The organism is Protofrankia sp. Cr2, assembly GCF_963555885.1.
Taxonomy (GTDB): domain Bacteria; phylum Actinomycetota; class Actinomycetes; order Frankiales; family Frankiaceae; genus Protofrankia.
The window spans coordinates 122,040-178,283 of record NZ_CAUVXG010000001.1; the positions used below are offsets into that span (position 1 = coordinate 122,040).

The 56,244-nt window shown below is 67.8% G+C and carries 56 protein-coding genes; 29 read left to right on the forward strand and 27 right to left on the reverse strand.

Annotated features, from left to right (window positions below; translation table 11 throughout):
- Together U9978_RS00475 and U9978_RS00480 are read left to right on the forward strand one after the other, a co-directional pair.
- Window positions 1-981 (forward strand): OB-fold domain-containing protein (locus tag U9978_RS00475; protein WP_322759006.1); only part of this gene is annotated, 981 nt, incomplete at its 5' end.
- 1 nt (window position 982) lies between these two features.
- Window positions 983-2,185 (forward strand): acetyl-CoA acetyltransferase, encoded by a 1,203-nt coding sequence (locus U9978_RS00480; RefSeq protein ID WP_322759007.1) that lies wholly within the window; start codon window positions 983-985, stop codon window positions 2,183-2,185.
- Between the two features lie 140 nt (window positions 2,186-2,325).
- Here U9978_RS00480 and U9978_RS00485 read toward each other — a convergent pair whose 3' ends face one another.
- On the reverse strand, window positions 2,326-3,261 hold the full coding sequence (locus U9978_RS00485) for an acyl-CoA thioesterase II (RefSeq protein WP_322759008.1): 936 nt from the start codon (window positions 3,259-3,261) through the stop codon (window positions 2,326-2,328).
- A gap of 351 nt (window positions 3,262-3,612) precedes the next feature.
- On the opposite strand from U9978_RS00485, the gene U9978_RS00490 reads away from it, so the two are divergent.
- The 5 genes from U9978_RS00490 (at window position 3,613) to U9978_RS00510 (ending at window position 7,598) form a co-directional block, all read left to right on the forward strand.
- Complete coding sequence (locus tag U9978_RS00490; protein WP_322759009.1) at window positions 3,613-4,209, forward strand: nuclear transport factor 2 family protein; 597 nt, start codon at window positions 3,613-3,615, stop codon at window positions 4,207-4,209.
- Window positions 4,206-5,648, forward strand: coding sequence for a class I adenylate-forming enzyme family protein (locus tag U9978_RS00495; protein ID WP_322759010.1), 1,443 nt, complete (start codon window positions 4,206-4,208; stop codon window positions 5,646-5,648). The genes U9978_RS00490 and U9978_RS00495 overlap by 4 nt, the downstream gene beginning before the upstream one ends.
- Window positions 5,645-6,622: an LLM class flavin-dependent oxidoreductase gene (locus U9978_RS00500; protein WP_322759011.1), complete on the forward strand. Its 978-nt coding sequence runs from the start codon at window positions 5,645-5,647 to the stop codon at window positions 6,620-6,622. Before U9978_RS00495 ends, U9978_RS00500 begins: the two co-directional genes overlap by 4 nt.
- A gap of 68 nt (window positions 6,623-6,690) precedes the next feature.
- Window positions 6,691-7,179 carry an FAS1-like dehydratase domain-containing protein gene (locus tag U9978_RS00505; protein WP_322759012.1) on the forward strand — a complete coding sequence of 163 codons (489 nt, stop codon included), beginning with the start codon at window positions 6,691-6,693 and terminating at the stop codon, window positions 7,177-7,179.
- Window positions 7,179-7,598 carry a MaoC family dehydratase gene (locus U9978_RS00510; RefSeq protein WP_322759013.1) on the forward strand — a complete coding sequence of 140 codons (420 nt, stop codon included), beginning with the start codon at window positions 7,179-7,181 and terminating at the stop codon, window positions 7,596-7,598. The genes U9978_RS00505 and U9978_RS00510 overlap by 1 nt, the downstream gene beginning before the upstream one ends.
- A 119-nt stretch (window positions 7,599-7,717) precedes the next feature.
- Here U9978_RS00510 and U9978_RS00515 read toward each other — a convergent pair whose 3' ends face one another.
- From U9978_RS00515 to U9978_RS00525, 3 genes are all read right to left on the reverse strand, one after another.
- Window positions 7,718-8,536 (reverse strand): SDR family NAD(P)-dependent oxidoreductase, encoded by an 819-nt coding sequence (locus U9978_RS00515; protein ID WP_416210799.1) that lies wholly within the window; start codon window positions 8,534-8,536, stop codon window positions 7,718-7,720.
- Window positions 8,537-8,593: 57 nt separating this feature from the next.
- Complete coding sequence (locus tag U9978_RS00520; RefSeq protein WP_416210809.1) at window positions 8,594-9,055, reverse strand: MaoC family dehydratase; 462 nt, start codon at window positions 9,053-9,055, stop codon at window positions 8,594-8,596.
- A gap of 108 nt (window positions 9,056-9,163) precedes the next feature.
- Window positions 9,164-9,985, reverse strand: coding sequence for an enoyl-CoA hydratase/isomerase family protein (locus U9978_RS00525; RefSeq protein WP_322759016.1), 822 nt, complete (start codon window positions 9,983-9,985; stop codon window positions 9,164-9,166).
- A 262-nt stretch (window positions 9,986-10,247) separates the two neighbouring features.
- On the opposite strand from U9978_RS00525, the gene U9978_RS00530 reads away from it, so the two are divergent.
- Window positions 10,248-11,477, forward strand: coding sequence for an acetyl-CoA C-acetyltransferase (locus tag U9978_RS00530; protein ID WP_322759017.1), 1,230 nt, complete (start codon window positions 10,248-10,250; stop codon window positions 11,475-11,477).
- Window positions 11,478-11,645: 168 nt separating this feature from the next.
- On the opposite strand, the gene U9978_RS00535 is transcribed toward U9978_RS00530, so the two are convergent.
- The 5 genes from U9978_RS00535 to U9978_RS00555 form a co-directional block, all read right to left on the reverse strand.
- A complete protein-coding gene (locus tag U9978_RS00535) occupies window positions 11,646-13,100 on the reverse strand; it encodes an aldehyde dehydrogenase family protein (RefSeq protein ID WP_322759018.1) in 1,455 nt (484 codons plus the stop codon).
- Window positions 13,100-14,212, reverse strand: coding sequence for a Zn-dependent alcohol dehydrogenase (locus U9978_RS00540; RefSeq protein ID WP_322759019.1), 1,113 nt, complete (start codon window positions 14,210-14,212; stop codon window positions 13,100-13,102). The genes U9978_RS00535 and U9978_RS00540 overlap by 1 nt, the downstream gene beginning before the upstream one ends.
- A gap of 61 nt (window positions 14,213-14,273) precedes the next feature.
- Window positions 14,274-15,992, reverse strand: a complete 1,719-nt coding sequence (locus U9978_RS00545; RefSeq protein WP_322759020.1) for an N-acyl-D-amino-acid deacylase family protein — start codon at window positions 15,990-15,992, stop codon at window positions 14,274-14,276.
- Between the two features lie 152 nt (window positions 15,993-16,144).
- Window positions 16,145-17,353, reverse strand: a complete 1,209-nt coding sequence (locus U9978_RS00550; protein WP_322759021.1) for an amidohydrolase family protein — start codon at window positions 17,351-17,353, stop codon at window positions 16,145-16,147.
- A gap of 47 nt (window positions 17,354-17,400) precedes the next feature.
- A complete protein-coding gene (locus U9978_RS00555) occupies window positions 17,401-18,321 on the reverse strand; it encodes an acyl-CoA thioesterase II (protein WP_322759022.1) in 921 nt (306 codons plus the stop codon).
- A gap of 302 nt (window positions 18,322-18,623) precedes the next feature.
- Here U9978_RS00555 and U9978_RS00560 point away from each other — a divergent pair, with 302 nt between their 5' ends.
- The 3 genes from U9978_RS00560 (at window position 18,624) to U9978_RS00570 (ending at window position 21,082) form a co-directional block, all read left to right on the forward strand.
- Window positions 18,624-19,892 carry an acyl-CoA dehydrogenase family protein gene (locus U9978_RS00560; protein ID WP_322759023.1) on the forward strand — a complete coding sequence of 423 codons (1,269 nt, stop codon included), beginning with the start codon at window positions 18,624-18,626 and terminating at the stop codon, window positions 19,890-19,892.
- Between the two features lie 53 nt (window positions 19,893-19,945).
- Window positions 19,946-20,155 (forward strand): hypothetical protein, encoded by a 210-nt coding sequence (locus tag U9978_RS00565; RefSeq protein WP_322759024.1) that lies wholly within the window; start codon window positions 19,946-19,948, stop codon window positions 20,153-20,155.
- Window positions 20,156-20,272: 117 nt separating this feature from the next.
- Entirely contained in the window at window positions 20,273-21,082 is an 810-nt protein-coding gene (locus tag U9978_RS00570; protein WP_416210800.1) for an enoyl-CoA hydratase-related protein, read from the forward strand.
- Between the two features lie 126 nt (window positions 21,083-21,208).
- Here the strand turns inward: U9978_RS00570 and U9978_RS00575 are convergent, their stop codons facing one another.
- Entirely contained in the window at window positions 21,209-21,589 is a 381-nt protein-coding gene (locus U9978_RS00575) for an endonuclease domain-containing protein (RefSeq protein WP_322759026.1), read from the reverse strand.
- Here U9978_RS00575 and U9978_RS00580 point away from each other — a divergent pair.
- The 4 genes from U9978_RS00580 (at window position 21,575) to U9978_RS00595 (ending at window position 23,622) form a co-directional block, all read left to right on the forward strand.
- Window positions 21,575-21,946: a hypothetical protein gene (locus U9978_RS00580; protein ID WP_322759027.1), complete on the forward strand. Its 372-nt coding sequence runs from the start codon at window positions 21,575-21,577 to the stop codon at window positions 21,944-21,946. The two genes, U9978_RS00575 and U9978_RS00580, sit on opposite strands and share 15 nt — an antisense overlap.
- A 183-nt stretch (window positions 21,947-22,129) precedes the next feature.
- Window positions 22,130-22,687: a hypothetical protein gene (locus tag U9978_RS00585; RefSeq protein WP_322759028.1), complete on the forward strand. Its 558-nt coding sequence runs from the start codon at window positions 22,130-22,132 to the stop codon at window positions 22,685-22,687.
- Between the two features lie 239 nt (window positions 22,688-22,926).
- A complete protein-coding gene (locus tag U9978_RS00590) occupies window positions 22,927-23,163 on the forward strand; it encodes a helix-turn-helix domain-containing protein (protein ID WP_322759029.1) in 237 nt (78 codons plus the stop codon).
- 282 nt (window positions 23,164-23,445) lie between these two features.
- On the forward strand, window positions 23,446-23,622 hold the full coding sequence (locus U9978_RS00595; RefSeq protein ID WP_322759030.1) for a M48 family metalloprotease: 177 nt from the start codon (window positions 23,446-23,448) through the stop codon (window positions 23,620-23,622).
- 144 nt (window positions 23,623-23,766) lie between these two features.
- Here the strand turns inward: U9978_RS00595 and U9978_RS00600 are convergent, their stop codons facing one another.
- Window positions 23,767-24,009, reverse strand: a complete 243-nt coding sequence (locus tag U9978_RS00600; protein ID WP_322759031.1) for a WhiB family transcriptional regulator — start codon at window positions 24,007-24,009, stop codon at window positions 23,767-23,769.
- Window positions 24,010-24,776: 767 nt separating this feature from the next.
- Between U9978_RS00600 and U9978_RS00605 the strand changes: the two genes are divergently transcribed.
- A complete protein-coding gene (locus U9978_RS00605) occupies window positions 24,777-27,269 on the forward strand; it encodes a helicase-associated domain-containing protein (protein WP_322759032.1) in 2,493 nt (830 codons plus the stop codon).
- A 63-nt stretch (window positions 27,270-27,332) separates the two neighbouring features.
- Here the strand turns inward: U9978_RS00605 and U9978_RS00610 are convergent, their stop codons facing one another.
- Complete coding sequence (locus U9978_RS00610) at window positions 27,333-28,100, reverse strand: ABC transporter permease (RefSeq protein ID WP_416210810.1); 768 nt, start codon at window positions 28,098-28,100, stop codon at window positions 27,333-27,335.
- 83 nt (window positions 28,101-28,183) lie between these two features.
- Window positions 28,184-29,071 carry an ABC transporter ATP-binding protein gene (locus U9978_RS00615; RefSeq protein ID WP_416210811.1) on the reverse strand — a complete coding sequence of 296 codons (888 nt, stop codon included), beginning with the start codon at window positions 29,069-29,071 and terminating at the stop codon, window positions 28,184-28,186.
- 303 nt (window positions 29,072-29,374) lie between these two features.
- Between U9978_RS00615 and U9978_RS00620 the strand changes: the two genes are divergently transcribed.
- The 3 genes from U9978_RS00620 to U9978_RS00630 all read left to right on the forward strand — a co-directional run bounded on the left by U9978_RS00620 (window position 29,375) and on the right by U9978_RS00630 (window position 32,550).
- On the forward strand, window positions 29,375-30,460 hold the full coding sequence (locus U9978_RS00620; protein ID WP_322759035.1) for a CoA ester lyase: 1,086 nt from the start codon (window positions 29,375-29,377) through the stop codon (window positions 30,458-30,460).
- Complete coding sequence (locus U9978_RS00625) at window positions 30,457-31,404, forward strand: CoA ester lyase (protein WP_322759036.1); 948 nt, start codon at window positions 30,457-30,459, stop codon at window positions 31,402-31,404. Before U9978_RS00620 ends, U9978_RS00625 begins: the two co-directional genes overlap by 4 nt.
- A 276-nt stretch (window positions 31,405-31,680) precedes the next feature.
- Entirely contained in the window at window positions 31,681-32,550 is an 870-nt protein-coding gene (locus tag U9978_RS00630; protein ID WP_322759037.1) for an N-acetylmuramoyl-L-alanine amidase, read from the forward strand.
- On the opposite strand, the gene U9978_RS00635 is transcribed toward U9978_RS00630, so the two are convergent.
- The 3 genes from U9978_RS00635 to U9978_RS00645 all read right to left on the reverse strand — a co-directional run bounded on the left by U9978_RS00635 (window position 32,547) and on the right by U9978_RS00645 (window position 36,168).
- Entirely contained in the window at window positions 32,547-33,071 is a 525-nt protein-coding gene (locus U9978_RS00635) for a hypothetical protein (RefSeq protein ID WP_322759038.1), read from the reverse strand. The two genes, U9978_RS00630 and U9978_RS00635, sit on opposite strands and share 4 nt — an antisense overlap.
- Window positions 33,072-33,292: 221 nt before the next feature.
- Complete coding sequence (locus tag U9978_RS00640) at window positions 33,293-35,089, reverse strand: NAD-binding protein (protein WP_322759039.1); 1,797 nt, start codon at window positions 35,087-35,089, stop codon at window positions 33,293-33,295.
- Window positions 35,090-35,217: 128 nt separating this feature from the next.
- Window positions 35,218-36,168: a dihydroorotate dehydrogenase gene (locus U9978_RS00645; RefSeq protein ID WP_322759040.1), complete on the reverse strand. Its 951-nt coding sequence runs from the start codon at window positions 36,166-36,168 to the stop codon at window positions 35,218-35,220.
- Between the two features lie 209 nt (window positions 36,169-36,377).
- Between U9978_RS00645 and U9978_RS00650 the strand changes: the two genes are divergently transcribed.
- A complete protein-coding gene (locus U9978_RS00650; protein ID WP_322759041.1) occupies window positions 36,378-36,620 on the forward strand; it encodes an acyl carrier protein in 243 nt (80 codons plus the stop codon).
- A 68-nt stretch (window positions 36,621-36,688) separates the two neighbouring features.
- Here U9978_RS00650 and U9978_RS00655 read toward each other — a convergent pair whose 3' ends face one another.
- The gene (locus tag U9978_RS00655; RefSeq protein WP_322759042.1) at window positions 36,689-37,099 is read right to left on the reverse strand and encodes a DUF2795 domain-containing protein; all 411 of its coding nucleotides are present in this window, start codon (window positions 37,097-37,099) and stop codon (window positions 36,689-36,691) included.
- A 971-nt stretch (window positions 37,100-38,070) separates the two neighbouring features.
- Between U9978_RS00655 and U9978_RS00660 the strand changes: the two genes are divergently transcribed.
- Window positions 38,071-38,850, forward strand: a complete 780-nt coding sequence (locus U9978_RS00660) for a DUF1918 domain-containing protein (protein WP_322759043.1) — start codon at window positions 38,071-38,073, stop codon at window positions 38,848-38,850.
- The gene (locus tag U9978_RS00665) at window positions 38,847-39,497 is read left to right on the forward strand and encodes a phosphoribosyltransferase (protein ID WP_322759044.1); all 651 of its coding nucleotides are present in this window, start codon (window positions 38,847-38,849) and stop codon (window positions 39,495-39,497) included. Before U9978_RS00660 ends, U9978_RS00665 begins: the two co-directional genes overlap by 4 nt.
- 88 nt (window positions 39,498-39,585) lie before the next feature.
- On the opposite strand, the gene U9978_RS00670 is transcribed toward U9978_RS00665, so the two are convergent.
- Together U9978_RS00670 and U9978_RS00675 are read right to left on the reverse strand one after the other, a co-directional pair.
- Window positions 39,586-40,608 (reverse strand): expansin EXLX1 family cellulose-binding protein, encoded by a 1,023-nt coding sequence (locus U9978_RS00670; RefSeq protein WP_322759045.1) that lies wholly within the window; start codon window positions 40,606-40,608, stop codon window positions 39,586-39,588.
- A gap of 179 nt (window positions 40,609-40,787) precedes the next feature.
- Window positions 40,788-42,485: a murein transglycosylase gene (locus U9978_RS00675; RefSeq protein WP_322759046.1), complete on the reverse strand. Its 1,698-nt coding sequence runs from the start codon at window positions 42,483-42,485 to the stop codon at window positions 40,788-40,790.
- Window positions 42,486-44,259: 1,774 nt separating this feature from the next.
- Here U9978_RS00675 and U9978_RS23930 point away from each other — a divergent pair.
- Complete coding sequence (locus tag U9978_RS23930) at window positions 44,260-44,469, forward strand: response regulator transcription factor (protein WP_416210801.1); 210 nt, start codon at window positions 44,260-44,262, stop codon at window positions 44,467-44,469.
- Window positions 44,470-44,547: 78 nt separating this feature from the next.
- Here the strand turns inward: U9978_RS23930 and U9978_RS00680 are convergent, their stop codons facing one another.
- The 4 genes from U9978_RS00680 to U9978_RS00695 all read right to left on the reverse strand — a co-directional run bounded on the left by U9978_RS00680 (window position 44,548) and on the right by U9978_RS00695 (window position 47,892).
- Window positions 44,548-45,438, reverse strand: coding sequence for a hypothetical protein (locus tag U9978_RS00680; RefSeq protein ID WP_322759047.1), 891 nt, complete (start codon window positions 45,436-45,438; stop codon window positions 44,548-44,550).
- A gap of 127 nt (window positions 45,439-45,565) precedes the next feature.
- The gene (locus U9978_RS00685; protein WP_322759048.1) at window positions 45,566-45,964 is read right to left on the reverse strand and encodes a peptidase inhibitor family I36 protein; all 399 of its coding nucleotides are present in this window, start codon (window positions 45,962-45,964) and stop codon (window positions 45,566-45,568) included.
- A 126-nt stretch (window positions 45,965-46,090) separates the two neighbouring features.
- Window positions 46,091-47,239, reverse strand: coding sequence for a HAMP domain-containing sensor histidine kinase (locus U9978_RS00690; RefSeq protein ID WP_322759049.1), 1,149 nt, complete (start codon window positions 47,237-47,239; stop codon window positions 46,091-46,093).
- On the reverse strand, window positions 47,236-47,892 hold the full coding sequence (locus U9978_RS00695) for a response regulator transcription factor (protein WP_322759050.1): 657 nt from the start codon (window positions 47,890-47,892) through the stop codon (window positions 47,236-47,238). Before U9978_RS00695 ends, U9978_RS00690 begins: the two co-directional genes overlap by 4 nt.
- Before the next feature lie 173 nt (window positions 47,893-48,065).
- On the opposite strand from U9978_RS00695, the gene U9978_RS00700 reads away from it, so the two are divergent.
- The 4 genes from U9978_RS00700 to U9978_RS00715 are packed head-to-tail and all read left to right on the forward strand — an operon-like array spanning window position 48,066 to window position 51,521.
- A complete protein-coding gene (locus U9978_RS00700; protein ID WP_322759051.1) occupies window positions 48,066-48,584 on the forward strand; it encodes a hypothetical protein in 519 nt (172 codons plus the stop codon).
- Window positions 48,581-49,663: a peptidoglycan-binding domain-containing protein gene (locus U9978_RS00705; protein ID WP_322759052.1), complete on the forward strand. Its 1,083-nt coding sequence runs from the start codon at window positions 48,581-48,583 to the stop codon at window positions 49,661-49,663. Before U9978_RS00700 ends, U9978_RS00705 begins: the two co-directional genes overlap by 4 nt.
- Window positions 49,660-50,325: an ABC transporter ATP-binding protein gene (locus U9978_RS00710; RefSeq protein WP_322759053.1), complete on the forward strand. Its 666-nt coding sequence runs from the start codon at window positions 49,660-49,662 to the stop codon at window positions 50,323-50,325. The genes U9978_RS00705 and U9978_RS00710 overlap by 4 nt, the downstream gene beginning before the upstream one ends.
- Window positions 50,325-51,521 (forward strand): ABC transporter permease, encoded by a 1,197-nt coding sequence (locus tag U9978_RS00715; protein ID WP_322759054.1) that lies wholly within the window; start codon window positions 50,325-50,327, stop codon window positions 51,519-51,521. The genes U9978_RS00710 and U9978_RS00715 overlap by 1 nt, the downstream gene beginning before the upstream one ends.
- A 198-nt stretch (window positions 51,522-51,719) precedes the next feature.
- Here the strand turns inward: U9978_RS00715 and U9978_RS00720 are convergent, their stop codons facing one another.
- On the reverse strand, window positions 51,720-52,136 hold the full coding sequence (locus tag U9978_RS00720) for a helix-turn-helix domain-containing protein (protein ID WP_322759055.1): 417 nt from the start codon (window positions 52,134-52,136) through the stop codon (window positions 51,720-51,722).
- Between the two features lie 125 nt (window positions 52,137-52,261).
- Here U9978_RS00720 and U9978_RS00725 point away from each other — a divergent pair, with 125 nt between their 5' ends.
- Complete coding sequence (locus tag U9978_RS00725; RefSeq protein ID WP_322759056.1) at window positions 52,262-52,849, forward strand: flavodoxin family protein; 588 nt, start codon at window positions 52,262-52,264, stop codon at window positions 52,847-52,849.
- Window positions 52,850-53,196: 347 nt separating this feature from the next.
- Here the strand turns inward: U9978_RS00725 and U9978_RS00730 are convergent, their stop codons facing one another.
- Window positions 53,197-53,457, reverse strand: coding sequence for a hypothetical protein (locus U9978_RS00730; RefSeq protein ID WP_322759057.1), 261 nt, complete (start codon window positions 53,455-53,457; stop codon window positions 53,197-53,199).
- Between the two features lie 386 nt (window positions 53,458-53,843).
- Here U9978_RS00730 and U9978_RS00735 point away from each other — a divergent pair, with 386 nt between their 5' ends.
- Window positions 53,844-54,572, forward strand: coding sequence for a DUF427 domain-containing protein (locus U9978_RS00735; RefSeq protein WP_416210812.1), 729 nt, complete (start codon window positions 53,844-53,846; stop codon window positions 54,570-54,572).
- Between the two features lie 402 nt (window positions 54,573-54,974).
- Here U9978_RS00735 and U9978_RS00740 read toward each other — a convergent pair whose 3' ends face one another.
- Window positions 54,975-55,418 (reverse strand): hypothetical protein, encoded by a 444-nt coding sequence (locus U9978_RS00740; RefSeq protein ID WP_322759059.1) that lies wholly within the window; start codon window positions 55,416-55,418, stop codon window positions 54,975-54,977.
- 105 nt (window positions 55,419-55,523) lie between these two features.
- Complete coding sequence (locus U9978_RS00745; protein WP_322759060.1) at window positions 55,524-56,045, reverse strand: PaaI family thioesterase; 522 nt, start codon at window positions 56,043-56,045, stop codon at window positions 55,524-55,526.
- Window positions 56,046-56,244 lie beyond the last annotated feature (199 nt).

A 56,244-nucleotide genomic window follows, 5' to 3' on the forward strand; every position in this document is an offset into this window, starting at 1 on the left:
CCGGACGCACCCGTGCTCGCGGAGATCCTCGCGAACGCCTCGGCCACCGAGGAGTTCCTCGACCGGTGGCGTGTGCCGGGCGACGACCACTCGCGGGTCTGGGAGGAGCGCTTCGGTGAGTCGGTCTACGTACCGCTCGCCGACCGGGCATTCGCCGACCTGCTCAAGCAGGTCGACCTGACGCCGGACCAGGTCGATCATCTCATCGTGACCGGTCTGCACGCGCGGTCGGTGGCCTCCTTCACCCGGCGCGCGGGCGTGCGGCCCGACGCCGTCGTCGACGGCCTGGCGAAGACGGTCGGCAACACCGGGACCGCGCACGCCGGTCTGCTGCTCGCCGACACCCTCGACAGGGCCGGGGCCGGAAAGACGATCGTGGTCGTCGTCCTCGCGGACGGCGTGACCGCGGTGGCGCTGCGTACCACCGAAGCTCTGCCCGAGCACCGCGCCGCCGTGTCGGTGGCGGCCCAGATCGCCGGCGGGCGGGACACCCTGCGGTATGCCGACTTCCTCAACTGGCGGGGCCGGCTCGTGACCGAACCGCCCCGGCGGCCCGACCCCGACGCCTACGCCGCTCCGCCGGCCGGCCGCAACGCCGACTGGAAGTACGGTTTCACCGGCTCCCGTTGCGACGAGTGCGGTACCCGGCATCTGCCGCCCGCGCGGGTCTGCCGGGCGTGCGGCGTTGTGGACCACATGACACCGCAACGCCTCGCGGACATCCACGGCACGGTGGCGACGTTCACGATCGACCGACTTGCCTTCACCCCGAGCCCGCCGCTGGTCGCCGTGGTCATCGACATCGATGGCGGTGGCCGCTTCAAGTGTGAGCTGACCGATGTCGACCCGGACAGCGTCGCCATCGGCGACCGGGTCGAGATGACCTTCCGCAAGGTGAACACCGCGCGGGGCATCCACAACTACTTCTGGAAGGCCCGCCCCGTGCGGGCCGCGGGCAGCACCGAAGGGCTGGAGGCCTGAGATGGCGTCACACGGGATCAGGGACAAGGTTGCCATTGTCGGCATGGGCTGCACGTCGTTCGGGGAGCGTTGGGACTCCTCCGTCGACGACCTGTTGATCGAGTCCTCCCAGGCGGCGTATGCCTCGGCCGGGCTGTCCCGGGACGACGTGGACGCCTACTGGCTCGGCACGATGGGTTCGGGCAACTCCGGGTTGACGCTGTCGCGTCCGCTGCGGCTGCCCTACAAGCCGGTCTCCCGGCTGGAGAACTACTGCGCCACCGGTTCGGAGGCGCTGCGCAACGCCTGCTACGCGGTGGCCAGCGGTGCCTACGACATCGCCATGGCGATCGGGGTGGAGAAGCTCAAGGACTCCGGCTTCTCCGGCCTGGTCGGGGCGACGCCGCCGTCCGACGGGACCGGCTCGGAGACCACCGCACCGGCGAACTTCAGTCTGCTCGCGCCCGCCTACGCCAAGAAGTACGGCGTGGACACCGACGAGATGAAGGACGTCCTGACTCGCATCGCGTGGAAGAACCACGTCAACGGCGCGCAGAACCCGCGGGCGCAGTTCCGTAAGGAGGTGGCCAAGGACGTCATCTGCAACGCGCCGCTGGTCGCCGGGCCGCTGGGCATCTTCGACTGCTCCGGCGTCAGTGACGGGTCGGCCGCGGCGATCGTGGTGCGGGCCGAGGACGCCCACCGTTACACCGACAAGCCGATCTACATCAAGGCGCTGTCGTTCATCGCCGGGCCGGCCACGGGTAACTCCGACCCCGACTACGACTACACCACGTTCCCCGAAGTCGTCGCCTCGGCCAAGGACGCCTACGCCCAGGCGGGTGTGACCGATCCGCGGGCCGAGCTCGCGCTGGCCGAGGTGCACGACTGCTTCACCCCCACCGAGCTGGTCCTGATGGAGGACCTCGGCTTCGCCGAGCGCGGGTTCGGCTGGAAGGAAGTGCTCGCCGGGACCTTCGACCTTGACGGTGACCTTCCGGTGAACCCGGACGGTGGCCTGAAGGCGTTCGGGCACCCGATCGGGGCGTCCGGTCTCCGGATGATGTTCGAATGCTGGCTGCAGCTGCGCGGTGAGGCTCCGGCGAAGCGCACGATCTCCACGGTCGCCGCGGGCAAGAAGCTCGGGATGACCCACAACCTGGGTGGCGGGCCGGGCGAGTGCGTGTCGTTCGTGTCGATCGTCGGTTCCGAACCGTCGGCCTGAACCGGGTTTCGAACGCCGCAGTCACACAGGACGACAGTCACACAGGACGACAGTCACACAGGACGATGAGAAGGGCACGGCCGTACCGGCCGTGCCCTTCTCATCGTCCTGGCTCCGCAGTATCCAGCGGTTCGAGGCGTTCAGTGGTTCGCGCTGTTCACCGAGCCACGCTGTTCAGCTGTTCCCCGATGGTCAGGTTCGCGGCGCGGGGTGCGCACGAGACCCTCCTGCGCGATCGAGGCCACCAGGTGTCCGTCGGCGTCATAGACGTGTGCCCGGACCAGGGCATGACCGCCGGATGCCACCGGGCTCTCCCGGTCGTGCAGCAGCCACCCGTCGGCCCGAAACGGCCGGTGGAACCAGACCGCGTGGTCAAGACTGGCCATACTGGTGTCCCTGCTGTTGCTGGCGTGCGGTAGCAACGCCGTGCTCAGAAGATCGAGATCGGACACGTAGGTGAGCACGCAGACGTGCACGAGCGGATCGTCCGGCAGCGGTTCGGCCGATCGGAACCAGACCCGCTGGCGGGCGGGCCTCGGCCCTCGCTCCGCAGCCAGCGCCGGCGGCTCGTCCACACAGCGCACCTCCGCCCTGAACTGCTCTGCGCGGAACCACTGCATCCAGGGCGCTGATTCGGCGCCCGCGTCGGCGTACCAGTCCTCCAGCGTGCGCACCTGGTCCGGCGGCGGCACCAGTGGCATCGGTTCGGCGTGCGTCAGACCCTGTGCCGGGAGGTGGAACGAGGCGCTCAACTGGAAGATCGCTTCTCCGCGCTGGAGACCGACCACGCGTCGGGTGCTGTAGGAGCCGCCGTCACGGATTCGATCGACCAGGTAGATGACCGGTACAGCCGGGTCACCCGGCCGCAGGAAGTAGGCATGGAGCGAGTGGACGGACCGGGTCGGCTCGACGGTGCGGCCGGCCGCGATGAGTGCCTGGCCGGCGACCTGACCACCGAAGAGCCGGACCGGCAGTTCCCCGCGGCTACTCCACCCGCGGAAGAGGTCCGTGTCGAGCCGCTCAAGGTCGAGGACGCCGACAAGGGTGGTGGGTCGTTGTTGCCGGTTATTGATCAAACCCTCCTCCTTGATCCACGTCTCTGTTGCCGGTCGCTCTAAGTTAAATGATTTGTCTGTAGTGAAGGAGAGTGGGCGGGTTCATGGGTCCGGAGTCACATCCGGTCCGGGCGGTGCCCCTGCGAGCTCCCTGCCTGCGGGGCCGCTGCCCGTGAGGTCCCCGTCAGGCGGCTGCCCGCTGGTGACCCGCACGATCCGTGCAGGCTCGGGCGGTCTGGGTCGTCCTGGCCAGAAGTCGTCGCGGAGTCGGCAGTCTGGCCCTATAGTGCAACTTATTAAGCGTATTTCTGTTTGGGTTGATCTGGTTGTGGTTGCGGTGTGACGAATGGGCAGGCCTGACCTGGAGGTGTCGTGACGACGCACGACGTGGGGTTGCTCGCGCGGTTGGAGCAGGTGGAGGCGCGGCTCGCGCTCGGGCAGCTGCCGATCCGGTACGCGCTCGCGGTCGATGGCCGTGACCTCGATACCTGGGTGTCGTTGTTCGTGCCGGATGTCGACTGCGGCCGGCACGGCCGCGGCCGGGAGGCACTGCGCGGATACATCGCGCCCAGTCTGCGGTGGTTCTACCGGTCGGTGCACCAGATCTGCGGTCACCGCGTGGAGTTGCTCGATGCCGACAACGCCCGCGGGCAGGTGTACTGCCGGGCCGAGCACGAGGTAGGCGACCGCTGGATCGTCATGGCCATCTGCTACTTCGACACCTACCGGCGGATCGACGGCGAGTGGCTGTTCGTCCGGCGGGACGAGCGGCACTGGTACGCAGCCGATGTCACCGAGCACCCGCAGGCCGTGGGATTCGACAGTTGGGGAACATCGCCGACGCCACCGGGCCTGCCGCAGTCCTTCCCGACGTGGGCGGGCTTCTGGGACGGCGCCGACACCACCGGGGTAACCGCGGCCGGGACTGGCGCGGCCGGGGCTAGCGCCGCCCGGACGACCCGGGCATGACCGCCGCGGCCGGGATGACATGGATGGCCCAGCTCACCGGAGCCTGGTCGGGCCCGGGTGCGGGTCGGACGGCTGTGATCAGTGGTGCCACCCGCTGGTCCGGCGCCGACCTGCTGCGACACGCCGCGGGCGCGGCCGACTGGCTCGACAGCCTTGCCCTGCCCGTGGGAACCCCGTTGCCGGCCCTGGTCTCGACCACGTTGGAGGCTCTTGCACTGACCATCGCGGGTGCCGCCACCCGGCGTCCCCTCGCGCCGATCAGCACCAGACTCACCCCCCGGGAACTCGCCGCATGCCTGGCCGGCTTCGCCGGCGATCTGCTCGTGGCTGAGCCGGACGCGGCGGACCTCGGCCGGGAACTGGCGACGGCAACGGGCCGCCGGCTTGTCGTTCACCCACCGGCCGCGGCGTCCGACCGGCTGTTGACCGACCAGCCGGGTCCGGATGAGACCGCGCTGATCCTGCACACGTCCGGGACATCCGGGGTGCCCAAGGCGGTGTATGTGGCCGAGGGCAAGCTCGCAGTACGGGGCAGGGTCAACGCCGCGATCGTCGACCTTGCGCCGGGCAGCGTGTACGCATCTGGTTCGCCCTACCATCACATCGCCGGCCTCGGCATGATCGCGGTTGCGCTGGGCGCCGGCGCCACGGTTGTCTGTGCGCCACCGTTCTCGCCGCGTAACTGGCAGGATCTGGCCGACTACGGCACGACACATGCTCTGCTGGTACCGACAATGATCGACCGACTGCTCGCTGAAGGCGCGCTGGCATTGCCGACGCTGCGCGTGCTGCAGTACGGCGCGTCCCCGATCCATCCGGACACGCTCCGCGAGGCGATGGCAGTTCTTCCGGGCGTTGCCTTCGTGCAGATCTTCGGGCAGACGGAGGGTTCGCCGATCACCTGTCTGAACTTCGAGGATCATCGCCTCGCGGCTACGACCCGGCCCGAGCTGCTGCGCACGGTCGGCCGCGCGGCGCAGGGTGTGGAGCTGCGGGTGGTCGATCCGGGTCCGGACGGCAGCGGCGAGATCCGGGCCCGCGGCGAGCACCTCTTCCAGCCCGAGGCCGACGGCTGGCTCCACACCGGCGACCTCGGTCATATCGACCCCGACGGCTATGTCACGCTGCTGGGCCGCCGAGGTGACCGCATTGTGCGTGGCGGGGAGAACGTGGATCCCCTCGAGGTTGAACAGGTCCTCAGCCTGCATCCCGCGATTCGCGAGGTTGCCGTCGTCGGCCGGGCGGACCGGCGCTGGGGTCAGGTCGTGAAGGCGTTCGTCGTCCCCGCCGACCCGCGGGATCCACCGGACGCCGAGGAGCTGCGCCTGTTCGCGCGGGAGTCCCTGAGCGGGTTCAAGGTGCCCGCCGAGTGGGAGATGATCGATATTCTGCCGAGAAGCGCCGCCGGCAAGGTGTTGCGCAGAGTGCTGCAATCGTGACCGCGGTTGCCGTCGACCCGGCCGGGTCGGGATCGGCCGGGTCGGGATCAGCCGGGCTGCGGATCGGGGTTCGGCCACCCTTCGCGTTGCTGCGAGGTGGCACCGAGCGACTGTACGAGGCCGCTGCGCAGATCCGGGATCTCGGATTCGACCATGCAGTCATCGGTGACCACGTGAGTTTTCGCGGTGGCTACGGTTCCGACGGACTCATCCAGGCCACGGCGTTGCTGGTCGCCGCGCCCGACATCGAGGTTCACACCGGGGTCTTCCTGCTACCGCTGCGGCACCCCGTCCCGGTTGCGCGCCAGGTAGCCACGCTCGCTGCCATGGCACCAGGGCGGTTCGTCTTCGGGGTGGGCATCGGCGGCGAGGACCGCGCCGAGGTCGAGGCATGCGGTGTCGACCCCGCCACCCGTGGCCGCCGGATGGACGAGGCGCTCGTCGTGCTGCGGGCGCTGCTGGCCGGTGCGGCGGTGACGGTCGACGGGGAGCACTTCCAGCTCCGCGACGTGCGGGTGTCACCGCCGCCGGCCCTCCCCGTACCGATAGTGATCGGTGGTCGGTCGGCCGCCGCGGTCCGGCGGGCGGGTCGTCACGGTGACGGCTGGCTCGGGGTGTGGGTCTCACCCGAGCGCTACGCCTCCGTCGTCACCGAGATCGATGACGTCGCGATCGCCGCCGGCCGGTCCGCGGTGGCCTGGCGGCACGCGCTGCTGGTCTGGTGCGGCTTCGGCAGCTCGGTGCAGGACGCCGGTTCGTCGGTCTCGCGGGCGATGGAGAGTTTCTACGGCGTGCCCTTCGACCGCTTCTCGCGGTACGTGCCCCGGGGGACCCCGCAGGATGTGGCGCAGGCGCTGGTGCCCTATCTTGATGCCGGCTGCCGCGATGTGCACCTGCTGCCGGTCGCGGGTGACGAGGACGAGGCACTCGAGTCGGCGGCGCAGGTACGTCGCCTGCTCCTGCGGTCGCTCTAACAGCAGTCAACGTTTTATCGGATGGCTGGGATCCTCTGCCATCCGCCTTCAACGACGAGGAGTAATTCGTGGGGCAGTTCACGTTCCCGGTGGAGGCCGGTCAGATCATGCTCTTCGCGCGCTCGGTAGCGGATCCCAACCCCGTCTATCACGACGCGGAGCGGGCCGCGGAGGCTGAGACCGCGGGGATCATCGCCCCGCCGACGTTTGTTCAGTCCTCCGCCCAGTACGATCCCGACTATCCGCTGCGACCGCGTACCGGCGAGGCGTGGTTCGGCTCCGGCCGGGAACCCAGCGGAGTCACCGAGCCGGCCTCCGGCGGCGGCCGCCTGCACGCCGAGCAGCATTTCGAGTATTTCCGGCAGGTCCGGCCGGGCGATCTGCTCACGGTGACCAGCGTTGCGGGAAAAACCTGGGAGAAGACGGGCCGGCGGGGCGGCAAGCTGCTATTCGAAGAACAGGTCACCGAGTACCGGGACGCGGCCGGCGAGCTGGTTGTCCGGGCCCGTGGCGTGAGCGTGCGACCCGAGAAGCCGGTTGAGCAGGGGGCGAACTGATGGCATTGCGTGGCGCTGAACTGAAGGTCGGTGAGGTTCGCGAGCAGGTGCTGGTCGAGGACCTCACCCGGACACAGATCGTGCAGTACGCCGGTGCATCCGGGGACTACAACCCGCTGCACACCGATGAGGTGTACGCGCGCGATACCGCGGGCTACCCGGGTGTGTTCGCGCACGGGATGCTGGCGATGGGTATGACCGCCCGCGCCGTCACCGACCTGGTCGGTGACGGGAGTCTCACCCGCTACGGTGTCCGCTTCAAGAGCCAGATCTGGCCGGGTGACCGCCTCACCGCCCGCGTCACCGTTGCCGGCCTGCGCGACGACGACGGCGTCGGCCTGGTCGACCTCGACGTGGTCACGGTCAACGCGCGGGGTGAGGAAGTCATCGCCGGCTACGCCACGGCCCGCGTGGAGTAGGGCTGGACAGGCCCACAAGCCTGGCAGACCGCTGACGAATCAGTCGGCCAGGGTTAGTAGGTGTGCTGGGTGGCTGCGGGGACTCCACATCGGGTCCGCGGCCACCCAGCACAATGTGGTCAGTGGCCGGTAGGGGCGGGTTTGCGGCCGAGCTCGTCCAGCAGCAACTGGCTGTAGACGATCCGCCCGGTGATGTCTCCTTCGACCAGTGCCAGTGCGGCCTCAGCAATCACCGAGGAATCCTCGATCGGAAAGTCCGCGACGAGGTCATGGGCGCCCGCGCCAGGTGTCGCCACATTGTCGTGGGGGGCGAGCGCGTTGGCTCGTATCCCGTGGGGGTAACCCTCAGCCGCGAGCGCGGTCGTGAAACGTTCCAGCGCCGCCTTGCACAGGCCGTACGCGGCGAAGCCGCGTTCCTGTATTGGTTCGAACGGCGGACCCTGCGGGTGCAGCGCGGCCCGGGAGGAGATGTTGAGCACCCACCCGGCCCCCCGCTCGCGCATACCCGGGAGCACCAGCTGGGTCAGCTCGAAGGGCGCCCACACCTGAACCTCGATCATGAGGCGGAAACGCTTCTCGGTGAACTCCTCGACCGGTGCGATGAAAGTGACGGCCGCGTTGTTCACAAGGATGTCGACCGGCCCGAACGCCTCGACAGTCTCGGCGACGATGCGCCGCCTGTCCTCGGCCGAGGACAGGTTGCCGCGCACGGCAACGGCGTCGTGGCCGGCGGCCTGGATACTCTCGACGGTCTCCCGCAGGCTTCCAGAGTACCGGGGGTCGGGCTCCAGAGTGCGGGCCACGGCCGCGACCCTGGCTCCTTCGCGCGCGAGTCGGAGTGCCATCGCCGCACCGATGCCGCGGCTCGCCCCGGTGACCAGTGCCACCCTTCCGTCCAGCGTTCCCACGGATCCTCCTCGACCGGTGGGTGGAACCATCCCACCATATGGTCTAAATAGTTATATTTTTAGATGACTTCCTGTGTACCCTGGCGATCAGTGGCCGGCGCCGTCGACATCGACGAAATCGCGTCCGCGGATCATGCGGGTCGGGGTGAAGACCAGGACGTCCTTGCCGTGCTGGTTACGTACCGTCACGCGGCTGGTCACGATGCCGCGTCCGGGCTTGCTGGTCGGGCGGGCGGACAGGGCCTCGACGATCGCGTGCAGTGTGTCGCCGACGTAGGTGGGGCCCTTGACCGTCAGTTCCATCGACAGGAATGCCAGGCCGGTGCCGTGCAGCGCGTTGGTCTGGAGTACCAGGCCCTCGGCGATGCAGTAGACGAGGGCTCCCGGTACCAGCCGGCCCGTGTAGCCGCCGGCGGCGGCGTGGGTGGCGTCGACGAACAGCGGCTCGTTGAAGCCGCCCCACTGGATGAACGTCATGAGGTCGGATTCGGTGATGGTCCGGGCCGAGGTGCGAAACGCCGATCCCGGGACCATCTCCTCCCAGGTCATCCCAGGCGCCAGCAGCGGCACCTCGCTGCTCTTCGGCGTGGGGGCGGCGGTGTCGGTCGCTGCGGTGTCGGTCACTGCTGAACTCCTCGTCGGACGGCCGGCTGCGGGTCAGATTTCAGCACTGTGTTGTGCCTCGACGGCGATGAAGTCCGGCTTGCGCTTCTCCCGGATGGCGGCGATGCCCTCCTGCGCGGACGGGCTCGCGAAGCCGTAGAACTCGTGCGCGAGCGAGGCCTCGAACGCGGGTAGCTGCAACCGGTACCAGTGGTTGAGCGAGGACTTGGTCGCGCGCAGCGCGTCGGCTGAGCCGATGGCCAGCGCGCTCGCCACCTCGAGGCCGCGTGCGTGCACCTGGTCGTCGTCCACCGCCAGTGAGACCAGCCCGATGCGTTCGGCCTCCTCGCCGGTGAGGCGCTCGCAGGTGAGCAGGTAGTACTTGGCCTTGGCCATCCCGCACAGCAGCGGCCAGCACAGCACGGCGTGGTCGCCGGCCGCGACACCGAGCCGGGTGTGGCCGTCGACGATGGTCGCGCGCCGTCCGACCACCGAGATGTCGGCCATCATGCCGACGGCGAGACCCGCGCCGACGGCGGGGCCGTGCATGGCCGAGACCACCGGCTTGGACAGGTCCAGGACGCCGAGCACCATGGCGCGCGCCTCGTGTAGAACCCTGGTACGGACTCCGGGGTTGTCGGCCATCTCCTGGAGCAGGTCGAAGGTGCCGCCGGCGGAGAACGCCTTGCCCTCGCCCTGGATGAGCACGACCCGGGTCTGTGGGTCGCGGTCGATGACCGGCCAGACCTCGGCGAGGTCGCGGTGCATCCGGGGGTTGACCGCGTTGAGGTTGGGTGCGTCCAGCACGATGCGCAGAACACCGAGCGCGGGTCGCTCGAAACGCAGCGTCGGAAAGTCGTCGTATCGGTCGCTCACCGGTGACTCCAGCGTCGTCGCGCCGCGGCCCGCGGCAGGGGGATCAGGTCTGGTCGCATCTCGAAACAGGCTCTCAGGGGATGGTTGGCTCCGCAGCACGCTACTCGACGAATCGATTAATACGCTTACTGATTGAGTGTCGCATGCGAGGGGCGACGGTGGCTAGATCCACGGCGTCCACGGCGTCCGGTTCGTGTATCGCATCCGGGTGCAACTCGTGACATCGTCTAGATAAATAGTCGAATATTGTTGGAGGTTTGCTGTGAGCGAGGCGTGGATCATCGACGGCGTGCGGTCACCGCGTGGCCGGGGCAAGGCCACCGGGTCGCTGCACCCGCTGCACCCGCAGGAAGTGCTGGCCCAGATTCTCAACGCGCTGCGTGAGCGGGTCGGCTTCGACCCGCTCGAGGTCGAGGACGTGGTCGCGGGCAACGGTATGCAGACCGGCGAGCACGGTGCCGACATCGGGCGGCTCGCGCTGCTGGCGGCCGGCTGGCCGATCGAGACACCCGGGTCGAGTCTCAACCGGTACTGCGGCTCCGGTCAGCAGGCGGTCAGCTGGGCGGCGATGGGCATCCTGTCCGGCCACCAGGACCTGGTTGTCGGCTGCGGCGTGGAGTCGATGTCACGGTGGCCGGTGGCCGACGGCGTGGTGACCCTCGACGCCGGCAACGCTCATCTGCGGGAGCTGTACCCGATGGTCCCGCAGGGGGTCAGCGCCGACCTCATCGCGACGCTGGAGGGCTTCACCCGCGAAGATGTCGACGCCTTCGCCGCCCAGAGCCAGGAGCGGTGCGCGAAGGCCGTGGCTGAGGGCCGGTTCGACGGTTCGGTCGTGCCGGTCAGCCATCTCGACGGCACGCTCGCCCTCGACCACGACGAGTTCCCTCGCCCCGGTACGACCGTGGCCACGCTCGCGAAGCTGCCGGCGTCGTTCGAGCAGCTGGCGACCCAGGTGCAGACGGGTTTCGACCGGTCCTTCGACGACATGTGCCGCGAGGTCTACCCCCAGGTCGGCGAGATCCACCACGTCCACCATGCGGGCAACTCCAGCGGCGTCGTCGATGGTGCGTCGGCGATCCTGCTCGCCTCGCCGGACTACGCCCGGGCCCACGGCTTCACCCCCCGCGCACGCGTCCGGATGACCGCGGTGGCGGGGGCCGATCCTGTGATCATGTTGACCGCGCCCGGCCCGGCCAGCCTGCGTTGCCTGGCCAAGGCGGGTATGACCGTGGCCGACATCGATCTCTGGGAGATCAACGAAGCGTTTGCCGCGGTCCCGTTGAAGACCATCCGTGACCTTGATCTCGACCCGGACCTGGTCAATGTCAACGGCGGGGCGATCGCGCTGGGTCACCCCATCGGCGCGTCCGGCCCGATGCTCATCCAGACCGTGCTGGACGAGCTTGAGCGGCGTGACGCCAACGTCGGCCTGGTGACGATGTGCACCGGCGGCGGCATGGGCACGGCGACGATCATCGAACGGATCTGACGCCCACCCGGCCTTCCCGGGAGGCTTCTCCCCGCAGCGGCCGTGGTATCAACCGGGATCCCACGGCCGGCCGGCGGCTCTGGAGACCCGGGGACTGCGGCCTGCGGGCGCGCGATCTGACGATCGTCGCGCGCCCTTTGGCCCTTTGGCCCTTTGGCCCTTTACCCTTTAGCCCGCCGGCGGGTCCAGGAAAATCGTCTTGTGCTCGAGGTACTCCTGCACGCCCTCCGGGCCGTACTCGCGCCCGTAGCCGGATGACCCGAACCCGCCGAAGGGTAGTGCGAAGTCGATCGCGGCACCCTTGTTGATCGCGACAGTGCCGCTGCGGATGCGGTCGGCGAGTGCCCGTGCCTGGCCGGGGTCCTGCGAGAAGACGGCGCCGGACAGGCCGAACGGGGTGCCGTTGGCGATGGCGACAGCCTCGTCGAGGTCACTGTAGGTGAGCACGGTGAGGACCGGAGCGAAGACCTCCTCCTGGGCGATCCGCGAGGTCGGTGACACGCCGGTGACGAGAGTGGGAGCGAGGTACCAGCCCTGCGTGGTGTGCGCCGGCGGGCCGCCGCCCGTGACCACCCGCCCACCCTCGTTCGCGGCGTCGGCTATGTAGCCGAGCACCCGGTCCCGGTGGCGCCGGCTGACCAGCGGACCTACCTGGGTGGCGGAATCACGGGGGTCGCCGACGACCAGGGCCTCGAAGCCGGCCCGCAGCGCGTCGACGAGTTCGTCGTGCCGCCGCTTGCTGACCAGGACGCGGCTCAGAGCGATGCAGGCCTGCCCGTTGACCAGGGTGGCCGCGGCGACGACCGCCGCCACGACGTCGTCGAGGGGGGCGTCATCGCACACGATGCCGGCGGATTTGCCGCCCAGTTCGAGGCTGACCCGGGCCAGGTGGCTGGCGGCGGCAGCGGCCACCGCGCGACCGGTCGCGGTGCTGCCGGTGAATGCGATCTTGTCGACGCCCGGATGTCGGGCGAGGTGGTCACCGCCGACGCCGTCGCTGGCCAGCAGGTTCAGCACGCCGTCGGGTATGCCGGCGGCGTGCGCGGCCTCGGCCACCGGATAGGTGTCCAGGCAGGTCTCCGGCGCGGGTTTGCAGACCACCGTGCACCCGGCGAGCATGGCCGGGGCGAACTTGTTGGCCGCCAGGACGAGTGGGCTGTTCCAGGCGGGAATGGCCGCGACGACCCCGACGGGTTCCCGGGTGACGTCCGCGCAGGCGCCGAACAGGCCCGTCCGGCGCTCACTCATGGTCATCTGCCCGGCCAGCCCGGCGTGATAGCGAAGCAGGGCGATCATGCTGGCAGGTTCGGAATGGGCTGCCCGCCGTGGCAGTCCGAGTTCGTCGAGGACGAGCTCGCCCATCTCCTTGCGGCGCGCCGCGAGTTCGTCGGCGAACCTGGTCAGGTACTCGGCTCGTTCCCCGATCGTCAGCCGCGGCCACGGGCCGGTGTCAAAGGCGTCCCGGGCCGCGGCGACAGCCGCGTCGACATCGGCTGGCTCGCCACATGGCGCGCTGCCGACGATGCCTTCCGTCGCCGGGTTCACGACCGTGAAACGCCGGTCACCGGTTGCCGGGCGGAAGCGTCCGCCGATGAAGAACGCGTCCTGTCTGATGGTTTCCATCAGCGGCCCAACTCGATGATTCCGCGGATGTTCCGACCGTCGGTCATGTCCTGGTATCCCTCATTGACCTGGTCCAGCGAATAGCGGCGGGTCACCATCTCGTCGAGTTTCAACTGGCCGTTGCGGTAGAGCTCCAGCAGCATCGGGATGTCCTGGTGCGGATTGCAGAAGCCGAACAGGCATCCGACGACCTTCTTCGCGAAGGACGTGAGCATCCCGCCGGGCAGTTTGACCGTGATCTCCTCGTAGCGGTCCGCAATTCCGGTGAGGACGAGGGTGCCGCCCTTGCGGGTCATCTCGTAGCACTGGTGGATGACTTCCGGGGTGGCCACGCCCACGCACTGGATCACGCTGTCAGCCAGTACACCCCGGGTGAGACCGTGCACGTAGTCGAAGGCTTGCGAATGTTCCGTGAAACCGGCCTGTGCCCCGAGTTGTTTGGCGAAGTCGTTCTTGAAGGGCACCGGATCCACCGTCACGACCGTTGCCGCGCCGGCCAGCAGCGCGCCCTGCACGGCGGCTGCGCCGATACCGCCGATGCCGTAGACGACAACGACGTCACCCGGGCGTACGTTCGCCGCGTTGACTGCCGATCCCCAACCGGTGGGCACGCCGCACCCCATGAGGCAGGCGACATCCAACGGCGTGTCGTCGGGTACCTTCACGAGCGAATTCTGGTGCGCGACGAAGTGTTCGGAGAAGGTCCCGAGGGTGCAGAAGGCGCCCAGGCCGGTCTGGCCCAGATGGAACCGGTAACTGCCGTCGGCGAAGGCTCCGGTGAGTGTGGTGGCGCCGGCATCACACAGATAGGAGTGACCCGACGTGCACCAGCGGCAGTAACCACAGACGGGTAGAAACGAGGTGACCACCTTGTCGCCCGGCCGCAGCCGGGAGACTCCGGCACCGATCTCCCGGACCACGCCAGCGCCTTCATGGCCGCCCACCATCGGGAAGTGGAATCCGGCGCCTTTTCCGAGGTGGTCGTCGGAATGGCACAGCCCGGCGAAGAGATTCTCCACCAGGACTTCGCCGTCGCCTGGTCCGTCGAGGGAGAGTTCCTCCACGGACCAGGGTTGGCCTCTGCCGTGCAGGACCGCGGCGCGCGTCTTCATGGTCGTACCTTTCCGGTTACCGAGCCGTCAGTTCAGGGATGCTGTCAGCCCAGGAACGCTGTCAGTCCAGGGACGGGGTCTCGGTGTCCCGGCCGGAGCGAAGAATGATCCCCGGGAAGTCCCCGGTGAACGTGCCGTGATGGGCGATCTCGACGCCGTTGACCAGGACACGCTCGACGCCGTCAGCCTCACCGTAGAGCCGGCCCGCGCCGGCTGGTAGGTCGAAGCGCGTCTCAGTGGGCTGGCGGGCGATGCGTGCCTCGTCGAAGATGACGACATCGGCGGCGCCACCGACCCGGAGGCGACCACGGTCACGCAGGCCGTACAGGCGGGCCGGGACGTCGGTGATGAGGCGGACGGCTTCCTCAAGTGCCACCACCTGCTGTTCGCGGACCCCATGTTCCAGCAGCATCGTCGAATAGCCGAAGAACTCCACCATGTCGAGGTGGGCACCGGCGTCGGACGCGCCGATGACAGCCCGGGGATCGCGCCAGATCTCGGCACGGGCCTGCCAGTCCTCCGGCCGCGCCGCACGGAAGGGGTTACTGAACGTCGTCTTCAGCTCATCCGCGACGACGATGTCCATCAGCACGTCGAACGGATCCCGGCCCTCCTCGGCGGCGATGTCGCCGACGATCCGCCCGGCATACGGCTTGGTCTGCGGGCTGAACGTCTCGATGATGTACCGGGAGCCCCAGTCGACGAGGTGGCTGAAGGCGGACGGCTCCTCGGCGCCGCGGCGCAGCTCACGCCGGCGGTCGGGATCGCGCAGGATCGCCAGCCGCTCGTCCAGCGGCAGGAAGAGGAAGTCGTGCAGTCCGGGCACCTGGTCGAGGACGAAACCGGCACGGAAGGAGAACCGGGCCGGTGGGGTGTCGGGCATCGTCAGCGCGACGACCTTCCCGCCGCGGGAGCGGGCGATGTCGCCGACTTCGAGCCTGGCGAGTGCGTCGGGCAGGGTCTTCGCGCTGACGGTGAGGATGTTCCAGTTCAGCGGGCGGCGGGCCGCTACCGACATCCCGACCATGACGTCGGTGATCTCCTGGCTGAAGCCACCCCGCTGCGGAAGGACGGGGAGGAACTCCAGGGATGTGCCCTCGAATTCGCCGGCCACGGCGGCCAGGGCGAACAGTTCCTGTGCGGGGGCGGCGCGCGACGGGACCGGACGCCCGTCTGCATCGCTGTGGCTCTGCGACCAGGTGGAGGAGAACCCGAGACCGCCGGCCGCGATCCCGGCGCGCAGGAGCCGCTTCATCGTCTCCAGCTCGTCGTCGGTCGCCGGTCGTTCGGTGGCGGCCGGCCCCATGGCCACCCGCCGGATGGCCGAATGTCCGACCATGAAACCGGCGTTGACAGCGAGCGTCCCGTCCAGACGGTCGAGGAACTCCGCGGTGGTGCGCCAGTCCCACGGCACGCCGGTCCGTAGCGACTCCAGGGGCATGCCCTCCACCCGGGACAGCATGCGCATCAGGTAGTCACCGGCTGTGTCGTCCAGGGGGGCGACGGTGAACCCGCAGTTACCGCCCAGGACGGTGGTGACTCCGTGCAGCGGAGACGGGGAGAGCGTGGGGTCCCAGAAGCCCTGGACGTCGAGATGGGTGTGGATGTCGACGAAACCGGGGCTCACGATGAGCCCGTCCGCGTCGATCGTCCGGCGCCCGCCGTCGGGCACGGTGCCGATCGCGACGACGCGTCCACCGTCGATCGCGACGTCGGCTCGCTGGCGCGGGGCACCGGTGCCGTCGACGACCTGACCCCCGCGGATGACGATGTCGTGCACGATTCCTCCTGGACTTCTGGGGCTGCCAGTTTACGTGGGGCCGCCGAGCGCGCGAACGGAGCAATGATCGCGCGCTCTTCGGCCGGACCGGTTTACGTGGGGCCGCCGAGCGCGCGAGTACTCACGCGATTTGTTGCCCACGCGAACGCTGCCTATGCGGTGATGCCGTACCGGTCGAGCCGGAAGCAGCGGATGGCGTTGCCACGGGCGAGCAGGTATGCCTCGTCCGCGCTGAGTCCCGCCTCCGTGACCATCTTCTCGAAGACCGCTTTCGAGTTCGGCCAGGTCGAGTCGCCGTGCGGATAGTCGGTCTCGAACATGATCTGTTCCATGCCGATGCGGTGACGCAGAGTGAGTCCAATGGAATCGTCGAACACGCACCCGTAGATCCGGTCGCGGACGTAGCTGCTCGGCGGGCGCGAGAGCCTGCCATCCAGGTTGCCGTAGACCGGTCGCTGTTCCCAGACGCTGTCGAGGCGTTCCAGGATGAACGGCATCCAACCGATCTGACCTTCACTCAATGCCACCCGCAGGTCGTGGAACCGCTCCAGCACACCGCTGGTGAGCCAGTCTGCGAACGCATGGGCCGCACCCTGGTAGGTCAGGGCGAGTGACACCGCCCGTGGGGCGTCGATCGAGGTCATCGGGAACGTGGAGGACGACCCGATGTGCAGGTTGAGGACGGTGTCGGTGTCCTCGCACGCGGCGAACAGCGGATCCCAGTGGTCGGTGTGGATGCTCGGTAGCTTCAACCGGGCCGGGTTCTCCGAGAAGCAGACCGCATGCGAGCCCTTGGCCGCGCAGCGACGAACCTCCGCCGCGGCGAGTTCGGGGTCCCACAGCGGGATCAGGGTCAACGGGATGAGCCGACCGTACGCCTCGTCGGCGCACCATTCGTCGATCATCCAGTCGTTGTAGGCACGCACGCAGGCCAAGCCCAGGTCGCGGTCTGCGCACTCGTGGAACGTCTGCCCGCAGAACCGGGGAAACGTCGGGAAGCTCAGGGCGGCCTCGGTGTGGTTGGCGTCCATGTCGGCCAGTCGGGCTGTCTTGTCGTAACAGCCTGGCCGCATGTCCTCGTAGGTCATGGCCTCCCAGTGCCGCCCGAGATAGTTCTGGTCCTTACCCGCTGCCGCGAAGCCTGGAAGGATCTCCATTTTGACGTCCCCGAACACCCAGACGTCGGCCCACAGCCCGTCTTCGGCCTCCCGCCACCCGCTGCGGGCGTGCGTCCCGAAGCGTCCCTTGAGCCGCACCAGACGGGGGCCGTCCGCCCGGAATCGCTCGGGTAGGTAGCGCTGCCACAGGTCCCCGGGTTCAAGGATGTGGTCGTCGACAGAGATGATCTTTGGCGTGCTCATCGGGCTCCTCTCAGTCGCCTCCCACAAATTAACGCACGTGTGCCAATCTAGACAACGGGTCGTTGCTGGGGTGCGGCCGCGGGTACGCGGCGCAGCAGTCCCTCCTGGATGACGGACGCCACGAGCTGTCCCGAGCGGTCGAAGACGGACCCGTTCGTCAGCCCCCGGCCGGAGCCCGCCCACGGGCTGCCCTTGTCGAAGAGCAGCCAGTCGTCCGCCCGGAAGGGGCGGTGGAACCACATGCTGTGGTCGAGGCTGGCGCCGACGACAGATCCGGTGCCGAACGCCTGGCCGTGCGGGAGCAGTGCTGACGCCAGCAGGAACAGGTCGGACGCATACGTCACGGCACTCGCATGCATCAACGGATCGTCACCGAGTGGATCGCGGCTGCGAATCCAGACCTGCAGCCCGGTGGACGGCCGGCCGCGCCGGGCCGCCAGCGGTGGTGGCTCGCCCACGAAGCGGAGATCCACCGGATGGCTGCCGAGGTAGGTGTTGTACCAGTCGTCGAGTTCGGCGCCGGCGGCGGTGAACCACGACGCCGCCGGGGGGAGTTCGTCCGGGTCGGGAACCGCCGGCGGTCGCAGCGTGTGCTCGTAGCCGTCCTCGCCCACGTGGAACGACACCGAGGCGTGCAGGATGTCGCCGCCAGCCTGGGCGGCGACCACGCGGCGCGAGCTGAACCCCCGACCGTCGCGCAGCTTCTCGACGGTGTACTCGGTGGCTGCGCCGACCGCACCCGGACGCAGGAACACGATGTGAAGGCTGTGCGCCTGCCGGTCGTCGGTGACCGTGCGGCCCGCGGCGGCCAGCGCCTGCGCGGCGAAAAGGCCTCCGAAGGTCCGGGTGGACTCGTTCTCGCGGCTACGTCCGCGGAAGACCTCTTCCCGGACGGTCTCCAGCTCGAGCAGCGGCCGCAGCGCGGACGTCAGTGCGACTCCGCCGCTGTCAGAAGCGGGGTGCGTCACGATCACACCTCTCATCCTATATATCTTTAAACTTATACTACGTTAAGACGGCGATGTCGAGGTGGCCGTGACAGGATCTGTCGACCTTCCGAGATCTCGCCTAAAGTAGTTATATTAGTATGATGATAGACGCCAGCGGGTGATCCCTGGATGATGTGGGCGCGGCTCCCCGCCGTTCCCCGGGCTCGTCTCGCCGACCTGGGCCCGGAAGGCTTGCGCGTACACCCGATCTAGTTAGAACATGTAGACGATGTTGGCTGGGCTGGTGGTGGGTCCCGGACCCGCCGACGGAGTGGGGTGCAATGGAGTTCGGGTATCCGTCGGTGGCGGAGGAGTTTCGGCTTCGTGTCCGCGCGTTCCTGGCGGCGAACCTTCCTGACGGCTGGAAGGGGATCGGCAGCCTCGGTTCCGACGAGGCCGAGGCATTCACCCGCGACTGGCGGGACCGGCTGTTTCGGGCTGGCCTGCTTGGCGTCTCCTGGCCGGCGGAGTACGGCGGCGGTGGGTTGACCAAGATCGAGCAGGTGGTCCTCATGGAGGAGCTCGCTCAGGCCGGCGCGCCGTGGGGCATCCGTAACGACACGTTCAGCATCAAAATGGTCGGCAACACGTTGCTGCGGGCCGGCACCCAGGAGCAGAAGCGCAGGTTTCTCCCGAAGATCTTGTCGGGCGAGGAGAAGTGGTGCCAGGGCTATTCGGAACCCGGCGCAGGCTCGGACCTGGCTTCTCTACGTACTCGGGCGGTCCTCGACGGCGACGAATGGGTCATTGACGGTCAGAAGATCTGGACGTCGATGGCTCACGAGGCAGACTGGATCTTCGTGCTGGCCCGTACCGACCCGGATGCGCCACGGCACCGCGGAATCTCGTTTCTGCTGGTCCCCTTGCGCCAGCCCGGGATCGAGGTACGGCCCATCCCGGCGATGAACGGCGACAGCGAGTTCAACGAGGTCTTCTTCGTCGACGCGCGCACAGCCGCGGACAACATCGTCGGGACGGTCAACGGCGGCTGGCAGGTCGCGATGACCCTGTTGGGGTACGAGCGCGGCGAGGAGGCCGCGACGAATCCGGTGCTGTTTCGCAATGAGCTCGACCGACTGCGGGACCTGGTCCGCGAGCGGGGGCTCGGCGCTGATCCGATCGTGCGGCAGCGGCTCGCCGATTGCTATGCCCGGGTCGAGGTAATGCGCTTCCTCGGCTATCGCGTGCTCACCGGCTACCTGCTGGGCGGGCCTCCAGGCCCTGAGTCGTCGATCAGCAAACTGTACTGGAGCGAATACCACAAGCTGGTCACCGATCTGAGTCTTGACGTCCTCGGCGCGGCGGGCATGGTCGCGCAGGGGCGTCGGCCGCCGCGTGCCTATCGCACGGACGACCCGGGTTCGCCGAATTCCACCGCATCCTGGATCGGCACCCTTTACAACTCCGTGGCTGGCACCATCTACGCGGGTTCGTCGCAGGTACAGCGCAACATTCTCGGCGAAACCGTCCTCGGGTTGCCCAAGGAGCCGGCGGTTGCCTCCGGTCGGGCCGGTAGCAGCGCGGCTACGGGTGATTTGAGTGGGTCTTGAAACGCGCGATTGTCGAGCCAGTGGAAGTTGTCGAGCTAACACGGAGGCGTGTGGTGAAGGTACAGGTCGAGGGAGACGCGGTGCCGCCGGAACTGCTGGTGGAGGCTGCGACGGATTATGCCTGTCTCTGTTGCGCGGGCGTCATTGAACTGTGGCGGGACTCAGGCGGCTACTGGAACGCGACCCTGGCCCATGACGAGCGCTGTCACCCGGAACGGACGGTCACCGCGTCCCGCCGGTTGGACCTTGTCGTCGCCGGCTGAGTGCGTGCCGGCTGAGGCTGTATTGGCTGAGGCCGCATTGGTTGAGGCTGTATTGGCTGAGCCGCTGTCGGTCGGTACAGAGGGCCACCGTTGGTTGTTCGAAACGTGGATAGGTTGATGCCCGTGACAGTCACCGCAGCACCCGAGGTTGTACTCTGCGACATCGACAGCGGCGTCGCCACGCTGACCCTGCACCGGCCGGAGCGAAAGAACGCCTGGACGTTAGAGATGGAGCGGGCGTTCTTCGACCTGCTCGACGCCTGCGACGACAATCCCGACGTCCGAGTCGTGCTGGTCACGGGGGCCGGTGCCAGCTTCTGCCCCGGGATGGACATGGGCTACCTCGACAGCGTCTCGCAGGGTCCGGCGGCGGAGAAGCCGGCGTGGCGGACCCGTCCGATGACCCATGTGCGGTCGTTGCGCAAGCCGACCATCGCGGTCCTCAACGGTGCCTGCGCCGGCATCGGCCTGGTCCAGGCCCTGTCGTGTGACCTGCGGTTCGCGGCGGCCGGTATCAAGATCGCACCGTCGTTCACGAGGCGGGGACTGCCGGCCGAGTTCGGCGTCAGCTGGCTGCTGACCCGCATGATCGGGCCTGCTCGGGCTGCTGACCTGCTCATCTCGAGTCGGGTTGTGGTGGCGCAGGAGGCGTTGGCGCTCGGTCTGGTCGACCGGGTGTTTCCGCCGGATGAGCTCATGCCCGCCGCCCGGGCGTATGCGGCCGATCTGGTGGCCAACTGTGCTCCGGTGGCGATGGCCGCGGTCAAGGCCCAGCTGGCGGCCGACTGGGGACGGACCCTCGCGGATGCTCAGCTCGATGCTGACGCGTTGGTCCGCGACGCCGATCGGCGGATCGACTTCCGCGAGGGGGTTGCCGCCTTCGTGGAGCGCCGGCCGCCGGACTTCCGTCCGCTGCCACCCCGCTGAACGCCAAGCGGAACCGCCGCTGAACGCCGAGCTGGGCTGGAGGTGCGGGGCAGCCGCGGCCGGGTGTTGATCTTTCGAGGTTTGTACGATCATCTGACCTCTGTTTGGCGTACAAACCTCGAAAGATCAACGGTCAAGCTGTCGGCGGACGCTCTCGATCACGTATTCCGGCCGATGGACGACATCGGGCCACGTGAAACGCAGGACCGTCCACCCGCGGCCGACGAGTTCGTTCTGTCGGTGACGGTTCCGGTACAGGGCGGTCGCACCGTTATGGGTGGCCGCGCCGTCCGCCTCGACGTCCAGCAGGCGTGACGGCCACGCGAGATCGAGCCGCGCGACGGGTACGCCGGTGACCTCGTTGCGGACCGGCCATTGCAGCTGTTCCGGTGGGATGCCGGCGTCGACCAGCAGCAGCCGGAGCCGGGTCTCCAACGGGGACTCCGAGCGCCGGTCAACCAGGCCCCAGAAGGTGTCGGCTCGCCGGCCACCGTGTCGCCCGGCCACGCCGCCTTCACCGCCGTCCACGACCCGATCACCACCAGCGGCGGGCAGCGGATCCCCGGGCTGCGTTTCACCGACCCCCGCGTCCACGCGCTGCTCTGCGCGCTCCTGGTCTTCCGCCTGCTGCCCCACGGTTTCACCAACCGGGATCTGCGCGACATTCTCGCGCCCCTGCTGGGCCGCCAGCCCGCCACCATGACCAGCGGACAGATGATCTACGACCTGCGGCGCCTGCGCCTACACGGACTCATCGAACGCATCCCCCACACCCACCGCTACCAGGTCACCAGACAGCGGCCTGCGTCACGCACTGTTCTTCACCCGTGCCTACAACCGGCTCCTGCGTACCGGCATGGCTGAACTCACCGACCCCCACAGCAGCGATCCGCCACCCCTGCGACGTGCAGCCACCGCCTACGAAACCGCCATCAACCAACTCGTCGAACACGCAGGTCTGGCAGCCTGACTCACGCCCACGAACTTGACTCGATCATGACGGCTTCGCCCGTCCAAGACCTCTAGCCTGGCAGAGCGTGAGCGATAATGCCAGTTATGATCTGGACCAGCGACTCTCTGCACGTATTCTACGGCCAATACTATCTCTGTGATGCTCGCGTCATCCCGGACCAGGAAACACTGCTCAAGGTCCACGACGAAAACTCCCTGATCAAAGCGGGACCTGGTCATCTCGTCGTGCTGTGCGGCACACACACCGGTAACGTACGTTTGACCGTCATTTTGTGTCCGGCTGAGCCTGCCCTCGGGCTTGATGCTTGGGATGCGGTAGTTGATCTCAGTCATTACAGCGCCGAGGGCGATACCTGGTTGACGGAATGGGGTGGGGAGCCACGATGGGATGCAGGACTACTCTCGCATACTGGGCCGGGCTGGTATCGTCTACGGCTAGAAGTCCGTGGCCGTGACGAGGCGATGAAATTCAATACGGTCCTTGGGGAGCCTGTTGAAGAGCATGCCATCAGCATCTGGCCCGCTCCTCCCGCTCCCGAACAAGTACATAAGATGGCGGACGATTTTGGCCGTAGACATTGGGATTCGAGTCGTCCGCCGGCACCTCCCGTTTATCCCGAGGCGGGCTCGTGAGGTTCGGTCGTGTACCGCTCAGGGTACGATCATCTCGTCCGAGGATTGAAACGATGGGAATAGACCAGATGCGTGCGGTAGCCGCTCGGGTGGGTATGATCAGATCGTTTTGATCTTCTCTGATGCTTTGAAGTCATCCAGAAACGGCGGGCTCAATAGGTCAGTGCACCACGTATGAATCAGGTCACAGATCAGATCTGATACAACGTGATGAAATGGCGGGAGACTGAGTGCGCGGCGTGGCGTTGACGGGTTTGGACCGGGAGAACATCTCTCTTGGGATAGTCGAGGGTTTGTCGGGGCCGCAGATCGCGGCGAGGTTGGGCCGTGACCGGTCCGTGGTCTTTCGAGAGATTACGCGTTGCGGTGGTCGTGATAATTACCGGGCGGTCGAGGCACAGAAGCGGGCGGCCGTCCAGGCGCTACGACCGATGCCGATGGCCCGTTCGTCCGAGGCTGCGGGGAAGTACCTGTGACCACCGGCAGCCGGGGTGGCTCTGAGCATCCGTGAGCGTCGCCGGACGGTGTTGGACATGTCTGCCGTCATCCCGGCTAGCCAAGCTGTGACTGAGCCTGGTCCGAAGCTGGCCCGCACTGGTAGGACCCGACGGTGCTGTGGGAAGTGCTGCGGGCGGGGAGATGGGCTTGGCGCGGCGGGCAGGCATCCTCCAGGCCAACCTGTCCGCCGTGATGGCTGGAGCCACTTGCATCGATGACGGCATTGCTGAACTCAGTCACTGGGGCGGCGTTACATCGTCGTGTCCGGCCATCTTCTCGATGGGCTCGACGACGATGAACTCGACGCAGTTGTCGCTCACGAACTGGGCCACGTCCGCGGCTTGCACGACGAGGTCGGCGTGCTGCTCGTCGCGGTGATCTGGGCGCTCACGGAACCCGTCGACTTTTTCGAGGCAAGATCGTATAAAGACTACTGAGTCTCCTGCTCTGTGCCACCGCCACGCTGCACCGGGACCTTTTCCGGAGGGTTGATCTACGCCAGCTCGGGGAGCCCGGGTGGTACCGGAGGGCGGCGAACGAACCGCTCGGGGTGGGCGGTGTGGGCGGGCAGTCGAGCGCGCCTATACCGGCAGGTGGACGGTATTCCGTTGGACTTCGCGCCGCTCGTCCGCGCTGAGCCCTCCCCAGACGCCGCTGTCCTGGTTGGCATCAAGAGCCCAGGCCAGGCATTCGGTGGTGACCGTGCAACGCCGGCATATGGCTTTCGCGACATCGATCTGGCTCGCGGCGGGTCCGGTCGTCCCGATCGGAAAGAAGAGTTCGGGATCCGTACCCCGGCAGAAGGCCCGGTGGCGCCAGTCCATTGTCGTACCCCCTTTTGGCAAGGCGTCGCGCCCGGATGATGGGTCGGCGCAGATGATGCTAGGCGCAGAAGCCTGCCCGTTAATCACAACATGCTGTCAATTATCGACAACAGAGCAGGGGTGCTCTGCATGCGGTGGGTGCTGAAGTCCGGGTTCCGCCTCGCCTCCGAGCCGTCGGTGCTCTCCCGCAGAGGCGGACACAGACGTCCGAGCTGGTCCGGTAGGTTGTCTGCCGCGCGTGGGCGGGCGGCCCTACCCCTGACCCAGATCTCCAAGTCGCCTCTGCGAGGACCTGCGGGCGTCCCGGGATGGATGATGCGGCTGTGGCACCCCGCGGTAGGTACGGCGCCATTGCGATGTTCGTATGACACAGAGATGCTGCTTCCTGACGGTGAGCAGTTGGCCCAGGCGGCTCGCGAAGCTGCCGCATCCGGGCAGGTGGTCTACCTGACCAACCAGGGCCACCGACTGGCTGCGCATCGCAGACCTCGTGAACCGGTACCGAAATCTGCCCCTGGGTACAGTCGACGCATCGGTCCTGGCTGGCTTTCCCATTCGCCGCATGCCGCTTGCTCCACTTCTGGAACGCATGTGGCAGCTACGCGAGAACGTCACGCCATATGACGCTGCCTACATTGCGCTCGCCGAAAAAATCGATGGCGCGGTAGTCACCTGCGACGCCAAGCTGGCTGCGACGCCAAGCTGGCTGCGGCGCCCGGAGTCAGCTGTATCATCGCCCGTCGGGCAGACTGACACTCGTGCCGTCCGTGCCGTTCTTGCCCGAACCCACCGCGTTGGCTCGGTATCTCGCGACGCTTGCGGTCGGCGAACTGACCGAGGTGCTGCGAGCGGTAAGGCTCGGCGGGCGGCCCGCGCTGACCCTGGGCGAGTTAGCCGACCGGCTGGAGTCCGCTGAACGTGTCCTCGGCTGCCTGCAGACGCTTCGCCGTGATCATCATGAGGTGATCGAGGCCGTCCTCGCGCTCGGGGTCGCGGCCCGTCCCGCCACGCTCGCCGGGCTCCTTGATGCCCGCGAGGGTTCCTGCGAGGGCGCAGCCGAGGATCAGCTCGCGGGCATTCTTGCGGATCTGCGGCGCGCGGCGTTGGTCTGGCCGGCGCAAGACGGGCGATTCGCGGTTGCCGACCCGCTGTGGCAGGTGTTTTCTGCGCCGCTCGGTACGGCGTCGAGTGTCGGCCGCGCCGTTGACGGATACATCACCTCGGATGAGTTGGCCCGGGTGGCGAGCAGGTTGGGTCTGCGGCCAGGCTCCCGCAAGGACGCGCGTATCGCGGCGCTGCGTGAGTTTTTCGGTGATCTCGACCGGATCCGCGCCCTGGTGGCGACCGCGCCGGCGGCAACCCGTGCGCTGTTGGAGCAGCTTGCCCACGGCGATCCGACGGTGGCGTTCGAGGATGACCAATACACCATGGTGGACGGGAAGTTGAACCGTTCCGAGTCGGCGCAGACCTGGGCGCGCGAGCGGTTGATACTCACCGGGGCGTACCGCAGTGTCCACCATTTGGTGGCGGAGGTATCGGTCGCGCTGCGAGGTGTGGCCTACCGCGCTCCCTTCACCGTGGAGCCACCTCGCGGTGAGACCGTGCCCATCGCGGCGGAGACGGTTGCCAGGGGCGCCGGAGCAGCACTCGTTCAAACCGTCGAACAGTGCGACGCCGCCCTGCGGGTGCTTGCGACCAGGCCACTGGTGGAGCTGAAGAAGGGCGGCATCGGCGTGAAGGAGCAGCGCCGTTTCGTCGCGGAGGCGGGCACGCCGGACGAGCGGGTGGCCCGCTTGTATGTGGAGATCGCCCAGGCGGGCGAACTGGCCGGTTACCGGGATGGCGCCTTTAGAATTACGGACCGCTATCGCGACGAGTGGATGGCGGCGGAGCCGTGGGAACGGGCGGCGTTGCTGGTGCGGTCCTGGCTGGGGCTGGTTGCGATGCCGCTGGCCCGTTCGACCGAGGCCGCGGGGGAGTACCTGTTGCCACCGACGACTGCGGTGGCCCTGACCATGCGTGACCGTCGTAGGGCGGTGCTGGAGGCGTTCGGCGCCCTCCCGGCCGGCCAGGCCGTGGCTGAGCCCGGTCCGATACTGGCCCGAGCACGCTGGTTGCGTGCCCAGCCGGGCGTCGGCGTGGCGGTCGATCGGGATCGTGCCGAGGCGGTGGTCACGGAAGCGGAGATACTAGGAGTGATCGTCGCAGGGGCACTCTCGCCGATCGGCCGGGCGTTGCTGCACCGGGACCCTTCGGTGCTGTCCGAAGCGCTGCGGGTGGCCATGCCCGAGGCCCGGACGACAGCCTTCTTCCAGACCGACCTGACCGCCGTGGTGGCTGGAGCAGCCGGCGCGTCGCTGATGGGGTTGCTGGACTCGGCGGCCGACAGGGAAGCGGCCAGTGCCTCGGTGTGGCGGTTCTCCGCGTCCAGCGTCCGCCGGGCACTCGATGCCGGGGTCACCGCCGAGGATCTGTTGAGCGCGCTGGCCGACGTCAGCGAGAAGCCCCTGCCCCAGCCCCTGGAGTACCTGGTGAGCGACGTCGGTCGACGTCACGGCGAGGCTGCTGTGGTAGCCGCGTCATGCTGTGTCGTGGTCGGTGAACCGGCGTTGTTGACCGAGCTGCTGGCCGTCAGGGACATGGCCGCGTTGGGCCTGCGCCGGGTCGCACCCACGGTCGCGGTATGCGGCGCCTCCCCCGGCAAGACACTCGGGGCGCTCCGCCTCGCCGGCTACTTCCCGACGGGGAACATTGACGGCCAGACCCTGACGGTGGCGCCCGCTGAGCCGACGTCAGCGACGTCAGCGACGTCCCGGACGAAGCGGCGCAAGCCCGTCGGGAAACCGCCGGTAGCGGGCGCCAGGCCCGCGCAGGCGACAGCGGGGCCCGCGGACCTGGTGAAACCACACGAGGGCCTGGCGCGGTCTCGCGTCCACGTGTCCGTGAACAACGTGGAGGACGTGGCGGCCGCGCTGGTCGGAACCGCGCTCGAGGCACCCATGCCGTACCTGAGCGGCAGTCGGTGGTACGAGGTCAGCGAGGCCGTTGCGCACCTGACCGTCGAGGAGGGGTACGTGCTCGCCGGGGCGCTTGCCACCGGCGCATCCCTGACGCTGGTGATCGACCATGACCCTGGTCATCCTCAGGGTCATGTCGTCGAACAACTCACTCTGGCGGGCGTCAGGCTGACCGGTTGGTGCGTCAGCCACGACGTTTCGTTCTCCGGCGCCCTCGACGACATCAGCGCAGTGCCGAACTGAGCGAAGATGCGTATGTGCGGGTGTCGGCCTGACCGGCGCCGGTAGGGTCACTCGATTGCTGGATCAGTCGATGAGCCGGCGGCGCATGTAGCGGACGGCGAGCAGCCACATCAGCCCGGCGAAGGCGACCAGCGCGCCCAGGTGCCCGAGGTCGGCGAGCGGGGCGAACCCGAACGCCGCGTCCCGCACCAGCTCGACACAGTGGTAAAGCGGGTTGAGCCGGGCGAGGACGCGGCCCCAGTACGGCAGCCCGGCTACCGGGAAGAACGTTCCGGCGACCAGGAAGAGCGGCGTCATGATGCCGGAGATGATGTAACTGAAACTGTCGAAGGACGGCACCAGCGCCGAGGTCCAGATACCGAACAGGCCGAAGCCGAGTCCGGTGAGAAAGCCGACCAGCGGGACTATCAGCATGCCGGGAACCGGATCGAGGCCGAACGCGAGCGCCACCAGCAGCGGAACACACCCGTAGACGCCGGCTCGCGCGGCAATCCACAGGGCTTCTCCGAACACGATCTCCGGTACGTCGACGGGCGCGGCCAGCACAGCACCGTAGATCTTCTGATAGGTCCGTCGGATGAATGTCTGGAACATCCCGGTGAAGGCTGACGAGAACAGTACCGCGGTCGCCACTATTCCGGTGCCGAGGAAGTCCACGTACCGGTAGCCGGCCACGACCGACACCAGCGAGCCGAACCCCCATCCGAAGGCCAGCAGGTAGATGGTGGGTTCCACGAGAGCGGAGAAGGTGGTCGACAGCCAGGACCGCCGGAACAGCGTGAGGTCATGGATGATGACTCCGGCCAGCGCCGCCGGTTCGATCCGCCGCAGTCGCGTCGACTGTGCCCCGTTGGCCCCGTTGGCCCCGTTGGCCCCGTTGGCTCCGTTGGCCCCGTTGGCCCCGTTGGCCCCGTTCATTCGACCCGCTCCCCGGTCAGGGCCACGAACACGTCCTCCAGGGTCGCCGCGCGCCGGACGCCGGCTCCGAGCCGTTCATCCAGTTCGGCGGGCATGTTCTCGGCCCGGAGCACCGAGACGGACGGCCCCGTCCGCCGGGTGGTGAAACCGGCCGCGTCCGCCTGCGCCGCAATCTCGGCGAGGTGCTCGGGCGGGCCGTAGTACTCCGCCGCGGTCCGCCCTGCGTGCGCGTCGAGGAGCCGGGCTGGCGCGTCGCGCGCGATGACCCGGCCGTGCGACATGATGGCGACGTCGTCAGCGAGCCGTTCCGCCTCTTCGATGTAGTGGGTTGACATCAGTACGGTCACCCCGCCCGTGCGTAAGCCGGCGATCAGGCTCCACAGTTCCTGGCGGACCTGCGGGTCGAGTCCCACCGTGGGCTCGTCGAGCAGGACGAGCCGGGGACGGTGGACCAGCGCCCGGGCGACCAGTAACCGCCGCCGCATCCCGCCGGAGAGGTTCGCGGTCACCGTGTCGGCGCGATCGACCAGCTCCGCGACGGCCAGCGCCCGATCGACCGCGGCCCGGCGCTCCCGGGCGGGTACCCGGTACAGCCGGGCGAACACGGCGAGGTTTTGGCGGACGGTGAGCTCGATGTCGAGGTTGTCCTCCTGTGGCACCACGCCCATCAGTGCTCTGGCCTGCTTGGATGCGCCTGGTACGTCGTAGCCGAGGACGCTGATCCGGCCGCTGTCGGCGATCGACTGGGCGGTCAGCATCCGCATCGTGGTGGACTTACCAGCGCCGTTCGGCCCGAGCAGGCCGAGACAGACCCCAGCGGGAACGTCAAGGTCAAGACCGTTCACCGCGGTCAGGTTGCCGTAGCGCTTCACCACTGCCCGCATGGAGATCGCGGGCGTCTCGGCATCGGATGGTTCCCCGCCCCCCGGCTCGGCACCGGCCGCGGTCGAGCTCACCGACTGGGAGAGGGACACCAGCTGACAGTAGCCCGCACCCGACCACCTGCCATCTTCTTTTCCGGCCGATCGGATCTTGATCAGCTGCCGATCGGATGCCCACGGCGGTCCCGGGCGCGATACTTGCCCCGCGGCCGGCGCGCGACCAGCACGAGGATCCGCCAACCGTACGTGGTTTCAGTTAACTGGACGTACCATGACATAGCTGGACGAGCCGACAGGAGTTCTCCCATGCGCAACCCGAAGGACTTCTTCGCTCCGCTCGCGGTGGGCGCGCCGGCGCCGCTGCGGGAGCTCCCGCAGCGGCTCTCCCGTGTGATCCACTTCTTCGATCCGAGTAATGCGAAGATGGCATCGAAGGTCCCGGACATCCTGCCCCGCCTCGATGTGGTGCTGGGCAACCTTGAAGACGGCGTCCGGGCCGACGCCAAGATCGCCGCCCGTGAGGGTCTGGCGAAACTCGCCGCCGCCACGGAGTTCGGTGACACCCAGCTGTGGACGCGGGTGAACAGCCTGGACTCGCCGTGGGGTCTTGATGACCTGCTGACCCTCGTCCCGGCGATCGGCCACAAACTGGATGTCATCATGGTGCCCAAAGTCGAGGGCGCGGAAGACATCCACTACGTCGACCGCCTGCTCGCCCAGCTCGAGGCGAAGGCGGGGCTCACCCGTCCGCTGCTCGTCCACGCGATCCTGGAGACCGCGCGCGGCGTCGCCAACGTCGAGGAGATCGCCGGGGCGAGCCCGCGGATGCAGGGCCTGTCGCTCGGGCCGGCAGATCTCGCTGCGGACCGGCGGATGAAGACGACCAGGGTCGGCGGCGGGCATCCGGGATACCTCGTCCGCCAGGACCCGTCGGCGACCGATCCGGACGCGCCGCGCGCCACCTACCAGCAGGATCTGTGGCATTACACCCTTGCCCGGATGGTGGACGCCTGCGCGGCCAACGGGATCCTGCCGTACTACGGGCCGTTCGGTGACATAAAGGACGTCGTGGCCTGCGAGGACCAGTTCCGCAACGCGTTCCTGCTCGGCTGCGTCGGCGCATGGAGCCTGCATCCGGTGCAGATCGACATCGCGAAGCGGGTCTTCAGCCCGGAGCCCGCAGATGTCGCCTGGGCTCGACATGTGATCGATACGATGGGTGACGGGACTGGCGCAATCATGGTGGACGGCAAGATGCAGGACGACGCCTCGGTCAAGCAGTGCAAGGTCGTCCTGGACCTCGCGCGGACCCTGGCCGCGCGTGACCCGCACCTGGCTGTGGCCTATGGCTTCGCCGGCCTGGTTGACCCGGCCGGGCAGGACGCCCGATGAGCACCTCGCCAGGAACCTCGCCGAGCACATCGGCCGGCGCCGGGGCGCTCGCCTACCGGCCGCGTCGGTCCGTCCTGTACATGCCCGCGGCGAACGAGCGGGCGTTGGAGAAGGCGCGCGCCATCCCGGCGGACGCGCTGATTCTCGACCTGGAGGACGCCGTCGCCCCGGACGCCAAGGACGCCGCCCGGGAACGGGCCTGCGCGAAGGTCGCCGAACGGGCCTACGGCGGGCGCGAGGTGACCATCCGCGTCAACGCTCTGGACACGCGTTGGCACGCCGACGATCTGCGTGCCGCGGCGGCGGCCGGTCCGGACGCGGTGGTCGTGCCGAAGATCTCCTGCGCCCAGGACGTGCATGCCGTCGAGAAGAGCCTCCAGGCCGCGGGCGCGCCCGACCACACCAGGATCTGGGCGATGGTCGAGACCCCGGTCGCGATGCTGCACGCCGAGGAGATCGCCCGAGCCTCGCAGCGGCTTGCCGTTCTGGTGATGGGCACCAACGACCTGGCCAACGAACTGCACGCCGAGCACGTCCCCGGCCGGGCGCCGCTGCTGCCCGGGCTCGGGCTGTGCCTGCTCGCGGCCCGTGCCGCCGGGGTGGCCATCCTGGACGGGGTTTTCAACGACATCCGCGACCTCGCTGGGTTCGAGGCGGAGTGCCTGCAGGGGCGGCAGCTGGGCTTCGACGGTAAGACGTTGATCCACCCGGGGCAGGTCGAGCCCTGCAACCGGGCGTTCGCGCCCACCGACGTCCAGACCGAGGAGTCCAGGAACATCGTCGCGGTCTGGGAGGAGGCGTTGGCCGCTGGCCGCGGTGTCGCCACCGTGAACGGCCGGATGATCGAAAACCTGCACGTGGACAACGCCCGGCGCATCATCGCGGTCAGCCAGGCCATCGAGGAACTCGACCGGGAGGCCGCCGCCCGCGCGGCTTCGCAGTAGCGCACTCACGGGCTGACCTCGTTGTGGTGCGGTTGGGCGACGGTGACCAGCATTGCGATCGCGGTTCACCTTCGCAGAAACAAATGCACAACGTACGTAAAATATTACTTTGAGTCAGAAATGGAGGGTGGAGGTCCGAAGTCGGACATCATATAGCGCTACTGTAATTACAGTACGTCGCGTGGTGTCATGTGTTGGCGATGTTGTTGCCAGCGATGGAACCGGAGGCTGACATCCACCTGCCACGGTGTCGGGCGCAACATGGAAGATGCTGTGGTGGCGCATATCGTTCCGGGATTCACCTTCCGGCCAGTTCGTAACACCGACGGCGACGCGATCCGTCCGATCGGTCTTGTTCTGCACGTCCAGCAGGGCAACGGAGGCCTGTTCGGCTGGTTCGACAACCCCGCCTCCCAGGTGTCGTCCACGCTGTGGGCCGGCAAGGCGGGACAACGCGAGCAGTACGTTCCCTCGGATGTCCGGGCGTGGGCGCAGGTTGCCGGCAATGCCGAGTACGACTCGATCGAGACCGAGGGTTTCGACACCGAGCCGCTGACCGACTTGCAGATCGAGACCGTCGCGCAGGCATACGCGGACGGAGCGCAGACCTTCGGCTGGGCGCTGGCCGTCACCCACACCCCGGGCAGCTCGGGGCTGATCCTGCATTCGGACGGGGGTGCCGCCTGGGGTGGCCATTTCGGCTGCCCGGGGACGCTGCGCGCGGCGTCCGCGGAACGGATCATCGCCAGAGCGACGGAGATCGTGAGAGGGTCGCAACCCGTCGCCGCCGTCATCCCTGTCGCCGGCACCGGTGGTGGGGGCGGGGGCACCGCAACGGAGGCGAGCGGACGATCGCGGGCACGGGTGCAGGCCCTGCAGCGGGCCGTACATGTGGCCGCGGACGGCATCTGGGGGCGGGTGACCGACGCCGCCATCCAGGCTGTCCGGGCGAACCGCCACACCCGCGCGGAGCAGGCTGCGGTCGGCACGACCGTGGACGGCATCTGGGGCCCGCGCTCGCAGGCTGCGTACATCGCGACAGTGCGGGCGATCCAGGCAGCTCTCGGCGTCGGTGTCGACGGCGTCTGGGGACCGGTGACCGACCGGGCGTTCGTCGCCGCACGGAGCGCCGGCTTCACCGGTTAGGGCCGGTTCGGCGGATACCGGTCTCGACACTGGTCTTGATATTGGTCGACGTCGTCGTGCTGATCCCATTCGGCGACGAGCGCATCCCAGGTGAAGTACCGCGCCACCGCGTAGGCCGGCGACACGACGCCCTGGGGGTCGAGCACGGCCACCGGGTATCCCAGCTGTGCGCGGTATCCGCGTTCGGTGACGATGAGCCGTCCACCGAGCCGGGCCGCGCCCACGACAATGGGTCGTGATGTCCATGTCGGGGCGTCGGCGTCGGCCAGTTCCCGCGCTGAGAGCCACGCGTACAGCCCGCAGACACAGGTCTCGCTGGGCATCCTCGGGTGTGGCGCCCTGGGGACCTGCAACATCGGGCTGCTGAGGTCGTCACGCTGTGCCCGCAGGCACAGTGCCCTGGTAATGCCGTCAGGGCGCCACAGCAGCAGGTCGGACGGGAACGGCGACCATGGCGTCCAGGCCGGCCGGAGCCGGCCGTGGGCATCCACCGCCCACTGGCGCCACCCGATGACGCTCATGTGCCTGCCGGTACGGGTTCGGGCTCGGCTTCGGGTCCGGCCGGCGCGGGAACCGCGAGCGGTTCTTCGTCCGGCCAGCTGATCGGTTCGTCTTCCACGATGCGTACCGGCTCACCTACGTTTGCCATTCACCTACGGTCCCTCCGCCGGGCGTGTCGGTCAATCTCCAGCCACGACCTGTCCACTGAGTGCCCGCGATGGGCCCGCGATGGGCCCGGCTGTCAGTGCAGGCGCAGAATCTGCAGGCCGTGGTCGGCCAGCAGACTCGGCAGACGGTGGACGGTCGCGGTCGCCTTGGCACGCTGGTCGGGTGACAGGTCGGTCCAGTCGCGCAGCAGGTTGTGCTGTTTGCGGCTGTCATCACGAACCGGGGCGAAGGTCCATCCCCCACGTCGTCGCTCCGCACACCAGCGCTCGTGTTCGAACCGGGCGAGCATGTCCGTCTCGGCGGCGGTGAAGGCGAAATCGGTTGTCGGGAGGGTCATCGGGATGACGACCGCGTTGACCGCGTTGAGTTTGGTACCGATTCCTTCGGCCTGGCTTTGGTTTGCCGCCCGCAGGTCCGCGCGTAGGGTCTCCCACGGCTGCATCGAGTCGGTGTCGCCGACTGTGGCGCCTTTTTCCTGTTCATCGACCAGGTACTGGCCGTGAATGGCGCGGGCCAGGGCCGTCAGCGTGTCATTGTGCAGCTCGCTCGGTTCCGCAGCCTCGCTCATGACTGCGAACATCCGCACCTCCCCCGGCCCGGGATCGAGTAGATGGGGATTGAGCAGGTCGCCGAGAGCGGTTCGTTGCCCGACACAGACCGTCACGGTCTGCCCGGTGCCCGCGGCACCGCGGACCATGTTCAGCCCTCTGCGCAGCGCGGCATCCTCGTCCTGGTCGCAGAGAACCAGGTGCCGTATATCTGGTATTGCCGGAGTACCTACTGTAACCGGTATGGGAATTTCCCATGGAATCGTCGCGAGATCGACGCTCTGCGCGGGCTCGTCCCTCGCCCGGGGCGCACAGTGCGCGTCGACCGGCCGGTAGCGCTGTCGAATCTCACTGAGCTGGGACGAGGCGTTCGTGTCGATGAGAACCAGCGGGAGCGGCGGACCGCCGGCACGGACCCGCCACAGCCTGGCCAGTTCCACGACGAACGCGCGACCGAACGGGCCCAGGCCGACGACCGCGATCGACGGCACCGGATCGTCGGAACCAAGATGGGGCTCCAGGATGCGGGCGGCGAGCGTGCGCGCGGCCAGCTCTTCCGGTGTGAAGAAATCCAGCCGGAACGTCGATGCCGATGACAGCCCCACCCGGCGTGCCTTCAGCGCGAGCGCCAGTTCACCGTCGGCAAGCCGTGCATAGCACGCGAGTGGCTCGTCCCGGTCGGGTTCCTGCTCGGCGAGCGCGCCCACGGCAGCCACCGCCGCGGCGGTGGCTGCGCTGTCCGGCAGACAGGCGTACACGGTGGCCGCTCGGGGCACGCCCGCGGCACGCAGCACGGCCTGGTCCCACGCGTCGCCGATGACGACGAGCGCCGTGCTCTGGGCGAGCCCCTCGGCGCGGGCCAGGTCGGGTTCGGCGCTGATGACGACCACTTGGACGCCTTCGGCCCGAAGGCGGTGGACGAGTGTCATCGCGAACAGGTCGTCGCCGATGACGACCGCGTGGTCCCGGGCCCGGCGGGCCGTCCGCCGGTGACGCCGGTCGGTGAGCAGGTTCCACACGGATACAGCCACGCCGTACGCGGTCGCGAGCGGAGCCAGGAAACGGGCGAACTCCAACGGCAGCGGGAAGGGGCCGCCGTTCTGCAGGGGTTCGGCACCCAACAGGAACAGCTGTGCGTCGAAGTAGACGACATCCGCGGCGGTATAGCCGCACGGCGCTGAAGCCGGTGGCGGGCACTGGTCGGCGGGTCTGCTCAGCTGCGCCAGACCCCACACACCCAGGAGCGCCGCCACCGCAAACAGAACGCAGAACGCCGGCCATAGAACACGACCGGCCTGCCGTTGTTCTGTCTGTGTTGTCACCACAGCGACACCGTAGCGAGGAGTGCGGTCTCGCGATCTACGCACCCCGGCCCTGCTCCTTTATCCACGGCCCTGTTGCCGGGCGCTCTTCGTTCGTCCCGACGGCCTGTTCACGTCACGCTGCTGGGTCAGCGATCTGCTGGGTCAGCGAGCTGGTCGGTGTAATCGGCGAGGATGTCACCGAACACCCCTGCGTCGCCCTGGCGGTTCCAGAACGCGGTGGCGGCCTGAACCGCGTCCGCGCCGGCGTGCAGGAAGTCGACGACGTCGCGTCCATCGGTCACCCCGCCCACTCCGATCAGCTCGACCGCCTCGGGCAACAGACCCCGCAGCTGCCGTACCTGGCCCAGCGCCACGGGCATGAGTGCGGGTCCACCAAGCCCGGCCAACTCGACATCGATGACCGGACGGTTCGCCTGGGTCAGAGCGAGGGCGTTGGGAAAGGTGTTGACCGCGCAGACGAACCGCGGCCCGGACGGCTCGCGGGACAGCGTCCCGACGAGATCGGCGAGTTCGGCCAGGCCGGCCGGGTCCGAGAACGGCGAAATCTTGATGCCGAAGGGCACTGGCCGATGCTTGCCTGGACGCGTGCCGACGAGGGCTTCGAGTGCCTGGCCGACCTGGATGCAGATGGATCTGGTCTGACCGCTGTCAAAGCAGGCGATGCGTTTCTGCGTGCCGCCGTCCCACACGTTCGGGCAGGCCAGGTTGAGTTCGATGATATCGGCGCCGGTCAACGCCACATCATGCGCCGCGCGGGCGTATTCCGGTGCGCTGAATCCCGCGATGCTGACGATCAGCGGCTTGCCGGCGTCGTGCGCGAACGACACCATTTTCGGCAGGTGCTCACGATAATATTCAAGCCCCGGGTTCGGTAGGCCGAGCGCATTGAGCGAGAAGAAATCCCCGGTATGGTAGACATTACCACCGTTGCCGGTGCGGGCCTGTTGGGTGATGGAACCGACGACGACCGCCGCCACCGCGGATCGGGCCAGTGTTTCGACCTCGTCGAGGCTCTTGCAGGTACCGGCGGCGTTCATGAGCGGATGCTCAAGCTCGATGCCGCAGAGGGTGGTCATGATGACAGTCTTCTCTTCCTGATGCGCGCCCGCCCGGTTACCCTCCACCGGGTGCCGTAGGTAGTGACTCCGGCGCCTTCTGTCTTCGGCGGAGAGCTGTGCATGACCGGCATTCGATGCCGGGCGCGGGTTTACTTCGCCGGGGGCTGTCGATGAAGACAGGGCGGGCCATGGACCGGCCGGCGCCGGATCGAAGGAGAGGGCTGACGATGACGAGCGGCGGAACGGAATTCAGCGACGTTGCCTATGATTTGATTTCCGTGCAGTACCACGCCCTGCGGGGTTGCCACGAATATGAACGATTTGCCCGGGACGCGGAGAACGACGACCAGCGGGATATCGCCGGATTCTTCCGCGATATCATGAAGCAGGACGCCGAGCGCGCGGCGGCCTGCCACCGCTACCTGTCGCGGCTGTCGGGCAGGTCCCCGGCCGGCTCGGGCGTCCGTTGAGGCTTGTCGCCAGGAAGGCTCGTTGCCAGGAAGGCTCGTTGCCAGCGGGCCGACCGGGGGTGGGTTGATCAGAAGCGGACGGTTTCGACGTCCTCGCCTCCGTGTAGCGCCCGCCAGAGATCGCCAACCGAGTTGTACCGCTGCCGTTTGGGCAAGGTGAGGAGCGAATTGACCAGCTGGTCCGGGGCGTTGCGGCTGCGCAGGCTGTGCATGAGCTGAGCCGCGCGAGCGGGGAAGTCGTGCCGATCGAACCACCGCGCGAGCTCGGCTCGGGCATCCGCGGCCGTGTTTGCGCCGGCGGTGCGATCGGCGCCTGAGGTGTCCGGCATGAGGGCCACCTGAGGCTGGTCCTCTCCCGGAGGTTCTGCGGAGCGCCACTCCTCGGTGCGAGTCTCCCGGCGTGCCCGGACGATCCCGTCCACCTCGTGGGCAAGGTTGTCGTCCCTGATCGGACCGTGTTTGGTGCTTCCGCGCTGCATAGGCTTGGTCAACTCCTCTTCGCTGCCGACCGGTCCACGCCCCTGTTGCCGGGCGCTCTTATCGACTGATTCTGATCAACCTGCCGCCGATCGCCGGGTCGTCCGGAGATGGATTCATGTCGATGGTCGTGCCGGGGGCCGTACCGAGGCCGCACGGCGACCGGGGATCGGGGACCGGTGGAGGCAGATCAGATCCTGGTAGGGGGCCGGGAACGTCCGGTCCTGGCTCGCGTCCCGGTATGTCGGGTGCTGGGCCGGGATCGGGGATGTCGGGCCCCGGTATGGGCGTGTCCGGCCAGGGGCCAGGCTTCGGGACGTCCGGCCCGGGTGTCGGTTCTGGTCCCGGCGTCGGGTCGAGCGGTGTCGGGTCGAGCGGCGTCGGCGCGAGTGCGCTCCGTACCAGACCGTCGCCGTACACCACGACCATGGTCACGATGCGTCCTCCCTTCACGATTCGTCCTCCTTGTTGAGGCGACCGGAGGTTGGTCACGTGGGTCGTGTTGACTCCTCCCACCTTCCACGGAAACGACACTTTGAATCACCTGACCCATAGAGCGACCGGCAAGTAGGGGACGCGGCGTCGCGGGGCCGGGGCACGCACCCCAGCCCCGCTCCTTCATCCACACCCCTATTGCCGGTCGCTCATAGTGGTTAAAATCTTGTGCCCCGTAAGCGATGTCCGGGTAGGGGCGCATGAAAAGGTCGCCCTTCGAGGTGTGCCGAGCATGGTCGAGGGGGATGGGAAGGACAGGACGGCGCCGACGGTCGCACGCTGGTGGTGGCTTCCTTCGCGTCCGGAGAAACCCGGGCCGTACCCGTTGGTCGGGCTTATTCGGTATCGACCAATATAGCGATCTTCAATCATATTTAGACCATATTTCACCCACAACATGACGGGCTGGTCGTCGGAGGTCTCGAGTCGTGACGTTCGGGACGCTGACCAGGGGTCCAGACCCGGGAGGTGAGCGTCGATGACGGACGTACTCAGCGTCGTCAGCGCACCGCCGGTAACGGTGGAGCGGACCAGGACGATTCGGGACGCGGCGCAGGAGATGGACCGCCACGGGGTGGGTGCCCTTCTCGTCACGGACCATGAGCGTCTGGTCGGAATTGTGACTGATCGGGATATCGTGTTGCGCGGTCTCGCCCGTGACATCCCGGTGGAGACCTCTGTCGGGCAGGTGATGACGACCGACGTCCTCACCTTGTCGGTGGGTGTGGAACTGGCGCGTGCGTACGAGGTGTTCCGAGACCATGCTCTGCGCCGGCTGCCGGTCCTTGACGGCGACCAGATCGTCGGCGTTCTGTCCGTCGACGATCTCCTGATTCGGGACGCGCGGCGGATCGAGGATCTGATCCGGCCGCTCGCCCAGGAGGTCATCGCCCGCCATCGCCGGACCCCGGTCGCTGGGGTGGGCGCAGGCGCTTACGGCGGTGACAGCGCCACCACCGCATCGCGTCGGCTGGTCCGGGCACACCCGGGTGACACGCTGGTCATTCACGGGCGGACGCTGGGTCGGCCGGACAGGTTCGGCGAGATCATCGAAGTGCGATCCCCGTCCGGTGATCCGCCGTTCCTGGTCAGTTGGTCTGACTCGGAGCACGTCACCTTCACCTACCCCGGTCCCGATGCTGAGGTGCGTCCGCGTGTCCCCGAGGAGGCTGCCGCCACCGGTGGTCAGGCCGCTAGTGGTCGCGGTCGCGGTCGCGATCGCAGTACCGGCAGCGGTAACGGTGACGGCAGGGGGTGACGGTGCCCGAATTGTTCGTTGACCGACGGTCGGCCGGCCGGGCTCTGGCCGAGTCCCTGGCCGGCCACACCGACCGCGGTGATGTCATCGTCCTCGCACTGCCCCGGGGGGGAGTGCCGGTCGCCTTCGAGGTCGCCCAGCGGTTGCGGGCGCCCATGGACGTCTTCCTCGTCCGCAAGCTCGGTGCGCCCGGTCATGCCGAGCTTGCGATGGGGGCACTGGCAACCGGTGGGACGCTGGTACGCAACGACCAGGTGATTCGCGGTCTCGGTATCGGCGAGGAGATGATCGACCGGGTGGTGGACGCCGAGCGCCGTGAGCTTGACCGGCGGGAACATGCCTACCGCGACGACCGGGCGCCCCTCGACGTCACTGGTCGTGTCGTCCTGCTGGTCGATGACGGTATGGCCACCGGGGCCACGATGCGCGCCGCGATCGACGCGGTCCGCCGGCACAGGCCGGCCCGAGTGATCGTGGCTGTTCCGGTCGCCTCCGAGCGTGCCTGCCAGCAGATGCGGCTCATCGCGGACGGGGTCGTCTGTCTCAGCACGCCGTCGACCTTCTTCGCTGTCGGTCAGTACTACGCCGACTTCGCCCAGACGACCGACGATGAGGTCCGCGAGCTGCTCGGTCTCGCTCTGGCTTGATGCCTGTGCCGATCCTGCCGGCGGCGCGCGGATGCTCGTCCGCGCCCGTTGGCATATCGCTGGTCGTCCTCGTCAGCGCTGGTCCTCGTCAGCGCTGGGCGAACTGCGACTCGGTCGATTGAACCGTCGTCGGGCTGAGCGTGATGCCGGAGTTGACGATCTGCTGACCGTAGATGTCGGTCACCCGGACGGTGAACGGGCCCGCACCCAGGCCGTTCGGCGCGAGGAAGTAGTTGTACTGTTCGCGCGGCAGTCTCTGCCAGGTCCCATTGACACTGATCTCGAGCGAGACCACCGGGTTGCGGTGGTTGCGCGGTTGGATGGCCAGCCAGTAGGCGGATGATCCTTCCTTGATCCGGTACTGCAGATTGCCGATGTTCGTCGGGCTGATCAGCTGCCATGAGATCGTGACCCGCCCGGCCACCGGGTCGGCGATGGCGGCGAACGCCTCCGGGCTGAAGTCGATGTCACCCGGCTTGCACTCGGGGCAGCGGTCGACGATTTTCACCACGACGGTGCCGCGGGGGCCGGTGGCGCGGATGTAGCCGCCGCACATCCGCGCGTTTTCGTAGTCGGCCTCGTTGAGAGCCGCATACGCGTGGGATGCCTCCAGGCCGGCGCCCTCATAGAGGCAGTTCCCCGTGCCGGCGCCGAGTGTGTAGAACGTGCCATCGCCGGTGTAGGTGACGCCGGGCCTGATCCGGCCGGGAGTCACCGGTGTCGTCGCCTGCCCCGGTGACTGCGTTGCCGGTCGCGTGGCAGCCGCGCTCCCTCCCGGCTTCGCGGTCGGGGTACCGGATCGGGTCGTGGGCGCCGGTGACATCTGGGTTGCCGTGGTCGCCGATGTCGGCGCGGATGACGATGCGGGCTGGGTGCTCGCAGGCGCGGGTCGCGGATCACCGGGTGCAGCCGGGGCCTGCGCAGCCGTCGTGGTGATGGGTACCGGCTGGCCGGTGAGCTCGGTCGGCTGGCAGCTGGTGATGATGCTGAGCACGGCCGCGGTACCGGTGAGCACGGCAACGGCGGAATACCAGTGCAACCGCGCTGGCAGCGATTGTGTTACCCGGCGGTGGCGTGGCATGGATGTGCCGGCAGGTGGTGACTGGGTCAAGACCCCTCCGTGGCCATGGACGGGAAGTACGACGCCCCGTCGCTGCGATCCCCACCCAGCGCCACGAACCATAGCTGGGTGGATTCCGCCCAGTCCATACCGTTTGCGTCACTTTTACCTTAGGAGTTTATCTGTAGCTTTTCTGTTGATTTCCCGTTGGTAAACGATCTCTGATCGGCTTACGCCGGCGGCGAGGTTGCCGGGCTCGCTGGAGTTGTCTGTGTCTGTGTCTGAGCCGGAGCGGGCGTCGGCGTGGGGGATGGCGCCGGCGCAGCGCTGGCGGCCCCAGCCGCGGTGGCGGCGGACGCCGGGGTCGGGGCCGGTGCGGGCGGCGCTGGGGTAGTGCTCGCCGGTGCCGGCGTGGGCGTCGGAGATGGCGCCGGAACAGGCGTCGCGGTCGGAGCGGGTGTGCCCGCCGGAGTGGTCGTGGCCGTTGGCGCAGGCGCGGCCGTTGGCGCAGGTGGCGGCGTGCCCTGTGTCTGCTGACTGTTCAGGCGTTGGGCAATGCTTGTCAGTCGGGTCCGCGCTTCATCGTGGACCTGGGCAGGCGTGGCGCTCCCGAGCCGGTCGAGGAAGGGCGTCAGCGCTCCGGGGCCGGTGACGCTGGCGGGGATCAGGGCGCCAAGCGCGTCGGCGGTGGCCGGTTCGACCTGGCCCAACTGGGCGTAGTCGGCGAGGCGGGCGTGCAGTCGCGCCGGGGTGGTGGCCCAGCCGGCGAAGTCTGCGGCGTTCAGACCGCCGACATCGAAGGTGGTGGGCGGCGCGGCCGCGCAGCCGGCGGCGTCCAGCTCCGGAGTGAGCGTGACGGTGAGGGCGCCGTCCGCACCGGCCTCGCCGATGGCTGTTCCGTCGAAGCGGGCGAGTTGTCGCGGGGTGACCGCGCCGGGGGCGTCGGCGGTGACGACCGTACGGACACTCGTGATCGTCCATCCGTGGCTGTCGGACAGCGTCGCGTTGACGGCGGCGGTGACCGGAGCTGTGACCGGGGTGGTGGTCGTCGCGGTGAGGACTCCGGCGATGTCGAGGGCTTCGTAACCGGGAACGCCGTCGTCGAGGTTGGTCGGCGTCGCGGTCAGCGTGGCGGTCCCGACGGTGATCACAGGGCAGGCCGTCGACGGCGTCGGCATCGGCGTTCCGGCCGCTTGTGGTTGTGAGGTGACCGTGATGGTCGGTACGGGTGTAGGCCCACCGCCCGGCGCGGGTGTGCCAGCCGTGGCTGATGTAGGCAGCGCGATCACTCCGCTGTCGCTGTAACCGGTCGTCCAGGCCAGGACCGCCCGGACGTAGTCGTCCGACGGGTTGTACGCGAATACCGCCGCCCACAGCTGCGTCGGGTCGGTCAGGTTGCGGTTGTACGCACACAGATAGCCCGCGGTGGCGAGGGCCGCGTCATCGATGTTGTTCGGGTTGCGCTGGCCGTCGTCGTTTCCGTCGCGGCCCGATCCCTGCCAGGTCGAGGGGATGAACTGCATGGGTCCGACGGCACGGTCGAAGAACGTGTCACCGTCCCAGTTACCACCGTCGGTGTCCAGGATCAGGGCGCGTCCGTCGTTGCCGTCGAGGGGCAGTCCGATGATCGACGGTGTGATCGTGCCGTCGGCGCTGATGGAACGGCCGGCGGCGTGGCCGGATTCGACCTTGCCGATCCCGGCCAGCAGCGGCCAGGCCAGTTGGCAGCCGGGCCGCTCGCGCGCGGTCCGCTGCGCCGCCTTCTGATATGCCGCGAGGACCCGGTCCGGTATCCCCTTGTCGCCAGTACCGAGTGTCACGACCACACCGGTTCCGGTGGCTGCCGCCACGGCCAGGCTCTGCGTGCTCGGCGTGGGGCCATCGCCACCCGAGGTGCCGGAACCGCCCGAGGCGGCAAGCCTCGGCATCGGGAAACTCCCGCCGTCGGCCGGCGGTCGTGCCGGCCCGGGGGGTGGGCCTGCGTTGGAATTCGCCTGCGATGTGGCTGCGGAGCCGTTGATGAGAAGAAGCGTTGCGACCGCGACCACCGGCATTGTGAATACCTGTGCCCGCCGCGGTACCGATCGATCTTGACTTTGCGGGTCGAGTGCGGTAACAGCGACGGCATGCCGCCGATTCAGCCAGACCCTTATCGGGTCCCGGCGGTGCTTGCTCACGGCGGGTCTTCACCTCATCGTATGGCCGGGTTCTCCGAGCGGCTCGCGCCGGCGCCCGCGGATGGCACGGGTCGGAGCGATGCGAATCCAGCTGCACTCTGCCACACTGGGTGGCCGTCAACCGCGGCAACGGTGTCTTATCTCGGCGTTGGTGCCAACTTTTGGGCTGGCGACTTTCGCCGGCCAAGCTTCGTTTCAGTCTCGGCAACTTGTTGTGTATTGATTGATTGACAGTAGACTTTTCTCAAGGTGAATCGGCGACGGCCGACCCCAACGGCCGGTCCGGGTGCGCGGCCGTTGGGGCACACGGCCGTCCGGGCGGGTTTCGTGCCGATCCCGCCCGCACGGAACCTTCGGCGTGCGGTGGTGTCATCGGAGTCCGCATGTGGATGATGGTTGTGCCTGATGCGGAAAAGCTCGACTCCACGACGCTCGGTGTGCCATGCTGCGCAGCGTGAATCTACCTGTACCGGACATGGGCGCTGCTCTCTTGTCCGGGTAGCGCCCCGGCCGTCTTCTGATCTTAACCATGGGCGCATCGCAGTGCCCATGGTGACGCGTCTTCGGTGTTCCGCTTGTGTTGGTGCTGTTTGCTGCGCGTTCATTCGGGCGTGCAGGTCACCCGCGTCTTCTTTTCGGGTTGTGCTGTTGTCCGGTGCTGCCTGTCGAGCGTGGGGCCGTGCAGGTTCTCGCCATCGTATCTTTGGAGTTTATTCATGCGTGGCCGGCTTTCTGCTGCTCGTTTCCTGCGGGTGTCTCGTCGGGTGTTTCGGCGGGTGTCACGTCGGGGGTTTCGGCGGGTGTCACGTCGGGGGTTGGCGGTCATCTCGTTCGGGTTGGTGCCCGTGTTGGTGGTGACCGCGCTGACGGTGCTGCGGATGGCCGGGGCAGGTCGGACAGACCTGTCCCGCCGATGAACCCGTTCCATAACGTGGCGTTGCCGCAGCGCTAGTTGTTCAGCAGGGGCCTCCGACGAAACCCCAGATCAGTGGCATGGTCATCTGGATCGGAATGTTTGAAGTAATGATCAGATTGGAAGTTAGGGGCCGCCTATAGTCTGAATTCTGACACGTCGGATACCGATGATCGATACTCTTGGCTCCTGTTGAGTAGTTACGCTCGAGCCTGTCAATGTATTCTTTCCGGACCCTTGACTGCGGTAGGTTTTTACCTAGATCGAAGAGTCCGTATACTTATTTTCTACTTAGAGCGCCCGGCAATAGGGGCGTGGATCAAGGAGCGGGGCTGGGGCGCGTAGATCGCGAGGCGGCGGAGGGAGTCACCCTGGTTGTGGGTGTCGACCGACGACAACGACGCGAGGTGCGTGCCCCGGCCCCGCGATGCTGCGTCCCCTATTGCCGGTCGCTCTTAGTCCGATCCCCGCTGGGATGATGCCTAGTTTCTAATTCGTAACAGCGAAGACGGCCCCAGTCCTGATGCGCGTCGTGTCAGAACGCCGACATTCGAAAGCTGGCAAGGGCGGACGGTCCAGCCGCACGGATCGAGGAGCCTCAGGGGAGGAACTTTGACAGAGATCGCACTACTGTCATCTCGGGAGAGCGATGTACTCGCGCACTTCGCCCGCGGATTTACCTACTCGCAAATCGGCAGACGACTCGGCATCGCCGTTTCGACGGTGGACACATACATGCGACGGGTGCGAGCGAAAACAGGCGCCGCCAACACCGCGGAACTGGTTCGGCTTGGCCTGCAGATTGACTGGCCCAGAAGCTGACCGGCTGTCAATTCACGGTGCGATCGGTTACCGGACGCAAGGAGAGGCCCCGGAGCGCAGTGCCCCGGGGCCTCTCCTTCATGGACTGACCGCCGCGGCGGTTCGGTCGCGGGCGGCGATCGCGGCGCGGGTACCAGTGAAACCGCTGTGATCCGCGTCGATGGCGCGTCGTTGATATGCTGAATCGACGGTAAACCACACGCCGACCACGTTCGTTCGGGCCTTGCAGGTGATGTCCGCGAGTGCGGCAGAGAGCTGGGCTGGGCTCGGCGGCGCCGTGAAGGCGGGATCTCCGGCGGCGGCGAGCGGATCAGTATAGTGGTACCCCGACTCGCTCATGCAGGCCGACCAGGCGGCGAAAACGGCTCTGACCCGGCTGTCTGCTTCGGACTCCTCGAAGGAGCGAAGCTGCGCGATGTTACCCTTGCGCAGGTCGGCTGTTGCCGGTACGGACTGGTTGAGTGTCCGGTCAGTCTCAGCGATGCACCCGCCCGCCGGTACGGCCAGCCCGTTAACCACCGACCGTCCCTGGCCAGACAGCACGGTCTCGCCGTCGGCGCCGATGTTCGGCTTGTCCGGTGCAAGCTGCCGCGCCGGGTCTCGCGGGCCGAGCCCGTACCCGGCGGTCCTGGCCAGTTCGGCGTCCGTGATTCCGTACCGCCGGTCGGTCAGACTGATCGGGCCGTAGTCGCGCGCGGGTACCTGCTTGACGTCGTAGGCGATGCCGAACCGGGCCATGCACCGCTGGATCAGTACCAGGTTGGCCTCGGCGAGGCGGTCGTTCTGTTCCCGGGTGGGTAGATAGTCCTCCACCGGCAACCGCAGCGCAGCACTCTCCAGCAACCGTGGCACCATGCCGATGACCGGCTCGGTTGGTGCGGTGCCGGCTGTCGAGGCTGAGCAGCCGGCGAGTACCAGGACCACGGCAAGCACGGTGCCGGCTCCGGCGTACCGGTGATTCAAGGCCATGATTCGTCTCCGGAATGATGGCGGGGATCGGGCGGCTGTGGTGTGCCGGTGGCGGCGGTACGATCGCTGTGATCGTCGTTCCGTTCAATATCGGTGAACGGAACGACGATCACCATGGACCGAACGATCAGCAGGAGCTCGACGAGTAGTATGCCGACGAGATCGTGTTCTTGAACGTCGCTGACGCGTTTCCGCTGTAGCCCGCGGGCAGACAGCCGTGTGAACCGGTGTAGTTCGCGTTGGTGAACACGTGCCACCAGAAGGTGTCCCGGTTCCTGTAGGACTCGGTGTTGTCGTTGGCCGCGATGCTGGTTCCAGGGAACACGTCGTTGGCGAAGTTCGAGTCAGAGACGTACAGGTCGAACACGTAGCCGCTCTGGTTCTGCAGGTAGTAGAGGCCGAACTCGCCCGACTCCAGCACCCCGTTCTTGCCGGTGGCCGCGTTGGCCGGGGCTGCCACCCCCAGTCCGACGCCGACGCAGGCTGCGACCGTAGCCAGCGCGATGAACGCTCGCTTAATACTCATTGTCCTCTCCCTCCAAAATTGTCCGGTTGGACATGGTTCATCATTCGACCGGCCGGAGGGCGGGGGTAGTCACGAGGTTTCGTTTCTTGACTTATTATGACGGATCTGTTAAGTGGTATTAACTGATCACTGGCTGCCGCGGGGGATCGTCACCGCCACCTCGAGGCCGCCTTCGTCGCGGGCGACCGCGTTCACCGTGCCACCATGCGCCTGCGCGACCGATCGCACAATCGACAGTCCCAGGCCGGTGCCCCGAGCCGAATGCACGCGGTTCGCCGCACGCTGGAACGGCTCGAACAGCTCGGGCACGCTCGCCGGGGTGATGACCGGGCCGCTGTTGACCACGGCGAGCCGGGCGTCGCCGTCGACCGGGCCGGCCGCGACCCGCAACCAGCCGTCGGTGACGTTGTGTCGGATGGCGTTCTGCAGCAGGTTCTGCACGAGTCGGTCGAGCAGGATGCGGTCGCCGTTGACGACAACCGGGCGTGCCTCGGCGGTGACCTGCAGTCGCAGCCGATTGGCCTCCGGCCGCACGAGGGTCAGCACGCCGTCGACGACCTCGGCGAGGTCAACCGGCCGCGGGTCCGCGATGCCGTGCTCGGCCCGGGCCAGGGCCAGCAGTCCGTCCACCAGCCGCTCGTGGCGGGCATTGACCTCCAGCAGGGTCTCGCCGAGGCGGATCAGTTCGGGCGGGGCATCGGGTCGGCCCATCGCCACCTCGAGCAGGGTCTGATTGATCGCCAACGGTGTCTTGAGCTCGTGCGAGGCGTTGCCGACGAACTGCCGTTGCGCTGCGAAGGTTGCGTCGAGGCGGGACAGCATGGCGTTGATCGCGGAACCCAATTCCCACCACTCGTCCCGGGCTCCGGCCAAGGCGACCCGTTCGTGCAGGTTGCGATCCACGACACGGCGGGCGGTGGCGGTGATCTGACGCAACGGACGCAGCATCGCACCAGCGACGAACCAGCCTGCGACCAGGCCGGCGGCGGTCAGCCCGGCCACGATGATCAACCCGCGACCCACCAGCGGAGCCAGGGTCTGCGAGCGCAGCCGTTCCCGGATGGTCTGCTCCGCGAGCACTTGGCGGGCCTTGGACTGCGCGGCCTGCTCTTCGGAACTCGCCGTCGCCTGTACCGCGACGGAGACGTCGATCGGCTGCTGCGCGATGGCCTGGTCGGCCACCAGGCAGGCGACGAGCAGAGTCAACCCGCCCACGACCAGTCCCAGGCAGCCGAAGAGCAGGGCCAACCGCGCGCGGACGGACAGCCTGGTCATGGCAGCCGGTACCCCGCTCCGGTGACGGTCTCCACCAGTGGCGGCTCGCCGAGTTTGCGTCGCAGTGTCATGACGGTCACCCGGACGACGTTGGTGAGCGGATCGATGTTCTCGTCCCAGACCTTCTCCAGGAGCTGCTCGGCGCTCACCACCGTCCCGTCGGCGAGAAGAAGTTCCTGAAGCACCCCGAACTCCTTGCGGGATAAGGAGACGAAGCGACCGTCCCGGGTCACCTGCCGGCGCGCCGGGTCCATTTCGACACCCGCCCGGCGCAGCACCGGGGGCGCGGCGGGCCGCGCCCGTCGGGCCAGGGCGCGTACCCGGGCGACGAATTCCGGGAACGCGAACGGTTTCGGCAGGTAGTCGTCGGCGCCGAGGGACAGGCCGGCGACCCGGTCACTGACCTCGCCGGCCGCGGTGAGCATCAGCACCCGGGTGGCCGCGTCCGACCCGACGAGGCTGCGGCACACGTCATCGCCGTGCACGATCGGTAGGTCCCGGTCGAGCACCAGGACGTCATAGTCGTTGACACCCAATCGTTCCAGGGCTTCGGCGCCGTCGTAGACGACGTCGACCGCGATCGCCTCCCGGCGCAGACCCTCGGCGATGGCGTCCGCCAGCAATCCCTCGTCCTCGGCGACCAGTACCCGCATCGACGCTCCCTTCCCGACCGGTCCGCAGCCCTCCTGCGAGGGTGAACGAACACGCATAAAAACCGTGTAAGCGTCATCGCTAACCGTGAGTTTATGGCCGACCGAATTCAATCCCTGTCGTGACGTATACGGGAAAGCCAGCCGCGGGTTGGCGTGTTTCGCTGATTGGCCCGGTGGCCGCGGTTGTACTGGCGGCCGTGGCCTTGTTGTCCGGCTGCGCGGGTGGGGGCGAACCACCGCACGTGGCGTCCGTCTCAGCGGTCTCGCCCTCAGCCACCCCGGGCAGCGCCGACCGCGGCAGCGAGATCAAGCGGTATCGCGACTGCCTGCTGAGCAACGGTGTCACGCTGCTCGACCAGCCGACCGCCGAGGACATGCCGCAGATCGACAAGCAACGCACAAACCTCAACGTACTCGCCACCGCCGGGGAGAGGTGCCGTCCGTACCTGCCGGCGGCCGTCGACGCCACAAGGCCCGATCAGCAGGCGGTCGAGGCCCAGCGCCGGCTCGCCGAGTGCCTGCGGGGACACGGCGTGCCCGAATATCCCGACCCCGACCCGGTGACCGGCGACCCGCGCGTCAGCGACCAGTTGGCCGTGCGGCTCAAGGACGACCCGAGCCTGGCGTCGGCCCTGCGGACCTGCCAGCAGCAGGTCGGGCCCGCCGCCAGCGGGGGCACGGTCGGCGGATGACGATGCGCACTGGCCTCGTCATCGGCGCGGTGGTGGCCGCGTTGGCCCTCACCGCCGGTGTGGTGACCGTACAGATCGCGCAGCGCCCCTCGTCGGCGGCCGCGGTCGGCTCGCCGTCGGCACCGGCGGTCACGGCCGAGATCACCCGCACGACTCTCGTGCAGACCGCCTTCGTGGACGGAACACTCAGCTACGGTCCGACCCAACCGGTCGAGTCCAAGGCGGCCGGCACGCTCACCTGGCTGCCCACTGCCGGGGACACGGTGGAGCGGGGCCGTGCCCTACTGCGCGCCGATGAGCAGCCGGTCGTCCTGCTTTACGGTGACCTGCCCATGTATCGCCAGCTCGTGCCTGACACGGTCGGCAACGACGTCAAGCAGCTCGAGACCAACCTGCGCGCACTCGGGTATACCGGCTTCACCGTCGACCAGCGGTACACGACCGAGACGGCGGCGGCGGTCAAGCGCTGGCAGAAGGACCTGGGTCGGCCGGAGACCGGCACGGTGGACACCGCCGACGTCATCTACCTACCAGGACCGGTCCGGATCGCCAGCCGGGTGGCCCGGCCCGGCGCGGCCGCGACCGGCCAGGTGCTCACCTGGACTGGCACGACCAAGATGGTGACCGCCCAGGTCCCGACGCAGGACACGACATGGGCGGTCAAGGGCGCCATCGTGGACGTCCTGCCGTCGGCCGGCGTAACCGTGCCGGGCGTTGTCGCTGACGTCGGCACCCAGGCGAGCACCCCGTCCGGCGACGGCGATGCGAACGCCCCGGCGGGCGGCAGCGCCCAGCAGACCACCCTGACGGTCACCGTCACCATCGCGGACCAGGCCGCGGTCAAGGGGCTGGACCAAGCGCCGGTGAAGGTGCGGCACGTTCTGGAGCAGCGGGAGAACGTGCTGACGGTACCGGTCACCGCGCTGCTCGCGCCGATCGAGGGAGGGTACGCGCTGGAGATCGTCGACGGCGACCGGAGCAGGCTGGTATCGGTGCGGACCGGCTTGTTCGCGGACGGCCGGGTCGAGGTCAGCGGCGCCGGCATCGGTGCCGGCATGAAGGTGAAGGTGCCGGCATGAACCCACCCGCGGTGGTTCGGATGCAGGGTGTGTCCAAGGTGTACGCCGGCGGTGTCGCCGCCCTCCGGGACGTCGACCTGACCATCCACAGTGGCGAGATGGTGGCCGTCGTCGGCCGGTCCGGTTCCGGGAAATCCACGATGCTCCACATCATGGGGACCCTTGACCGGCCCTCCACCGGCAGTGTGTACCTGGACGGACACGACGTGGCGAAGCTGCCCGACCGCCGACTGGCCGCGCTGCGGGCGCACCGCATCGGCTTCGTCTTCCAGAACTTCCACCTCGCCGACGGCGTGTCGTGCCTGGACAACGTGGCCGACGGACTGCTCTACGCCGGCGTCCCGATTCGCGAACGCCGCCGACGTGCCGAAGCGGCGCTGCATCGCGTCGGGCTTGGCCACCGGCTCCGGCACCGGCCGCACGAACTCTCCGGCGGCGAGCGGCAACGGGTCGCCATCGCCCGCGCCGTGGTCGGTGTCCCCATGCTGCTACTGACCGACGAGCCGACCGGCAACCTGGACACCCGCTCAGGTGCCGCCGTGCTGGACATCCTGCACGAGCTTCACGCGGCCGGTACCACCGTCGTGATCATTACCCACGACCGGGACATCGCCGACCGGTTGCCGCGCCAGGTGCGCCTTCTCGACGGGCGGGTGGTCTGATGGCCGACGCCCTGCCACGCGCCGCACGGCTCGGCCTGGACGACACGCTCCGGGTCGGTTCCGCCGGCCTGCGTTCCCGCCCGCTGCGGGTGGGGCTCGCGACGCTGGGCATCTCGCTCGGGATCGCGGCCCTGGTCGCGGTCCTCGGCGTCTCGTCATCCAGCCGCGCCGATCTGGACCGGCAACTGGACCAGCTTGGCACGAATCTGCTCACCGTCTCACCCGGCCAGACCGTGTTGGGGGGAAGAGCAACGCTACCGACCGAGTCGATGCAGATGGCGGCCCGGATAGCCCCGGTGTACTCGGTGTCCGCGACCGGGCGCGCCAACGCCTCGGTCTACCGCAACGACCACATCGATGTGGGCAACACCGGCTCCATGGCGGTGCTGGCCGTCCAGCCGGGACTGCTGGGCACGGTCGGCGGTGGCGTCGCTGAGGGACGCTGGCTCAACCGCGCGACCTCGACCTTCCCCGGTGTCGTCCTCGGCGCCCGGGCCGCCCAGAAACTCGCGGTCCACCTGCCCGGAACGCGGGTTTGGCTGGGTGGCCGGTGGTTCAGCGTGGTCGGCGTGCTCGGACCCATCCCGCTCGCCCCCGAACTGGACAACGCCGCACTGGTCGGATGGACCGCCGCCGAGACGTACCTCGGCTTCGACGGTCACCCCACGACGCTGTACACCCGATCGGCGGCGCCCGAGGTGGAGGCCGTCCGTTCGGTGTTGCCGGCGACCGTGAACCCGCAGAGTCCGTATGAGGTTCGGGTCTCCCGCCCGTCGGATGCGCTCGCCGCGCAGCGTGCCACCCACCGTTCGCTCGACGGCCTCCTGCTCGGGCTCGGCGCGGTCGCCCTCGTGGTCGGCGGGGTCGGCGTGGCCAACACCATGGTCATTTCGGTGCTGGAGCGGCGCGGCGAGATCGGCCTGCGTCGCGCCCTCGGCGCCACCCGGGGACACATCCGCCTGCAGTTCCTCATGGAATCGCTGCTGCTGGCTGGTCTCGGGGGCGTCGGCGGTGTGATCCTAGGCGTGCTCACCACAGGCGGATACGCAGCGACCCAACACTGGCCGGTGGTCATTCCGCTGGTCGCCTGGTTGGGCGGCGTGGTTGTCACACTGCCGGTCGGCATGATCGCAGGCCTCTATCCCGCCATCCGCGCCGCCCGCCTCACCCCGGTCGCAGCCCTGACCGCGCCGTGACAGGAGGGCGGGTTCAAACGCTTGGAGCCGCCGATGAATTTCCTTGCTGCCCGCGCAGGCCCTCGATCACGCCACCGGCTACCTGCTCGCCGCTACGGGTGTCGACACCCGGACGGATCGACGGCGTCCCCCCACGGCTGACCGTCGAGGCCGGCCCGCTCGGCCGGCACGACCCGATCTGGACGACCGTGGCAGCGACTACCCAGTCGCTGCGGAGCCAGTGTACTCTGGCCGGGCATCGTACACAGCCTGTGCGCTGCTCACTTCCGTCACGTGATCTTCGCACCAGGTCCGTACCGCCTGTAGCGGTCGCAACAACGTTTGGCCCAACGGTGTGAGCGAGTAGGTTACCCGCGGGGGAGCGTCAGCGTACACAGTCCGGACGGCCAGGCCATCGCGTTCCAGAGTCCGCAGCGTCTGTACCAGCATCTTGCGGCTGACTCCGCCGACAGCTCTTTGGATCTCGGAGAACCGGGCGCCCCCGTCGCCCAGCAGGTTCACCACCAGGATCACCCATTTGTCGCCCACGGTGTTGAGTAGCGCACGCGGGGGGCAGCCGGAGCTGAACGCATCCACCGCCAGAGGCGCAGGCGCGGCGGACCCGGAGGCGGACATGTCTTCAAGCTTACCGCGTTGGACCTTGACCGAATGTTGGTCTCTAATGGAGACTACGTCTATAGTGAAGACCGACTGGTGCGACGCGGAAGAGCGCGCATCGACGAACATCAGGAGTGCCATATATGAGCGCGGTTGCCGTCGCTTACCACTCTGGCTTCGGCCACACCAAGGTCCTCGCGGAAGCGGTCCAGGACGGCGTCATCCAGGTTTCCGGTGCGACGGCCTCCCTCATCGCCGTCGCTGACATCACAGACGAGCAGTGGGCCCAGCTCGACGCCGCCGACGCCATCGTCTTCGGGGCACCTACCTACATGGGCACGGCGAGCGCGGCGTTCCACGCATTCGCGGAGGCCACCAGCAAGCGGTGGTTCGCCTACGCATGGAAGGACAAGATCGCCGCTGGGTTCACCATGTCGGGGTCCATGGCCGGAGACAAGACCTCGACGCTCGCCTACTTCCAGACCCTCGCCGCTCAGCACAACATGCTGTGGGTGAACCCGGATCTGCACGGCGGATGGAACGGCGCCGAGGGCAAGGAGGACGAGCTGAACCGCCTCGGCTTTTTCTCGGGTGTCGGTGGCCAGTGCGTGGGAACCCTCCCGCCGGAGGCTGTACACAAGTCCGACATCCTTACTGCCCAACGGTACGGCCGGCGAGTCACCGAGCTCGCGGACGTGTACCTCGCAGGCCGTAAAGCTCTCGCGGCGTGATGATCCAATCCGGATCGGCTCGACGTCCGACTGTGTAGATCTGTCCTTGTACAGTTATAATACGGACGTTAGTATGACCTGGAGCGACACGGCGTCCGGTGGAAATTTTCCACAACGATTCCAGCGACTGCCAGTCTCCAGCACGAACACGGCTTGAGGAAATATCCCGGCGAGGCGACCGTGGTAACGATCGAGAACACGCCAGTTCGTCCGGCTTGGAGAACCCGGTTTTTCTCGTGGTTCTGATTCTCCCGTGACCACGGTTGGCTTCCTGGTAACCTGCGGGTGGATCCGTGCCCTGGCACTACGGGATGAGCAGTATTATTTCTCTTCACCGGCGTGTCTCCTCACCGACGAGCAGGTACGGCTTCGGTGAGCGCGATGACGTCGAACACACGATAGTGGCGGGCGGCGGTGAGGTCGCGGGTCGATCCGGACAGGCCCTCGGAGGCATCAGATTGAGCCGCCCATAAAAAGTCAGCCCGTTCCTCGATGTTGACGCCGTGGTGCCGGTTCTCGCCGGAGCGGGAGCGACGACCGTGGGCGTGGACACCGGTGGAGCGCAGGACGACACTGTCGAAGATTGCAGAGGTGTCGCGGAGGTTCAACCGGCGTCCACGGTGTCGCGGTCGGGATCCGTCCTCGCTCGGCGAGCCGTTCCGTGGATGTCGCGGTTGCGCAGATGTGCCAGTACGAGTACGGCCTGGTCGTGAGGGCAGGCTTCCGCTGCGTCCGGAACCGTTCCCACTGGACCTGGAGCAGGTCGGAGAGGAGAGGGTCAGGCTCGACTCGGACGGTGGACGACGCCGGGCAGGTTGGCAATGGAGTCCCTGGCCGGGGAACAGGTATCCTGTGCCTCACCGAGGAATTCTCACTTTCTCGCGGCTGGATCGGTGGTATCCGATCAAGAGCCGGGTGATTCTGTCAACGGCTGAAACTCCGCGGGTATTCGTCAAAACTAGACGGAAAGAGCCCAGCGATGGTGAGGTTCGATATGACGGTCGAACGGGGACGAATCCGAGTCGAGCCGAGCGGCAAGCGGGTCAGGGTCTACCTGGGCGGCCGGGTGGTGGCCGACAGCAGTCACCCGCTACTGGTGTGGGAGTCGCCGCGCTATCCGACCTACTACTTCCCGGCCGACGATGTCGCCCAGGATCTGCTGGTGGCGGACGGGGACATCGTGCACTCGCCGAGCCGCGGGGACGCCCGGACGTTCACCGTCACGGTCGGCTCGACACAGGCGCCGGGTGCCGCGCTGCGCTATGACGAGTCGCCGATCGACGAGCTGCGCGACCACTTCCGTTTCGACTGGGATGCCATGGACTCCTGGTTCGAGGAGGACGAAGAGGTCTTCGTGCACGTGCGCGACCCGTATGCCCGGATCGACGTGCTGGCGAGTTCACGGCACGTGCGGGTTGAGGTCGACGGTGTCACGATCGCCGAGTCGAGCAGCCCCCGACTGCTGTTCGAGACCGGGTTGCCGGTGCGTTGTTATCTGCCCAAGCCACATGTCCGGATGGATCTGCTGCAGTCGACCGATACGGTAACCCGATGCCCTTACAAGGGGGTCGCCGAGTACTGGTCGGTACGGACTGGGGATCGGGTCTACCGGGATTGTGCCTGGTCGTACCGGATGCCGTTGCCGGAGAGTCAGAAGATCGCAGGTCTGGTTGCATTCTACAAGGTCGACATCTACGTCGACGGCGTCCTGCAGGATCGCTGACGTCAGCACATGGCCACGGGCCATCCCTCTTGACGGGAGCAGTTCGTGACTACGCGCTGGCCGGGACGTCGGACCCAGCAGCTGATCACCGCCGCACCCGGGCCAGGCGGGATCGTCCTCGGTGCCGTCCGCCCCTGCCGACTCGGATTCGGATGAGCCCGAGGAGATGCGGATGAAGGCGGCGGGGACTCGGCGGCGTCCGTTGGGTCGGCGGCCCCGACAAGGTCGTGCCGCGCTACCCGCGGGACTGATACGGGTGGGACGTGGCCGGCTCCGATGAGGTGGGGGTAGCCCGGTCGCACTGGTGTATGGCGGTGGTGCCTCTGCATGATCTGTATCGGATTTGTCGCGCGTCGGAACTCCTGGCACAGGGGCGGGTTCAAACGGTCGTAGCGACGACGGTCAGCGTTGGATGATATCCATTTCTCCCGGCGCGAGGCTGTCGACGGCAACGGCTGTCGGCGTGGCTGCGGCATCCGATGGCTGTTCCTTCGCAGCCAGTATTCGCTTCATTATGTAACGACCTTGCCAGGTGCCGCCTAAATATGCGCCCCAAACCGGGATGCCGAGTATGAATGGGGCGCTTGCAACAAGGGGAGGTATGTAAACGGACAGGATTCCTATCAGGAAGGCCGCAGCGGAGGCCACTGGGAAGGTGAGGAGCACGAATACCCAGAATCGGCGAGTCTGATGCAGGTAGTATTTCGCCAGGTTCTCGGCTGTTGCCGCGACGGCCGGGTCCGGATGCCGCAGGCGACGCTTTGTCAGCTTCCTGACTTCAGCTCTGGTGCGCTTGGGTATTTCGTGCCATGCTTTGACCACCGCTCGTTGCTCGGCCTTTGTCATGGGCTGGCTCGAGGGTTTCCGCGGCTGCTCTGTCGCGGATCGATGATTGCGCACGGTTGATCGTAGCGATGATGGCGCGGGGATACGATGGTTTGGTGCGGGGTCTCAGGCGGTCGGTGCAGGATCACCGGCGGCGTCCTGCTCGGCGAGCCAGGCTTGCTGGCGGTCGAAGTGCGCGCGATCGCGGGCGACGAAAACGCCTTTAGCGGTGGCGAGCTCCGCGTTCGTGGACGCCAACCGCAGCTCGCCGACCACATACAGACGCTGGCCCTCACGCCTGTCCAGCCAGGACGATGCCAGCAGGTCACGCCCGATCGGAACGGGGCGGATGAATTTGATCTCAAGCGTCGCCGTGACCGCGAGTGTCCCCAGCTGGACGGGGAGGTGACCGAGCACTTCGTCCATGATCCCCGCCGTCCAGCCGCCATGGGCGACGTTCGGACCGCCTTCATGCTCCGGCGAACAGGTCACGTGCGCCCGCAACACCCCGTCGTCGAACTGCTCGCGGAGCATCCCCAGGTGGCACTGTCCCGTGCGGGAACAGGCGCCACACAGCGCCACCGCACCGCCGGCCCTCGGTGGCACCTGGAAGTCCGAGCCTGTCCAGCGCGGTCCGTTGTCACTCATCCGACGAGCGCCACCCCTCCTGGCCGCATGGTGCTCTCCACACGCTCGCCGCGGTTGCGGGCATGCCCCGATATCAGTATAAACATATAACGATTATCAACAGTCTCATCGCAACCTGGAGTGCGGCATCCAGGTTAGAGCAACATGGCCCGTGACCTCACCGAATGCATTGCCAGCCAGTGAGTAGCCAGACAGTGAC

Excerpts from the sequence above, each read along its gene's own strand:
- U9978_RS00480 (WP_322759007.1), top strand. The coding sequence starts at position 983 with ATGGCGTCACACGGGATCAGGGACAAGGTTGCCATTGTCGGCATGGGC.
- U9978_RS00495 (WP_322759010.1), top strand. The coding sequence starts at position 4,206 with ATGACCGCCGCGGCCGGGATGACATGGATGGCCCAGCTCACCGGAGCC.
- U9978_RS00510 (WP_322759013.1), top strand. The coding sequence starts at position 7,179 with ATGGCATTGCGTGGCGCTGAACTGAAGGTCGGTGAGGTTCGCGAGCAG.
- U9978_RS00515 (WP_416210799.1), bottom strand. The coding sequence starts at position 8,536 with ATGGTTCCACCCACCGGTCGAGGAGGATCCGTGGGAACGCTGGACGGA.
- U9978_RS00520 (WP_416210809.1), bottom strand. The coding sequence starts at position 9,055 with ATGACCTGGGAGGAGATGGTCCCGGGATCGGCGTTTCGCACCTCGGCC.
- U9978_RS00535 (WP_322759018.1), bottom strand. The coding sequence starts at position 13,100 with ATGGAAACCATCAGACAGGACGCGTTCTTCATCGGCGGACGCTTCCGC.
- U9978_RS00540 (WP_322759019.1), bottom strand. The coding sequence starts at position 14,212 with ATGAAGACGCGCGCCGCGGTCCTGCACGGCAGAGGCCAACCCTGGTCC.
- U9978_RS00550 (WP_322759021.1), bottom strand. The coding sequence starts at position 17,353 with ATGAGCACGCCAAAGATCATCTCTGTCGACGACCACATCCTTGAACCC.
- U9978_RS00560 (WP_322759023.1), top strand. The coding sequence starts at position 18,624 with ATGGAGTTCGGGTATCCGTCGGTGGCGGAGGAGTTTCGGCTTCGTGTC.
- U9978_RS00570 (WP_416210800.1), top strand. The coding sequence starts at position 20,273 with ATGCCCGTGACAGTCACCGCAGCACCCGAGGTTGTACTCTGCGACATC.
- U9978_RS00585 (WP_322759028.1), top strand. The coding sequence starts at position 22,130 with ATGCCAGTTATGATCTGGACCAGCGACTCTCTGCACGTATTCTACGGC.
- U9978_RS00600 (WP_322759031.1), bottom strand. The coding sequence starts at position 24,009 with ATGGACTGGCGCCACCGGGCCTTCTGCCGGGGTACGGATCCCGAACTC.
- U9978_RS00615 (WP_416210811.1), bottom strand. The coding sequence starts at position 29,071 with ATGCGGGCAGTGGTGAAGCGCTACGGCAACCTGACCGCGGTGAACGGT.
- U9978_RS00620 (WP_322759035.1), top strand. The coding sequence starts at position 29,375 with ATGCGCAACCCGAAGGACTTCTTCGCTCCGCTCGCGGTGGGCGCGCCG.
- U9978_RS00625 (WP_322759036.1), top strand. The coding sequence starts at position 30,457 with ATGAGCACCTCGCCAGGAACCTCGCCGAGCACATCGGCCGGCGCCGGG.
- U9978_RS00635 (WP_322759038.1), bottom strand. The coding sequence starts at position 33,071 with ATGAGCGTCATCGGGTGGCGCCAGTGGGCGGTGGATGCCCACGGCCGG.
- U9978_RS00645 (WP_322759040.1), bottom strand. The coding sequence starts at position 36,168 with ATGACCACCCTCTGCGGCATCGAGCTTGAGCATCCGCTCATGAACGCC.
- U9978_RS00650 (WP_322759041.1), top strand. The coding sequence starts at position 36,378 with ATGACGAGCGGCGGAACGGAATTCAGCGACGTTGCCTATGATTTGATT.
- U9978_RS00655 (WP_322759042.1), bottom strand. The coding sequence starts at position 37,099 with ATGCAGCGCGGAAGCACCAAACACGGTCCGATCAGGGACGACAACCTT.
- U9978_RS00660 (WP_322759043.1), top strand. The coding sequence starts at position 38,071 with ATGACGGACGTACTCAGCGTCGTCAGCGCACCGCCGGTAACGGTGGAG.
- U9978_RS00675 (WP_322759046.1), bottom strand. The coding sequence starts at position 42,485 with ATGCCGAGGCTTGCCGCCTCGGGCGGTTCCGGCACCTCGGGTGGCGAT.
- U9978_RS00680 (WP_322759047.1), bottom strand. The coding sequence starts at position 45,438 with ATGGCCTTGAATCACCGGTACGCCGGAGCCGGCACCGTGCTTGCCGTG.
- U9978_RS00685 (WP_322759048.1), bottom strand. The coding sequence starts at position 45,964 with ATGAGTATTAAGCGAGCGTTCATCGCGCTGGCTACGGTCGCAGCCTGC.
- U9978_RS00690 (WP_322759049.1), bottom strand. The coding sequence starts at position 47,239 with ATGACCAGGCTGTCCGTCCGCGCGCGGTTGGCCCTGCTCTTCGGCTGC.
- U9978_RS00695 (WP_322759050.1), bottom strand. The coding sequence starts at position 47,892 with ATGCGGGTACTGGTCGCCGAGGACGAGGGATTGCTGGCGGACGCCATC.
- U9978_RS00705 (WP_322759052.1), top strand. The coding sequence starts at position 48,581 with ATGACGATGCGCACTGGCCTCGTCATCGGCGCGGTGGTGGCCGCGTTG.
- U9978_RS00710 (WP_322759053.1), top strand. The coding sequence starts at position 49,660 with ATGAACCCACCCGCGGTGGTTCGGATGCAGGGTGTGTCCAAGGTGTAC.
- U9978_RS00715 (WP_322759054.1), top strand. The coding sequence starts at position 50,325 with ATGGCCGACGCCCTGCCACGCGCCGCACGGCTCGGCCTGGACGACACG.
- U9978_RS00720 (WP_322759055.1), bottom strand. The coding sequence starts at position 52,136 with ATGTCCGCCTCCGGGTCCGCCGCGCCTGCGCCTCTGGCGGTGGATGCG.
- U9978_RS00725 (WP_322759056.1), top strand. The coding sequence starts at position 52,262 with ATGAGCGCGGTTGCCGTCGCTTACCACTCTGGCTTCGGCCACACCAAG.
- U9978_RS00735 (WP_416210812.1), top strand. The coding sequence starts at position 53,844 with ATGACGGTCGAACGGGGACGAATCCGAGTCGAGCCGAGCGGCAAGCGG.
- U9978_RS00740 (WP_322759059.1), bottom strand. The coding sequence starts at position 55,418 with ATGACAAAGGCCGAGCAACGAGCGGTGGTCAAAGCATGGCACGAAATA.
- U9978_RS00745 (WP_322759060.1), bottom strand. The coding sequence starts at position 56,045 with ATGAGTGACAACGGACCGCGCTGGACAGGCTCGGACTTCCAGGTGCCA.